Source organism: Streptomyces sp. SAI-135 (assembly GCF_029893805.1).
Lineage (GTDB): Bacteria > Actinomycetota > Actinomycetes > Streptomycetales > Streptomycetaceae > Streptomyces.
This window is the reverse complement of record NZ_JARXYP010000002.1, coordinates 230,686-288,356: the sequence shown is the minus strand read 5'-3', so window position 1 is coordinate 288,356 and position 57,671 is coordinate 230,686. Positions and strand designations below refer to the sequence as shown.

Sequence of the window (57,671 nt, the reverse complement as noted above, 5' to 3'; positions counted from 1 at the left end):
CCGGCCGGCCCGTGGCCCAGCCGGTCTCCCCGGTCACCGCTCGCGAGGAGCAGGTGCTCCTCGCCGTCGCCCGCGGGCTGACCAACACCGAGATCGCCGACGCGCTGCACATCAGCCTCAGCACGGTGAAGACGCATCTGGCCAGCCTGATGGCCAAACTCGGCGCCCGCAACCGGGTCGAGATCGCGATGTGGGCCTACGAGACGCGCCGTATCCTCCCCGGAATCTGAACCGGGTGCCGGCCCATGCCCCGTGAGTTCCGACCCGGACATCAGTGCACCAGTCGGCTCATGTCGGCTCCACGTGCCTCACCCGCCCCGGAGGGTGACGTACCAGGAGGCCGGACTGGGGACAGTGAGACTCCCGACACGACAAGACGCCCAACAGCTACCTCGCCAGTCTCCACCTGCACGCCTTGATGATCTGGCGTCAGGCAGATCTTCGCCCTCACGGTGGTGGTGCTGAAGGAAGCCCGCACCAAGTCCTGGAAGAGCCCCTTGCAGCCCTGCCAGCCGGTGGCGATTCTCGTACGAGCCCTGAACGACGCATTGCCGTCACCGTCGTTGCGCCACGAGCCTCGGGCAGCCTGTGAAGTGTGCATGCCCCAGTGGGCGACGGGAGCCTATGAGTGCACACCATTGGGATTGCCGAAATTACCGCGGCGGAGGAAAGGGCCCGCGCGCCTCAGCCTCACGGGTCCCTCGTCTCAGCTCATCGGGCGTCCGCCACGGCCCACAGCAGTCCAGGGGCGTCCTTCCTCGCGGCGGACGATTAACAACCCCTTCAGCACGTTCTACGTCACGTCGCCGTAGTCGCCGTAGTCGCCGGCGGCGCTGACGGCCCGGGTGGTCGTGGTGCCGGGGAACGAGTAGCGGTAGAAGCCGTCGGCGGTGGCCTTGACGAGGTCTTCAACTCGCCGGTGCTGCTCGAGCTGCACCACCTGCCCATTTCGGCTCGGGCCGAAAGGTATTGGTCTACCTCCCTGACAGCAGACACCCTTGTGACGTACGGCAACGACAGCGGCACACCGTCTCCATCACCTCGTGCCCTAGAGGAGGTCTGCTGTCCAAGCCCGTGTGCGCAGCCCTGCAAACGCCGCCGGATGCGTACTACGGCCACTGCAACAGCCCGACACCCGCAACTTGGTCGGTGTCCGGATCGGCGCGCATCCGGACCACCGACACCCACCCTCGGGCAACCGCCCTTGCCTGAATCGTTCGGATGGTCGAGGTCGCCCAACTGTCCCCGAAACCCTGCCCGTTGTATGCGTGGGCGCACGCCGTTGAGACATGACCCGTTTGTCGATTTCGACACTCTGTCCGGTTCCTGCTGAGACCCCCGTCCCCCGTCTCACCCGAGAGGACTCCATGCGCAAGGCTGTGATCGGCCTGTTCCTCGTGTCGGCCGTCCTGACCGGCTGCGCCGCCACCGACGACACCCCGCGCCACACGGTGGGCCTGTCGGCTGCCGAGGCCGCCCCCCTGACCGATGCCGAACAGCTGCGGATTTCAGACGCCCAACAACGGCTGATCGGTACGTGCATGAGACGCCAGGGTTTCGAATTCTGGGAAGCCCAGCGGCTCAGTCTGGCGGAAAGCCGAACGCTCGGCTACGTACTGGACGACGTCGACTGGGCCCGCGAGTACGGCTATGGCAGCCGCCTGGTGGCCAAGGATGCCGCCGCCCGGGCCGCCAACCCCAACCTCGCCTACCGCAAGACGCTCTCCACGCAGCGGCGACAGGCCTACGACAAGGCTCTGGACGGGGGACTCGACGTACCGGTGATCTCCGTCAAGATCCCCGGCGGCGGGACCGTGAGCAAGCAGATGGGCGGTTGCGTGGCCGAGTCCGAGAAGAAGCTCTACGGGGACCCGAGGGAATGGTTCCGCGCGGAGAAGACCTCCGGACACCTCCGCTCGCTGTACGTGCCCAAGGTACTGGCCGACCAGCGGTTCTCCGCAGCACAGAGCGCCTGGTCGCGCTGCATGAAGAAGGCCGGCTACGACTACAAGGACCCTGGCGCCTCCCGGCAGGCGGCGATCGCGCGTTCGGATCGCGTGGCCGAGCCCAAGGTCTTCGAGGCCGAGCGGAAACTCGCCGTCACCGACGCGACCTGCGCGCGGGCCTGCGACCTTCGCCCCATCGGCGAGGAGCGCGAGCGCCACTACGTCGCCCAACTGCGCGACCGCTACGGCGACGCCCTCGACACCTACGTCCGGTTGCAGCACCTGGCACTCGACCGCGCCAGGAAGATCGTCGGCCCTCGGGTCTGACCACCTCTCACCTCCACGGTCCGTCCGTGGGAACCGCATGCCTCGTTCAGAGGCGGACATCAAGGAGTACGTCATGCGCAGATCAGCTACAGCCGCCCTCGTCGTCGCCCTGGCATCCTTCGGCCTCATCGCACCGGCCACCTCCGCCTCAGCGGGGACGCAGGAGTGGGTCTGCGCGAGCAAGTGGCCGGGCCGCGACGGCTATGTTCGGGCCTGGGACGACTACGGCTGTGACGGCTTTTTCCTCGGCGAGGACCAGGGAGACGACCGCTTCTGGGGCGACAGCGCCGGTGGGTTCCAGGGACTGGCCCAGATGAGGGCGACCTCAGTGATGAACAGCGGATACATCGGAGGCAGGGACGTCGTCGCTTTCTACGCCGAGAAGGACTACCAGTACCTGAAGGGCTACGTCTGCCTCGCTCCGGGAGAGAGGTGGGCCGACCTCCTCACGGACAACTACTTCGCCAACACGGGGGAGGTCGTCAACGACCGCATCAGGTCCCATCGGTGGGTCACCGCCTCCGAATGCGCTCTGGGCAGCTGGCTCAGCTGACCGCGGCACGGCATCCGTCCGCTGGACCCACCGCTCGTCGGCTGCGGCGGGCCCAGCGGACCGGTACGGCTACGGAGGGTGCCGGAATTGGGCCACCCGGATGCCCCCTTCCACTTGGCTGAGATGCTGGAGCACGCCGGCGACCGGAAAGGCGCCGAAACCTTGAGCAGTTTCCAAGGCGAAAGCCTTCGTGATCCTGGACGGCATCCTGCAGACGATCGACCGGGTAGCCGCCGACACCCCGTATTACTCCGGGAAACACAAACGCCACGGCATGAACGTCCAGGTCCTCGCCGACCCGTTGGCCGACTACTGTGGGCCGCACCGGCATTGCCCGGATGGACCGCCGCGGTGGTCCGCGGGGGAGGTCCCATGACCTGACCGCCGCCCGGCGCCACGGCGTCATCGAAGCGCTCGCCGAGGCCGACTTGAAGTGCTGGGCGGACAAGGCTTACCAGGGCGCCGGGCGCCCCGTCCGGGTGCCGTTCAGGGGCCGTCGGCTCACATGCTGGCAGCGGCGACACAACAGCACCCGCGCCAAGATCTGCTGTCTCGGCGAACAGTCCACAGCCCCCTCATGGGCTGGCGCCTGCGCAAGCTCTGCTACAACACCAACCGAATCACCGACGTGGTGAAGACCGTCCTCGTCCCTCGCCTCGCCGCTGCCTGCACGCCCTGACACCCGAGGTACCTGAGCCTCAGCCTGCGACCGTTCCGGCAGCGGACCCGTCCACCGGCCTGTGTGGTCAGCCTCCCGAGCTCACACGTGGCGACATGATCGAGTTCCGCCAGACAGGAGCGGCGACGTGAGCAGGAGGTCGGCCGCCGCGATCACATGTTCGCCACCCCGCGCTCCGGGGGTGTCGAATCGAGGGCGGCCAGGAGAGCCGCGGTGTCCGCTGACGGTGATCACGCGGCCGTTCCGGAGTGGGCCTCGCTGCAGACCGCATCGGCGACCAGGTCGCGGACCTCGGCCTGGGACGGCCGCTCCTGCCCAGAGAAGGTGCGGCGCTGCCACGTGTCCGGGCCGAGCAAGCAGGGGGGCGGGCCTTCGGCCGGGATGCGGCCCCGTGACCGACGCCGATGAGCCGGCCGGCGGGCGGTACTTCGCTCGCACTCCGCCGGCCTCGGCATCGGGCCGTCGTGTCAGCCGACGGGTGCCGGCATGGGCTGGACTTCGTAGTGAAGGCGGATCGTGTCTCCGGTGGCGGGGTCGGCCAGTTCCACGCTCCAGCCGTCGGCGAACTGATCGACACCGGGGGCCATGGGGATGGTGCCGGAGATCAGGACGGTGCCGGGCGTGAGCGCGCCGCGCGAGCGCAGGACGTCGACCCAGTAGGCGGGCGTGAGGAGTTCGGCGAGGGTGCCGCGCTGGATCTCGGTTCGCGTGTCGCCGTGAGTGACCCAGGCGCGCAGGGTGAGGTCGTCGAGGCGGGACTCCACGTCGGTCAGGCGCCAGGCGCGGCGAGCGAGGACGTCGGGGCCGGCGTTCTTGCTCCAGGCCACACCGTGCACCTCCAGGTCGCGGTCGGTGTGGTCGCAGGCGGCGGTCAGCAGCAGCTCCCCGTCGTCCGCCACGACGAGGGCCCACTCCGCCTCGCCGGAGGTGCGCCCGTGCTGGGCGTGAACGCGGTCCGTTTGCTGGGCGAGGTAGGGGGAGACGGGGTAGAGGGCCGGCGTCACGGACGGGCCGGGCACGCCCAGTTCGGCGAGCTCCGCGACATGCGCGGCGACGTCCTCCTGGCTGCGCCCGGCGTATCCGGCGTTGAGGACCTGGACGACGTCGACCTCGCGCGTCGATCCGTCGGGCAGTTCGAAGGTCAGCACGGCCATGAGGGCACTCCCAGGGATCGGGTGACGGGACCGCGGCGGCGGTGGGTCTCCACGTTTCGCCGCGGTGAAGTTCTCGCGCAGGGGTTGCGCATACGACCTGTATACAAGAAGTATGCCGGAAGGTCGATGTCCCCCAAGCGCCTCACCCAGCAAAGGATGGGAACCATGTCCAACGCCCCGAAGGACGACGCCCAGGCGTCCGATCGGCGCGCCGGCGTCCGCCGGGCCTTCGTCGCGAGCCTGACCGGCACCGCCCTCGAGTGGTACGACTTCGCCGTCTACTCCGCCGCGGCCGCTCTGGTCTTCGGTGACCTGTTCTTCCCCTCCCAGGACCCGCTCACCGGCACGCTCCTGGCGTTCTCCACCTATGCGGTCGGCTATGTCTCGCGCCCGCTGGGCGGCTTCGTGTTCGGCCGCCTCGGTGATGTGATCGGCCGAAAGAAGGTGCTGATCGCCACGCTGGTCCTGATCGGTGTGGCCACGTTCCTGATCGGCGTCCTGCCCGCGTACTCCACGGCCGGCGTGGCCACCCCGATCGCCCTGGTCGTGCTGCGCTTCGCTCAGGGCGTCGGCGTCGGCGGCGAGTGGGGCGGGGCCGTCCTGCTGTCCAGCGAGTTCGGGGACCCGCGTCGGCGCGGCTTCTACGCCTCCGCCGCGCAGGTCGGTCCGCCCGCCGGAAACCTGCTGGCCAATGGCGTACTTGCCGCCCTCGGGGCGCTGCTGACCGAGGCGCAGTTCGAGACGTGGGGCTGGCGGGTGGCGTTCCTGTTCTCCGGCGTTCTCGTCGCGTTCGGGCTGTGGATCCGGGCGAAGCTGGAGGAGACCCCGGTGTTCAAGGCGTTGGAGGCCGAGCACTCCCGGCCGCAGGCACCCATCCGCGAGGTGTTCACCACTCAGCCCCGCGCCCTGCTCGCCGCCATCCTCTGCCGCGTCGGCCCCGATGTGCTGTACGCCATGTTCACCGTCTTCGTCCTGACGTATGCCACCCAGGAGCTCGGCATGTCACGCGGCTCCGCCCTCGCGGCCGTGCTCATCGGCTCCTCGATCCAGGTCTTCCTGATGCCGCTGGCCGGCGCTCTCTCCGACCGGGTCGACCGCCGTCTGCTGTACGGCGGTGCCGCACTGGCCGCCGGTGTGTGGCCCTTCGTGTTCTTCCCGATGATCGGTGGCGGCACCTGGCTGCCGCTCGCCACGGGGGTCGTCGTGGGCCTGGTGATCCACTGTTGTCTGTACGGTCCGCAGGCCGCCTTCATCGCCGAACAGTTCGCGCCCCGGCTGCGCTACACCGGCTCGTCGCTGGCCTACACCCTGGCCGGGATCATCGGCGGCGCCGTCGCCCCGCTGCTGTTCACCACCCTGCTGAGCGCCTACGGCACCTGGGCTCCGCTGGCCGTGTACATCGCCCTCGCCTGCGCCGTCTCACTCGTCGGCGTCTGTCTGGGGCGCGGCCCCGAGGCCGCCGTCGACGAGGACGCCGCCCTCGCCGCGCCCACGGTGCCCCAGGCGGCGGACGCCACCCCCACCCGCTTCTGAAGGAGGACCGCACCGTGCGGATCGCCCTGAGCCAGCTCACCACCGGCCCCGACCCCGGCAAGAACCTCCGGCTCGTCGAGGAGTGGACCCAGCGTGCCGCGGACGCCGGAGCCCGCGTCGTCGTCTTCCCGGAGGCGTCGATGGCCTGCTTCGGCACCCCACTGGCACCGCTCGCCGAACCCCTGGACGGACCGTGGGCCGACGGCGTACGGCGCATCGCCCGCGCCACCGGCACGGTCGTCGTGGCCGGCATGTTCACCCCGGCCACCGGCGGCCGGGTGACCAACACCCTGCTCGCCACCGGGCTCGGGACCGAGGCGTCGTACGACAAGATCCACCTCTACGACGCCTTCGGCTTCCGCGAGTCCGACACCGTCGCCGCGGGCTCCGCCACGGCGGTCATCGAGGTGGACGGCATACGCCTGGGCCTGGCCACCTGCTACGACATCCGCTTCCCGGAACTGTTCCGGGCGCACGCCGACGCCGGAGCCGTCGCCACGCTGCTGGCCGCCTCCTGGGGTGCCGGACCCGGCAAACGCGAGCAGTGGGAGCTGCTTGCCCGGGCCCGCGCGCTGGACGCCACCGTGTGGCTCGCCGCCGTCGACCAGGCCGACCCCGGCACCGGACCGGGTTCTGTCCCGACGGGGATCGGGCACAGTCTCGTCGTCGGACCCGACGGGACCGTGCGGCACGCTCTGGGCGCCGAGCCCGAGCTGCTGGTGGCCGACCTGGACATCGACGAGGTCGCCGCGGTCCGGCAGCGGACCTCCGTGCTGGCCAACCGGCGCCCGGAGGTGTGGCGATGAGCAAGCCCGAGCTGGAGTTCCACCTCCCCGACGGACCGTGGCGAGCCCCGGCGGGCGCCGGCCCCGGCGTCGAGGAGCAAGTACTGGCTGACGACCCCGAGCGCGGATCCCGTACGGCGCTGGTCCGCTGGGCGCCGGGCACCGACACCTCGGCGGCCGGTGTGACCCGCCACGACTTCTGGGAGGAGGTCTACCTCGTCGAGGGAGAGCTGCACGACCTGACGCTCGGCCGGACCTTCACCGCCGGCATGTACGCCTGCCGCCCGCCCGGCATGCCGCACGGCCCCTGGACCTCCCCGGACGGCGTCACCATGCTGGTGATCACCTACCCCGCGTCCTAACCCGCGAGCAGCACCTTGAGCGTCGACTCCAGATGATGGTCGATGGCGGCCCACGCGGCCTGCGTGTCACCGGCTTCCAGGGCGTCCAGGATGGCCTCGTGTTCCTCCAGCACCGCTTCCTGGCGTCCCTGCTGGTTGAAGAGGGCGACCACTCCGGCCCGGACCTGCCGGCTGCGCAGGCCCTCGTAGTGCCGGTCGAGGAGGGCGTTGCCGACGGCGGACACCAGGGCCGCGTGGAAACGGTGGTCCACGGCGATGAACTCGCGGGCCTGGTCGGCGCCGGTGAGCTCGCGCTGCCGTTCCAGCAGGGACCGCAGCTCCGCCACCGGCGCTCCGCCTCCGGAGACGAGCTGCTGGGCGGCGTACCGCTCGACGATGCCCCGCAGCTCCATGAGCTCGCGTATCTCCCGACCCGTCAGGGGAGACACCCGGGCGCCTCGCTTGGGCACCAGCTCGACCAGGTCCTCGGCCGCGAGTTGCAGCAGCGCCTCCCGGATGGGCGTGCGGGAGACGCCGATACGGTCGGCGAGCTCCTGCTCCGACAGGAAGGCGCTCTGCATCCCGGGATCCGTCAGGACCGTGTCCTTGAGATACGTGTACGCCTTCTCCCGACCGGACGTCACGGCAGCCCCCAGCTCTCGCATACACCTTGTATACGGAAGCTACCACGCGCCTTGGTGCCCCGACACGGTGCCGGCGGGATTCCGGGGGCGTTCAGTCTCGCCTCATCATGTCGTCCGTCGGCCCCAGGCTGGCTCCGAGTCACTTTCATCCGCGAGCAGGGCCGCGATGACCGTGGGCAGTCGACTTCGTCTGGGAGTCGTTGTCGTTCGTGTTGCTTGTCTCGCAGTTGGCGGCGGAGGCGGGCGGTCCCTCCGCGGCCTGGGCCTGGTCGTGTTTGCTTGCCGCGCTCTGGCTGACGTGGTTGTCCCAGTCGACGAGCAACTCGCGTGTGGGGTGTGGCGTGTGCTCGGTCGAGCGGGATGACGACGGCTGAGCGTTGGGTGATCTTCTCGCGCAGGGCGGTGTTCACGGACGGGCCGACCAGTGGAGAGACGTTCCATGGCCTCTGAAGGGCCTTCTCGGCCGTGGCGGAGGGCCGCCCAGGACAGCCGTGGCGGAGGGCCGCCCAGGACAGCAAGGGCCACTCACCGACCGCTGCCAGCCCGACGCTGCGGCAACAGCATCATCGCCAGCACGATGGCGGCTTTGAGGCACTTCGCACCGACGGGGTTGTTCTCGTCCAGGATGCAGTGGTTGCCGCGACTGTCGGCGTCGAAAAGGTCTCTCAGCCGTTGGAATCGGCGTTCGGCGATGGCGGTGGTGAGGAGGCGGGCCCAGGAGGGGGCGTGATCCATGGAGCCCTGGGTCCAGCGATTGGCCGACGCTCGGGTGGCTGCGTGCTTGAGCTGCATGCCGACGGGGATTTTCCGAGTCGGCGTAGTCGCGGGTGAGCATGGCCGTAGTCCGGCGGAACATGTGCGGGGTGACCTTGCGGGGAGGGACCTCGGCAAGCCCGGTGACGCTGCAATGATCCTGGGCTTTCCGCGGCGCCTGGCCATGCCGGCCGGCGCTGCGGCCCCTGCGCCATCCGGTGGAGGCCGAGGGCGAGGAGGCCAGCGACGAGTAGCCGCGGGCCGGTACAGCCGAAAGCGGTGCCCTAGGACTCCGGGCTGGACCGCTGCTTCGGTCGCTTGCGCGGTTGCATGGCGGCCTCTGGGCCCCCGCGGCGCGCTCGAGAGGCCGTCATGGCTGGTTGTTCAGTAGCCGACGGTGAAGCGCCGGTTGAGGTGGCGGGGGTTTTCGATTTCGTCGACGAGGGCGGCGGCGTAGTCCTCGTAGGAGATGCGGGCCTGGCCGTCGTCGCCGAGGACGGGGTGGTCGAGGCCGGTGCGGTAGTGGCCGGTGCGCGTGCCGGGGGTGAAGTGGACCGGGGGCGGGGACAGGTAGGTCCAGGTCACGTCGTCGCCGAGGGTGAGGTAGGCGTCGAGTGCGCGGATCTGGCCGATGGCGTAGGGCTTGAACTCCTCGGGGAAGCCGGGGGTGTCGAAGAAGCGCACGCCCTCGCTGTTGAGGAGGCTCGCGCCGCCGCCCATGTGGAGGATGCGCGGGCCGGCCGGGCCCAGGGCGCGGGCGGCCGATGCGGCGGCGGAGACGGCGTTGGTGTAGAGGGCGGCGTCCGGGCCGCCGACGGTCAGCACGATCGCATCGGCGTCCTTGGCGTGGGCGGCGACAGCCTTGAGGTCGGTGACGTCGCCCGCGGCGGCCTGCACGCCGTCGGGGAGGACCGACAGTGCGTCGAGATCGCGGACGACGGCGGTGACCTGGTGGCCGCGGGCGGCGGCCTCGGCGACGACACGGGAGCCGGCCTTCCCGGCGGCGCCGAACACGGTGATCCTGCTCATGAGGTGATCCCTTTCGCTGTGCAGAAAAGTCAGGTGTTGTCGGTACCGAAGAGGTACTGGTTGCCGATGTCGATCAGGAACGTGCCGCCGAAGCCGGTATGGCGCGCCGTGATGGCCCGCTTGTACGCCTCGCCGTCGTCGCCGAGCAGCTCGGCCGCGTCGGTGAGGTAGCGGCGCAGCTGGTCGAAGACCTCGGGGCCGGCGGGCAGGCCGTGGCCGGGCAGGACGGTGTCGTAGGCGGGGTCGGCGGCGAGCTGTTCGACGGCCTTGGTCCACCCGGGAATGTCGTTGTTGCCGAGGAAGAGGTGGGTGGCGTGGTAGACGAGGTCTTGGGCCACCAGGACGCCCTGCTCGGGAAGCTTGATCGCCAGCTGGTCCGGGGCCTCGCCGCCGTGATGGGCCTCGAAGACGAATGGGATGCCGTCGATGACCTCGGTGCCCGGTGCCACGTCTATGGTCGGCGTGATGTCGGCGACCGGGATCACGGCACCGGTGGGGTCCTGGCCGTCGCCCTGGGCGGCGATCTGCTCGCGTACCGCGGCCAGCGCGTGCACGGGGGCGCCGAAGCGGGCGGCGCCGTGGAAGTGGTCCGGGTGGGCGTGGGTGATGATCACCCGGTCCAGTGGCTTGCCGAGGCCGCGCGCGTAGGCGACGACCTCGTCGGCGTACGACAGGGTGTACTGGGCGTCCACGGCGATCAGTCGCGCCGGGGTCTCGATCAGCTGCGTGGTGACGTTCAGGCTGTCATCGGGGGCCATGTAGCTGTGGATGCGCACCGCGTCCCTGTCGATGACCGTCATGGTGCCGTTCATGGTCTGCATCCTTGTGGTGGGTCGAGGTCCTTGCCCGTGCTCGCCATCCACTGTCCGGGAAAAACCACAGGCCAGCGAGGTAACGTAGAGACGTGTCATGGTCAGATTCGGACTTGCCCGGCAGTGATCGAAGCCCCGCCCGCGAGCCTGCAGGCGGGGAGGAGATCCCCGGGTTCAGCTTCAACCCGCCCAGCGCCCCGGTTCCCGGTATCGAGATCACCGACCTGTCCGCGCTGCACCGCAGGGTCGCCGACGGCAGCCTGCAACGGGTCCACCGCGCCGACTTCCACTCCCTCACCCTGATCACCCAGGGCCGTGCCGAGCACACCGTCGACTTCGTCGCCTACCCGTGCCGGCCCGGCACCCTGCTGTGGGTCCGCCCCGGCCAGGTGCAGCGCTTTGCCCAGACCGGCCGGATGAACGGCACGCACCTGCTGTTCACCCCCACCTTCCCCGAGGCGATGGCGGCTGCCAGCCGCCTCGCCGACGACTGGTCCGCCCCCAGCTGCTGGCAACTGGGCACCAGCAGCGACTACGCCACCACTTCCGCCCTGCTCGCCCGACTCCACGCCGAATACCGTCGCCCCGACGGCGCGTCCCACGAGATCTTGCGCCTGCTGCTGGCCGCGCTGCTGCTGCACATCGACCGCCTGCCCCGCCACGGCGCGCCCGCCGCCTCCCGCGCCGGCGGCGAGGTCTACGCCCGCTTCCACGCCGAACTGGAACGCTCCTACGCCACCACCCGGCGTGCCGAGGACTACGCCGACCGCCTCGGCTACACCGTCAAGACCCTCACCCGTGCCTGCCAGGCAGCCACCGGACGATCCGTCAAACACGTCATCGACACCCGCGTCACGCTCCAGGCGCAGCGGCTCCTCGCGCACACCGACGAACCCGTCGCCACCATCGCCCGCCGCCTCGGTTTCTCCGAACCCACCAACTTCGGCAAGTTTTTCACCCGCCACACCGGAGCCAGCCCTGGCGACTTCCGCCGCGCCCAGCAGGGCATCGCCGCACCTCCGGGCGAAGACAGCTGACCCGCTGCGCACGATCTATTCGAACCGTGACCACCTCCGTCCCCGCCGCAGCAGTGAGTGGCTCTCCGGCCATCGACTCCCTGTTGTCAAACAATCCTTTGACAACGGGAGGGCGACGCGTCCAATGAGCCCGTGCAATCCGGGGGTTCGCGGCGACTCGGATCCGATGGTGATCGCCGGCAGGGCTTGTCGACAGCCAGGGCCCGATCCTCTGGGCCGTGGACGACTCCCGCCGCAGACACCTGGGACTCGGTCCCAGGTTGCCGCAGGACGGTGCGGGTTGCGAGAAGAGGAACGACAGCAGTGAGCGCAGCCGGTGCCGACAGACGAGAGCCCTTCCACTCATCGGGTGGCGGCTTTCGGCCGGATGGCGTCGGGGACCGGTCCGGACGGCGAGGACTGGGTGGTTTCCGAGGCGGAAACGAGTGGCCCGGGGCCCTGTCGGCCCCTGGCTTCGGGCCCAGCACCGCAGCGTCCACCGAGCCGTCGCGGTTTGCCAGGATCCGGTGGCGGCCGGCGGCGGTCTCGGCACTGTGGACCGTCCTGGTGTCGGCGGTAGCAGCAGGAGCATGGGCGTTGACCACCCTGCTGCCGTCCCCGCCCCCTGGACCACCCCGGTCGACACCACCCTGTCCGCCGGGCCCACCGCGACCCGCCGCACGATGTACGCCGGCGACACCAACGGCACCGTCTACGCCCTCAACCCCGCCACCGGCCAACCCCGCTGGAGCGCTCCCCTCGATCCCGCCACGGGACCGGTGACGGCCAACGGACCGGTCTTCGCAGCCGACCACAACGGCCGCATCCAGACCCTGAACGCCACCACCGGCCGCCGCCGCTGGAGCCCCTGAGTCGACAAAGAGGTGGGCGCAGGCTCCGTCGTCGCTCACGGAAAGGTCATCGCGGTCGGCCGCAACGGCCGCGTCTACGCCTTCAATGGCGCCACCGGCGACGCGGCCCGGGCGGCCACCGTCGCCCGCCCCGGTGCGCAACGAACTCATCGCAGCGGGAAGCAAAGTCTTCTCCAGCAGCAAGAACGGACGCGTTCACGCCCTGGACCTCGCCACCGGCCCCATTCGCTGGAACGCGCGCACCGCTCCGGCGCACCTTACGGCGGATGAGGCACTGGTCTACGCCTGCACGACGGGTGGAAAGGCCATCGTGTACGCCTTGGACGCGGACAACGGGCATCGGCGGTGGCGCCGCACCACCGCCCAGCACGCCACCGACACCGCCATGGCCAGCGACCCCCTGCACGCCGTCGCCGACGGCAAAGTCGATGTCCTGTACGCCCCCAACGGTGCATCCGGCTGGGGGCCCGACCTGCCCGCGCCCCCCAAGAACAACCGACACGTCAGCATGGTTCCCGTCGGCATGCACCAAGCCGCCGACACAGCCGCCCTCCACGCCACGGCCTCCCTGTCACAATTGTGCGACGCCTTCCTCGCCCATTGTGAGGAAGTCTTTCCACGACGACGTGGCCCTGCTCGCCGCCCGCCTGACGGCATGAACGCCTTGGTGCTCTGGCAGCGGTTCGCCATCTGGCCTGGTCAGAGGCGTCGTCCGGAGTGTGGTTGGCCGTTGGCATGTCAGGGGCGACCTTTGTCGACAGCCCCTCCGGCGAGTGGCATCGAGAGCTGTCTCGGGCGGTGACGTCCAAAGGTGGGTATCCGGATCTGGCGCGATGTCATCACGATGTCATGGGGCCGCTGTCCACGGTCTGGCCGGCCTGAGCGGCCATGCGGCGCAGCCATATGTGTGCCGGTTCCCGCTCATGGAGGGGATGCCACCACAGGGACTCCACCAAGTGGCCGATCTCGAAGGCTGGTTGGACGACGGTGATCGGTTGTCCGGAGAGGGCGGGGAGCGCGACCCGTTCGGGCATCAGGCCGATCCGGTCGGTCCCGGCGACCAGGTGGGGAATGGCCAGGAAGTTCTCCGTGACGATCTCCGCGTGCGGTTCGATGCCCTCGGCGTGCAGGCGGTTGAGTGGGGAGAAGACCGGCGACGGGTGGCGGTAGGGCAACACCCAAGGGCGTGCCGCCAGTTCCTCCCGCCCGAGGACAGCGGGGGCACGGTCGGCGGACACCACGCACACCCAGCGGTCCTTGTACAGGTCGAAGGTGGGGATGTTCGACAGGATGCCCTGGGGCAGGACGAGGGCGTCCACTGTGCGCAGGTTGTCCAGTGCCTGCTGTACGACCCGTTCGGTGCTGTGCTGGAACCGCAGCCGCACGTTCGGCGCTGCGGTGCGAACCAGGTCGGCCAAAGCCCGCCCGAACGTGGGCAGTTGGCAGTCGGCCATGATGACGGTGAACTCGTGCCGGGCCTGCGTGGGATCGAAGTCGGGGCGCGTCTGGAGGACCCGGTCCGCCCAGCTCAGGGCCTGCTCGGTGTGTTCTACCAGTCGTTCCGCCAGGGGGGTCAACTCGTAGCTGTTGCCCACCCTGACGAGGAGTTCGTCGCCGTAGTGCCGGCGCAGCCGGGCCAGGGCTGCGCTCAGCGAGGGCTGGCTCAGACCGAGCCGTTGCGCGGCCCGCGTCACACTGCGCTCCTGGAGGAGCGCGTCCAGCGACGGCAGCAGGTTGAGGTCCAGAGTCACGGCACCCACCTCAAATGATCATCAGCTCTGTCTATGTCGAGCATAGGTGATTTCGGCTTCCCTGATCCCAGTACGGACGCAAGAGTGGTGACACGGTTCGGCGGGGCCTCGTGTCAGAGGACCGCCACCGCCCCAGACGTTCGCATGCTCGGGCCTGCACCGATCGATGCAGGTGTTTCCGAGCCCATCAAGGAGGCGACAATGCCGTCGTTCCATGTCCTGATCGCCGGCGGAGGCCTCGGAGGGCTCTGTCTGGCGCAGGGTCTTCGCCGCGCGGGCATCAGCTGCACCGTTTACGAGAGCGCGCCGGGCATCGGGCGGGCCGGCTACCGCCTGCACATGAACGGCGCGGGTGGCCGCGCTCTTCAGCAGTGCCTGCCGGACAACCTCTTCGAGCTGTACATGCAGACCTCGCGGGAGACGCCGCGCCGTGAGGTCATGGTCATGCTCGACCACCAGGCCCGCGAACTGGGTGCCCGTCCCCACATCGGCCCGCCCAACGACCCGCGGCGGCCGCACACAGCGGTCAACAGGCGCACGCTGCGCCAGATCATGGGCCTGGGCCTGGAGGACATCGTCCGCTACGACAGCACCGTCACCGGCTTCGAGACGGACGGCGAGAAGGTACGGGTGCTGCTCGACGACGGCACGAGCGAGACCGGGGACGTACTGGTGGGCGCCGACGGCATCAACTCCGTCGTGCGCAGGCAGTTGCTGCCCGGCGTTGCGGTCGTGGACACCGGCATGCGCGGCCTGTACTCCACCGCACCGCTGACCGACGATCTGGCGGCGAGCCTGCCCGAGGCACTGTTCGACGGTTTCGCCGTCGCCACGGGGCCGAACGGTGCGATGTTCGCCTACGGCGTGTACCGGCCGCGCAGGCCGGTCGCCGAGGCGGTGGCCGAACTGGCGCCCGGCGCCGCCGTCGATCCCGTCGATCCCTACATCATGGTCAACCTCGGCCTTCCGCCCGGCAGCCCTGTCGCCGCCGACGCTCCCGACCTGTGGCACAGCACCGCCGAAACCCTGCACGCGCTCATGCGCACCGCGGTGCGGGGCTGGGATCCCGCCCTGGCCGATCTCGTCGAGCACGTCGACGCGTCGACGATCTTCCCGGTGTCCACGCGCCACCTGCAGCCGGCAGACCCCTGGCCGGCCGGCCGTGTCACCTTGCTCGGTGACGCGATCCACGCCATGCCTCCCTCGTTCGGCTCCGGCGCCAACACGGCACTGCGTGACGCGGCGGCCCTCGCCCGGGCCCTGGAACGCGCCGCCCACGGTGACACACCTGTGGCGGAGGCCGTGGCCGAGTTCGAGAGCGAAATGCGCGCCGAGGTCTTCCCCATCCTGCGCGCCTCGGCCGACCCGCGGGCCGCCGAGATCGACTTCCTGCCCGACGACCTCCCCGTCAGTCACACCTGATCGCCGCCTGCCTGACACGAGCCGCACCACGAGGAGAACCATGCCTGTCACCGAAGACATCGAGTTCCGGGTGTCGGAACTGACCCTGCGGGGCAAACTGTTCCGCCCGGCCGACGGCCCCGAACGCCCGCCCGTCGCCATCCTCCAGGGCGGCCTGGGCGGTCCCGCGGAATCCATGTTCGCCATGGCCCGGGGCTTCACCGACGCCGGTCTGGCCTGCCTGATCTACGACCACCGCAACACCGGCTACAGCGACGGCGAGCCCCGTCAGCAGTTCGATCCCTGGCAGCAGTGCCGGGACCTGCGCGACGTCATCACCCATCTGACCCTGCGCGAGGACATCGACCCCGACCGCATCGCCCTGTGGGGCATCAGCATCGGCGGCGCCAACTCCCTCTTCACGGCCGCCACCGACCGCCGCGTCAAAGCCGTCGTCAGCATCATCCCCCCGGTCAGCGGCTGGAGCGCACGCACCCTCCAACCGGCCGACACGCTCGCGGAGCTGGAAGCCCTCATCCCCGCCGACCGGCAGGCCCAACTGCGCGGCGAGCCGGCCGCCAGCATCCGCCTGCACGGCGTCCCGGCACCCGGGGACCCGGTCATGTTCAGCGACCAGGAGGGTCTGGAATTCGTCGAGAACATGATCCACCAGCTGCCCAGCTTCCGGAACGCGATCACCATCTCGACCCTCGACCGCATCTTCGAGATGGAGGTGCGCGCCTACGCCGAACGCATCACCGCCCCGGTCCTGATGATCCTCGCCTCCAAGGACACCGTCGCCCCCGTCGAGGAGGCCCGCGAGATGTACGAGCGGATCCCCGACCCGAAGGAGGTCATCGAGTACCCGGGCCAGCACTACGAGATCCTCTCGAACCACTTCCCGGAGATCGTCACCCGCAGCGCCGACTGGCTGGCCGCCGCCCTGCACGGCTGACCTCCCCGGCATCCGCTCGCGTCCGGTCCGCCGAGGCCCGCGTGGCCCGGCGGACCGGCCCCGTCTCCCGAACACACAGAGAGATGTCGTCGATGCGTCTGCTCGGACATGCCTGCGGGCAGGAGAACGGCAGTGCCGAGGTACTGCTGAAGGCCGCGCTCACCGCGGCCGCGCGCGAGGGAACAGCCGTGGAGATGGTGAGGCTGACCGACCGGTCCCTGGTGACCGCCGCCACTTCGGACGCCGAGGACGACGCGGCCTGGTTCTGCGACCGGCTGCTCGACGCGGACGGGGTGGGCGTGGCAGGGGAACAGGGCGGGCAACCGTGGTTCGGCGTAGACGGCTTGAGACGTCAACCGAAGCAGTCCGGTTCGGCGGCCCCGGCCGGTTCATTTCTCAGCGGATCCTGGCACGCGAAGGTCCGGCTGCACGTTCACGGAGGGCGCTGCGCGCTGTTGTTGCGAGCCCGCGTCGTAGTGCCAGAACGGTCGCACCAGGGCCGCGGCGGCCACGACCAGCACCAGGCACACCAGGGCGCTGCCCGACCAGGCGATGCCCAGCCCCGTAGTGGTCGCCATAGCTCCCGCGCGCAGGTCACCCAGCCGGGGCCCGCCCGCGACGACGACGGTGAAGACTCCCTGCAGGCGTCCGCGCAGGGCATCAGGAGCACATGTCTGCAAAATGGTCTCCCGGTAGACCGCGCTGACGAGATCGGCGGCTCCGGCGCAGGCCAGCAAGACAGCAGCCGTCCACAGCCGGTACGTGGTTCCCGCGAGGCCGATCGCTATGGCCCAGCCCGCCACGGCCGCCGCCAGCGCAACGCCCTGACGGCGTACCTTCGCGATCCAGCCGCTGAACAGCCCCGCCGCGAGGGACCCGACGGCGATCGAGGTGTAGAGCAGTCCCACGCCGCCGTGGAAGCGGGTGTCGGCCACCTGCGGGAAGAGCGCTGTCGGCATGGCCAGCACCATGGCCGTGATGTCGAGTGCGAAGGACATCCACAGCACGGGGTTGCCGCTGATGAAGCGCAGTCCGTCCCACACGGAGCGGAGGCCACCCCGTGACGAGTTCGTGGGGACCGGTTGCACCGAGGGCAGGCGGTACGCCGAGTACAGCAGCAAGGTGAAAAGGACGGCATCGACGCCGTACGCCCAGGCGAAGCCGCCGGGCAGCGCGAGGAAGATTCCCGCACAGAGCGGACCGGCCACCTGGCCGAGGTTTCCGACGGTGAAGTACAGGGTGTTGGCCGCCGGGATCAGCTCGGGCGGAACGATGCGGGGAATGATCGCGCCGCGTGCGGCGGACGACATGGCGAACGCCGCCGCCTGGGCGGACACCAGCACGAGGATGAACGGCACCGAGCGCAGATCTGCCAGAGCCTGGGCCAGCAGGGCCAGGGTGATCAACCATGTGCCGACGGACGCGCACAGATAGAGCCGGCGGCGGTCGACGCGGTCGGCGACGGCGCCGCCGTACAGGCCGAACACGACGATCGGAAGCAGTCCGGCGAGTCCGGTGTAACCGACGTACAAGGACGAGTGCGACAGTGCGTAGACCTGGACCAGCACGGCGACAGCGGTGACCATCGTGCCCACGTAGGCCGCTGCCTGCGCGGCAGGAGGCGCCGGAAGGCCGCCACGGACAGGGGGCGCGGGTCCACGGCCGCCGCCCGCATCCTCCGCGCCAGGCGGCGGGACGACCCGCCCTCGTGCCGGCCGCGCCTGCCCGGCGAGGACGATCGTGCAGTGCTCATGGCTTCACGCTCGCAGGCAGCCATGAAGCCGCGCTTCCGATAATCTGCCGTTCAATGTCGCAGAACAGCCAGACGGGCCCACACCCGACGAGCACTCGGCACGAACACATCGCCGGTCAGATCATCGGTCGCCACCGCCATGCGTTCCACCAACTCATCTACGTCAGCACCGGCGTTCTCGCCGTACGGACGGGAGAGGCGTCCTGGGTCGCCTCCAGCACCCAGGCGATGTGGATCCCGGCGGACACCTGGCACCAGCACCGGGTCTACGGCCAAAGTTGTGTGCACACCGTGGGATTCGCCCCAGAGAACCCTCCGCTGCCGTCCGCCTCGCCCGCGGTCGTCTCCGTCGAGCCCTTGCTGCGCGAACTCCTCATAGCCCGCAGCGACCCAGGCCTGACGGCAGCGGAGTCGGAGCGCCTTGAGGCGGTCATGCGCGACAGACTGCGGCGCTCGCGATCACAGCCGCTCACCCTGCCCACACCCCAGGACCCCAGACTGGTGCGGGCTTGCGGCCTGGCCGCCGAGGACCTGACACAGATCCGCACCGTCTCCTGGCTGGCTCGGCAGTCCGGGGTGGGTGAACGCACCCTGGCACGGTTGTTCCGGACCGAATTCGGCATGACCTACCCGCAATGGAGAACCGCCAACCGGGTGTTCCACGCCATGATCCAGCTCGCTGAGGGCGCCACCGTCACTGAGACCGGACAACGCTGTGGATGGGCGACGACGAGCGCCTTCATCGACACCTTCACCCGCACCATCGGCCAGACGCCCGGCAGCTATCGGGCCGCGGCGGGCGGGGTTTCCCGCCGCTCGCCCTCGCTCCCCGACGCATAAGCACGCAGCCGGTCAGCCACCTCGAGGCGGGGACCGCCGGAGCGCGCCCTGTGACCCCGAGGCGAGACCGTGGCCACAGCGAGCGTGCCGGCGGCCTCGCGGCTTGCGTGAGTGGGCGGTGGGGGAGCAGCGGGGGGCGTCAGCGGGAGCGCACCGACACGGCATAGGACGGACACCCTGCCCTACGACAACCTGATGCCCCCGCACGAGCCGGACCACTGGAGTCACCACGTCACCTCCGACCACATTGTGAAGATCGACGGAGACCGGGCCACCCTCAGCGCCCACTTCATGGTGTTCCGGATCCAGGACATGCGGAAGCAAGCCGGGGGCTGGCCGACGGGGACGTGCGGCGCGCGGGGCACCGTCACCCCGGAGGAGAGCGGCTACTACGAGACGGACCTGGTCCGCGAGGACGGTGTCTGGCGCATCGCGCACCACCGCGCGGTCGTGTTCCGGCTGACGCGACCTGACTCGGCAGTCTCGCCGTCCGGTACGGAGTCCGAGGCCCTGGCCGCCTGCTGGCTGAAGCTCGTCAAACGACTTGCGAGCGCCTGACGGTCCGCCGCTCGAGTTGATACATCGGATCTAAATGCGGACAGGCTGCTGAGCCAGGTGATGCATATCGCCTGGAAATGGCGTTTTTGCGTGTGATGTGTATTCTTCCGCAAGCTAAAGGTCGGATGAAAGATGTTCTTTCCGTTGACATAGCCGAAACATGTCACCTACGTTTCGGGCCGCGCGCTCCTGCCTCCCCAGAAGGGAACTCCCGTGCCCGCTTCCTCTCGTCGCGACTTCCTCCGCATCAGCGGTGCCGCCGGTGGCGGCCTCGCCCTGGCCGGCGGACTGCCCGCCTTCGCGGCTCACGCCGCCCCCAACAGACCGACCGACGTGGACCTGGTCCCGGAGGACAGAGCCACCACGCTCTGGTACCGGACACCTGCCGACGAGGCGCGCATCATCCAGGAGGCCCTCCCGGTCGGCAACGGCCGGCTCGGCGCCCTGGTCGGATGTGATCCCGCCGACGACTTCGTGTACCTCACCGACGGCGCATTCTGGAGCGGCGGCCGCAACGACACCTCCACCGACGACGGCCAACTCCCCTATGGGCGGGACGACTTCGGTAGTTTCGGACTGCTGGCCAAGCTGCGCATCACGCTGCCGGGCCATTCGGGACCGGAGTTGCGGGACTACCGCCGCCAACTCGACCTGAGCAACGGCGTGGTGTCCGCGACCTACACCCTGCGAGGAGTCCGCCACCGCCGCGAGGTGTACGCGAGTCACCCGGACGACGTGGTCGTCATCCGCCTCACTGGCGGCCCGCACACCGGAATGGTGTCCCTGGCCGGCACCCACGACGAGACCACGTCCGGCGGCAACGGCCGCCTCTCCTTCACGGGAAAGCTCGCCAATGGCCTGCGCTACGCCGCGGCGGTGACCGCGACCGCATCCACCGGCCGGATCACGGTGGACGACGACACCCTGTCCTTCAGCGACTGCCGGGAACTGCTGATTGTCGTATGCGCGGGCACCGATTACGCACCCGACGCCGAGCAGGACTTCCGCGACCCGAAGAGCGACCCGCTCGCCCTCGCCCGGCACAAGGTGGATGCTGCCGCCCGCGTCCCTGGCCGCCGACTGCTCGACACCCACGTCGCCGACTACCAGAAGCTCTACAACCGCTTCTCCATCGATCTCGGCCGCTCCACGCCGCTGCAGCGCTCGCTCGACTCGTGGTCGCGCATCGCCGTCCGGTACACCGACCGCACCACTCCCGACCCCGAGCTGGAGGCGGCGTACGTCCAGTACGGCCGCTACCTGACCATCACCGGGTCCCGCGACTGGCTCCCGATGAACCTCCAGGGCATCTGGGTGCACAACAACACCCCGGACTGGTACGCGGATTACCACACCGACATCAACATCCAGATGAACTACTGGCTCGCCGACCCGGCCGGCCTGGGCGAGAACTCCCTCGCCCTCGCCCGCTACTGCGTCTCGCAGCTGCCGGTGTGGACGGATGTCACCAAGCGCCTGTTCAACAACGAACGCAACCGGTTCCGCAACACCAGCGGCAAGGTTGCCGGCTGGGCGGTGGCCTTCTCCACCAACATCCACGGAGGCAGCGGATGGGCCTGGCATCCCTCCGGCAACGCGTGGCTGTGCAACTCCCTGTGGCGGCACTACGAGTACAGCCAGGACCGCGCCTACCTCGAACTGATCTACCCCGTACTCAAGGGCGCGGCCGAATTCTGGCAGGCCCGCCTGATCACCACCAAGGTCACCGACACGGACGGCACCTCCCGCGAGGTGCTGATCGACGACACCGCCTGGTCGCCCGAACACGGACCGGACAGCAAGGGCATCACATACGCTCAGGAACTCGCCTGGGAGCTGTTCGAGGAGTTCACCACCGCCGCCCGCGTGCTGGACCGGGACCCTGAGCTGGCCGCCGGCCTCGCGGACATGCAAAAGAGGCTCTATCTCCCGAAGGTCAGCCCCAAGACAGGCTGGCTGGAGGAGTGGATGTCACCGGAGAACCTCGGCGAGACGACCCACCGGCACCTGTCCCCGCTGATCGGGTTCTACCCTGGTGACCGGATCACCGCCGACCGCAGCCCGGCGGAACTGATCGACGGAGTACGCGCCCTGCTGACGGCACGCGGCACGGACACCTTCGGCTGGGGGTGCGCCTGGCGGTCGCTGTGCTGGTCGCGCCTGAAGGACGCCGACAAGGCCTACCAGCTCTACCTCAACGTGCTGCGGCCCTCCGTCGCCAACAGCAACGGCACCTCGGCCAACTGGTTCGACATGTACAGCCAGGGCAGCTACACGATCTTCCAGATCGACGCCAACCTCGGCGGAGCCGCCGCCGCGCTGGAGATGCTCCTGTACTCCCGCCCCGGGGTGATCGAACTGCTGCCGGCGCTCCCCGACGCCTGGGCGGAGAAGGGCTCCCTGACCGGAGTGGGCGCCCGCGGCGGCTTCTCCGTCGACTTCTCCTGGCGCGACGGCAAGGCGACCTCGGCCACCGTCCGCAGCGTCGGGGGGACGGCGACGGAACTGCGGGCCGGCACGTTCCGCAGGCAGATCAGCCTCAAGCCCGGCAAGTCCGTGACAGTCAGAATTCCCTGACGGGTGTCAGCCGGCGGCCGGGCCCCGCCGCCGTGGAACCCCAGGGGTGGGATCACCCGGTGGACGGGGCTGTCCACGAGGACTCTGACGTCGTGATCACACCGCGCCGGCCGAGGCGGATAATACGTCGTGAGTACCAGCAGGGTGGTGCGCACTTCGGCGGGGGTCACGGGCGAGAGCGGGCCGGTGATCTAGTCGCCGCTTGAGGTCTTGCGCTGCCAGTTCGGCCAGCCTTGTTCCGGCTGCACCAGCCGGCCCGTATCTGCGTCATCTACCAGCCTCAGCCGCAAGCTCAGCGGCCATCATCACTCCGAACGCCAGGAAGAGTCAGTATGAAGAACGTCACGGAAGACTTCCGGGACTCCCGGTCCGCGACCGAGCAGTCGGCGGGCAGTCCGCCCAGGCCGATCCCGCTCAACTTCTTCGGGATGCCGTTCGGCCTGTTGGGCGTGGCAAGCACCTGGCTGACCGCCGCCAACTACCAGCGCGCCCCACGGGCCGTGGGCGAGGCGCTGCTGCTCCTGGCGGCCGCGGTGTGGCTGCTGATCACCATCGCCTACTTCGCGCGCGCAGTACGGCTGCGATCTTTGGTGAAGGATCTCACCGATCCGGTGGCCGGGCCCTTCGCCTCCTTGTGCCTGATCACGCCCATGGTGATCGCTGCCTACGGGCTGAATCCGCATGCTCGGTTGGCCGGGCAGGTCGTCGTCGACATCTTCCTCGTCCTTGTCGTCCTGCTCGGTGGCTGGTTCACCGGACAGTGGATCTACGGCGGGCTCGACCTCGACCGGTTCCACCCGGGCTTCTTTCTGCCCACGGTCGCGGGGGGCCTGTTGGCCTCCGTCTCGGCCGCCACCGTCGGGCAACACCGCCTCGGTGTGGCCATGTTGGGCCTCGGGGCGATCTGTTGGCTCATCCTCGGGTCTGTGATCATGGCCAGGCTGCTGCTGCGCCCGATGCTGCCGCCGCCGCTCCAGCCGACCCTGGCGATCGAGGTCGCCCCTGCGGCCGTCGCCAGCTTGGCCTACTTCGCGCTGTTCGGTGACTCCATCGACACGGTTGCGGCGTTTCTCGGTGGCTACGGCGTGCTGATGGTCCTGGCCCAACTCAGGCTGCTGCCCGCCTTCCTGAAGCTGAAGTTCATGCCGAGTACTTGGGCTTTCACCTTCAGTTGGGCTGCGGCGGTGACCGTTGGCATCCACTGGGTCGAGCGGCTGCGGCCGCCTGGAGCGGGCGCGTACACCTATGTGCTGCTGGGCCTGATCACGGTATTTGTGGCTGGTATCGCCGTACGCACCGTCATGGCTGCTGTCCGGCGTCAGCTCCTGCCCGCCGCACCGCCAGTTCAGGCGGCCGTGTCGCAGACTGCCCCCTGAGCCGGGGCGCCGTCACTGCTGGCCGAGGTCACCCGCGGCAACCGCGGCATCTCGGTCGGCACGAACGACTGCTCCGTGCCGGTCCCCTTCATCGGCCGCCGTGTGCGGTCGACAACTTGTCTCCCCCCGTAAGTGGCACGGGCTACCCGCCGCCCTGAGATCCAGTTCGCGACTCTGGCCAAGGTCCTGAGCCCGGCGTTTTTCCAGACGGACTCACGCCGCGTACCAGCCTGGGGCCTGGGCATGACGTCGAAATCGTTCGTACCGCAGACCGGTGCAGCGCCCCGGCGATACCGTGAGAACACACGCCAGATGACGCCCAGGAGTCCTCGACGAACGAACCACCGACCCCTGTCGAACCCGCCCGGCAGCGGTTGGGGCCCGCGACCACTGACGGGTTGCGCGCGTACCCGGCCAAGACCCGCGAGAGCGGCGACCAGCTCGTTGCCGTCCTGAAGGACATTCCTTTCCGCGGCCTGCCGTCGGTAGAAGACTGCACGCCGTGGGAGGAACTGCGCCTCGCCCGGCTCGCCGCCCAGCGCCCGGCCGTTGCCTGATACTCGCTACGCCGCCCGCCGCCCGCCGCCCCTACGCGTGGGACAACCACTGCGACACCTCCACCCCATGGCACTGCGCCGGAAGGCGTGCTTCGGTGCACTGCGCCGGAAGGCGTGCTTCGGTCAAGCCGGTCCCGCCGGCAGGGCCAACGGCAATCCGGTCGGCGGGTTACGCGGTGGTTAGAATCGGCCGGTCGGGACACGCCCTCCATGGTCGAGGCAGAAGGTTGGTGAGCCGAGCAGTGCGCAATGCAGCCGATCCTGACCTGGGCGTGCTGGCCGGAAGGCTCTTGTTCGCGATTCAGAGCGAGCTCTTCTCACGTCTTCACCACCTTGGTTTCGACGACATCAAGCCCCGCCACGGTGCGGTCCTTGCGTATCTGCAGCCCGAGGGCATCCGGGCGACCGAGCTGGCCCGGATGTCCGGGCAGCACAAGCAGGTGGTCGGCACCCTCGTCGACGAGCTCACGGCGCTGGGCTATGTGGAGCGGCGGAGCGATCCTGCCGACCGGCGGGCCAAGCTGGTCTGTCCGACGGACAAAGGACGCACCCAGATGGCCGCAGCGGACCAGATTATGGCGGACATGCAGGCACGGCACGCCCAGCGGCTCGGCGCGGAGGTCTACGACGAGTTCAAGCGAGTCTTCGCGGACGTGGTGGAGCACCAGCGACACGGCAGTTAAGGCCCGGGCGTCGACCGGTCCGCATCCGTGCGTTTTTGAATGGGGCGTCATGCTCCGGCCGTGAGGTGACACACGTCTTGCCGGACGCCGTTCCGCCGGCGCCCGTCCCCACGCCCACTGGTCGATCCGCCCTCGGTGGCCACGCGCGGGACCGTACGCCGTCCCGTCAGGGCGTGCTCAGCGGGCCCTCCAGCGGTGCGCCGGTGCCGCCTCAACCCGCGAGACCTGCCTCGCTGCCCGGCCCCGTCGACGCCAGCCTTTGCTCCAGCCACTGGCGAGCGATCCCCCAGGCGTGTCCGGCGACGTCCAACACGTCGAAGTGTCCGGCGCCCGGCGACGGGACGAAAGTGACGTCCGCGCCCTTGGAGGCCGCGGCCTGCGCGTAGGTTCGGCCGTGTGCGGCGGGGATGACGTCGTCGGCGGTGCCGTGAATGACGAGGACGGGTGTCCCCCCGTCGTCCAGCAGCACCGGTGAGGCCGCCGCGTACCGGTCGGCGTACTCCGCGAAGCTTCCGCCGAGCAGGAGGGGGGTGATTCCCTCGCCTGCCTTCGCCGCGACGCCGGGCCACAGGTCCGGGCGGGACGGTGCGGGAGCGCCCGCCGGTGGCTCTGCGTCCGGATCCGCGAGAACCGTACCGAGCCGGGCCTCGTCGGCCGCCACCAGGTCGAGGACGCCTGCGAGAGTAACGACGCCCAGCGGCCTGACCCGCGGGTGTGCGCCGGGAGCACCGTCGGGCAGGGCCGGCCGGTGCGCGGTCCAGGTGGCCAGGTGTCCTCCGGCCGAGTGTCCGACGACCAGCACCCGGCCGGCGTCCACGGCCGGGTCCAGACCGGCCACCGCGTCGACGGCGGCGGCCACGTCCTCAAAGGTACCGGGCCACCCGCCGCCGGGTTCGCCGATACGCCGGTAGTCGACGTTCCACACCGCGAATCCCCGGGACACCAGGTCATCCACGTTCGCGGTCATCTGCCTGCGGTCCCACATGGCGGTCCACCAGCCGCCGTGAACCAGGACGACCGTGGCGAACGGCCCGTCCCCCTCGGGCAGGTAGAGCTCTCCGACCTGCGACGGTTCGGTGCCGTACGCGATGGTCCGCACCGTGCGCCGGCCGTCCTCCGCGTCGTCGTAGCGCACACCGCTCCTGGCGCTCTCCAGCTTGTCGATGGTGGCGAAGAAGGCGGCGATCTCCGGCAGGTTGCCGCCCTTGGCGCTGGATTCGTCGTACGCCTGCGCGTCCGACCACTCGACGATGTCCAGCCAGGTGTCGTCGGCGACACGTACGAGCTGGGCGCGGAGGAACCCCCGCCGGTCCTTGCGGAAGGCGGCGAGCATGCCTTGACGCGCGTCGAGCATCGCAGACGTTTTGTCCGGTGCGACAACAAACGTGGTCAACTCGATCACGGACACGGAGTGCTCCTGACTGGACGTGTAGGCGGACCCAGGGCTATATAGAAAGTATTACTGACTATCAAGATTCGTGACTATTAATGCTAGGGAAAGCAGCACCTGACCGCAACCTGCCCTGCGCCGTTCCCGGTGCCCTGCTCGACGGCAGGGCGGACGGGTTCGAGGAGCCCGAGTCGTCCGAGAGGCCGGTGGCACCTGCCCAGGAAAGGGCGATGTCACGGACTTACCCGCCCGGAGGCCGATCCGCCCGCGGTAGCCACCGGAGCGCGGCGCAGCCGGGCAGGGTGCTTCCGGTGGCCAGCCGGAAGCTGCAGCCGAAGGCCGACTCCGAGCTGTATCCGACAGCGGCGGTGACGGAGCCGATGCGACGGTCGGTGCCGGCGAGCAGGTCGGCTGCAAGCGGCATCAGCAGCCGGGCACGGCGGCACCAACTGCGTGGGGATCCTCTTCGAGAACGATTGGGGTTACGAGAACCTCACGCCGATCAACTCCATCACTCCCAACCGGCAGCACACCCTTCGCTACGCAGGACTCGAGTGCGCCGGCCCGCCGCCTGATTGTCTAGTGCTCTGACCGGGCGGGTTGGCCGGGTTGACGGGTCGGCGCGAGCATCGTCCTGGAGGGCCTGGTCGCCCACGCACTATGTGTGCAGCGCATCGCTGTAGAGCCGCATCTCACTGGCTGCTCGATCGAGGTGCTGCCAGAAGGCGAGCGGCAGGTCGAGATATCGACGAGAGGTCGAAAGCGAGTCCCAACTCGTTGCGCTCCAGGAACTCAAGCGTCGCCGAGAGGTCAACGTTCGGCTGGCCGGGCAGGTGGACTCGGGCGGCATCGAGGTGGGCACCGGTCCGGTTCCAGCTGGAGCGACGGATGTCGGCGCCTTTGTGGGCGGACAGGTTGTCCAGGACGACGTAGATCGGAGCGCCGTCAGGTCGGGCAGCCCGGATCGACTTCAGCGCGGCCAGCGTGTTCGCGGCACCCTTCTTGCGGCGGTTGACGCCCACAAGATGTCGTCGCCGATCGCGTAGCAGCCGTGGAAGTAGCGCACGCCGTGGGCGCGGTGGTATATCGCGGGATGCCACTCGGGCCGGCCTTGCACGGCCCAGCTCGACCCGGCAGTGGGCCGGAAGCCGAGTGGCCCGAACTCGTCGAACGGATGCGGTGCGGATGTGCCGTCAGCCGGTCCTCTTCCAGGTCATGCATCCGGTGGTCTGGAATGCCTTGTCGCTGGCGGAGATCGTCACGGTTGTGGGGCCGGTGGTGTTCGCGTTGGCGATGATCTCGTTGAGCTCGCCGGATGTTCCGCTCAGCCGTGCCCAGTAGCAGTTCGGGAGGGCCGCGTCTTCGGGGCCGTCGGTTCGGTAGGTGCCGGACCGGACCTCCTCGCCGACGATGTACGTCCCGTCACCGGGGATCTCACCGGCCAGGGCCTTCTTGGCGGCGCTCGGGGTGGCGGCGGGTGCCTCCTTCGTGGGCGGAGCTGATTCGGTCTCCGTTGCCGTCTCTGTTGCCGTTGTCGTGGCCGTGACCGTCGCGGGGGGCGTGGTGCTGCTGTCGGAGTCGTTCGCGCTGCTCGAGCCGATTACGGCCCCGATGATGAGGCCTAGGGCGACTGCTGCCGTGTGGGTGAGGATGCTCTTCACCGACCTTGACCTGCGCGGGGCGGGCGGCGGCTGAGCTGGCCCCCACTGAGGAGGCTGCTGCGACGGACCCCATGGTCTGCCTGAGGCGTCGTTGTCGTTCATGACTTCAGCGTGCGCCCGCCCATGCGGATCTGCACGACAAGGACCACGAACCTGCAAACGTGGTGTTCACAGACGCCAGGGGGGATCTGCCGGCTTCAGGTGGCGTGGAGCAGCCAGCGCTGCAGGGCGGTGTGGGTGCTGGGGGGAAGGGTGCTGAGCTGGTCGATGGCGTCGCGGTCTTCGGGCCGGGGCGGGATGCCGGCGGCGGTCAGTGCGGCGTGCAGGGCCAGGCGGCGCTGGTCGCGGGGGGTGATGGGCATGTTGTTGAGGCGTTCGGCGGGGTTGGGTGGCGGCAGCAGGTAGTCCGTGTCCTGGCCGGCGGCCGGGGGCCAGGCGCTTTCCGCGGGGTCGGCGGCGTAGGGGTCGACGAAGGTCTGCGGCGTGTGGTGATCCAGAGCGATGGTCATGTCGGTCTCCTCCAGCTGCGGGTGGATGTGCAGGGGGAGAGCCCCGGACGGCCGGGTGTGGTTGCGGCTGTGGCGGGATGTCACGCCGACGGCGTCATCGGCGGTTCATCGTCTTCTCCGACCAGCACATGCGGGGCGGGCGTGAACCAACTGCCTACCGGTACCGGCGCCTGTTACGCACTTTCGGGTGACGGTCCGGCGCGGGGTGGGGTGGTGTGCTGTGGCGGTGGGAGGTGGCTGGCCAAGGCGCGCACCGGTCGCGGGTCTGGTGGGGCGTCAACTTGCTGCGTTCGCCGCATAGATGGACGAAGCGTCCAATAGTCACAGCAATATGGGCGAAACGTAATGGAGTGCACATATGTCGTTCACGGCCTGCACACAAGGGTCATGGTGTGAGTGTGCGGCCGACTCCGCCACCCGCACACCGCGCCCGCCCCATCTCGCCGACTGTCACGGCCGGGGACGGGCGGGTGCCCGTACAGCCTGGGGGCTTTGTGTCTTCTTCCACGGTGACTGTTCGCCGTCTGTCCGCTGCCGTGCTCGCGGCCGCTGCGATCGCGGGGGCGGTGGCGCTGCCGGCGTCGGCGGCCGATCACGCCCGGCCTGAGCGGGCGAGGGTGGAGATCACCGCGGTGCAGTACGACTCGCCCGGCCGGGACGACCACTCGCGGCGTTCGCTGAACAAGGAGTGGGTGGAGCTCACCAACACCACGCGCCGTACGGTCAACCTCGACGGCTGGACCCTGCAGGATGAGGACGGCCACACCTACACCTTCGACGGCTTCCGCCTGGAGGGCCGCGCCACGGTCCGCATCCACACCGGCGAGGGCCGCGACAGCGACAGCGACCTGTACATGGACCGCCGCAGACGAACTCGCCGCCGTGCTTGGGCGGGCAGCCACCCTTGGGGTTGTCAGGCTGAACTCTTCTGTCGAAGGAACCAGGGCCGTCGTGTACTCAGAGGACCGCGTCGATCTCGCGGGGGGCCGGGGCGGTGCGGCCGATCAGGGAGAAAGGGTGTGAGGGTGCGTCTGCTGGCCTTTCTCGCGGTATGTGGCCCATGCCTGGGCGGCGGCGGTGAGAGCAGCCCGATGAGGCATGGGGCGCGTTCGTTCCCAGTCCTGCCATGCGGCGTGGACGGTGCGCGCGAACGTTGTGACGGTGGCAGGGTCGGCCGCACGGTATGCGGGCACCGTGCGTGCGATCGTCTCGGCCTGTTCCGGCGTGTGGCCGGCGGAGATCAGACGGGGCACCGTGAGCGCCGTGTCGGCCCATGTGGGGGCGGGGCAGGAAAGGGCCCAATCCAGGAGCAGCAGCTCGCTGCTTTGCGTCACCAGCATGTTGTGCGGGGACATGTCCGTGTGGGAGAGCGCTCGGCCTTGGAGTCCGGGCGGTACGTCCGGGGGCAGGAACCCGGTCCACCGTGTGTGCAGCGGCTTCTTGTGAAGTGCCTCGGGCCATGGCGTCTCGGACGTAACGGTAAGCGTGTGTAGGAGAGGGGCGAGATCGCCGGACCCCGGGGCCAGGTCTGGGTGCCGGCCGTCGATGTACTCGTATCCGTAGAGCATCCACCCGCCGGCGTCAACCTCCCACAGCACGCCGGCCGCGAGGGGTGCGCATCGGGTGACCCGCGCCTCGTGGCGATAGACCCACGCTTGTGGGTCATCGTGCCCAGTGCCCTTGACGAAGGCCCGCCCCGCTGGTGTCTGGATGGTGCAGGCGAGCCGAGACATGACGCCGTGCGGCGCGGTCCCGGCCGTCTTGACCGGGCCTGTGTGCCGCTCGACGGCGGCTCGGGCCTCTGCCGGTAGGTCGTGCCATTCGATGCGGTCCACCTGCTGTCTCCTGCGTGGGTCGAGCGAACAGGGTCGGCCCCCCAGCCTGGCCACAGCGTGGCACAGGCCGAGGGCCGACAGGGGGAACTACTTCGGGTGGTTCGGGCTGTCCGAGCAGTTCGCGTGACACTGCGAGCAGTCGGCGAGGTCCAGCTCGGGCCAGAACTCCATGTCGAGCTCGTACCCGGCGAGGGTGATCGAGTCGACCGTCAGCGCACGCAGCGCCTTGCCGCCGCCGTGCTCCTCCTTGTCGAGGAATCCGGGCTGATGGTGCAGGAAGCGGCCGAACCGCCGCTCGCAGAACTCGGCGTACGCCTTGGTGTGGAGCAGGAAGGCGTGCCAGAAGTCGTCTACGAGCGGCGAGGGGCTGAGAGGTCGGTCGGCGTAGTCGCACGCGGCGAGGAAGGCGAGCATCTGCCCGACGCCACGGTCGGCCTTCTCCTCAGTCAGTTGAGGAAACTTGGCGCGCATGTTGTCGACCAGGATCTCGCGCATGTCGGTGCTGATGAGAGTGCGTGCATCGGTTGTGGTGCGCTTCTCTGCTGTGGTCACGCTCGTATCTCCTTTTCGGGGGTAGTACGGGGTGGCGCATGCCGAGACGGCTGAAGTCGGCGATTTCGGCCGTGGGAACCCCCACCCGCCCGGGGGGAGCAGCAAGCATCCGGACGGGCGGGGAGCTTTATGACGCGGGAGCTTCGTCGGGGTTGGTCAAGGCCGGACCGTGGGCGAGCGGTCCGTCGACGTGATCACTGCCGAGGATGCCGAGGCAGAGGAAACCGGCAGCGGTGCCGATGGCCCAGAGCAGGTTGAGAGCGAACCCGAGTGGGTCGCAAGGGCGTGGCCTTGAGCGGTCTGCGTAGCGCCCGTTCACAGGACGACCTTTTCTGCCGTGGCGTTCGGCTTCAGCGGCAGGCGCGATTGTTCGCTCTCCGTCAGCGGCCTGACCTTGAAGGCATCCCACTCTGTGCCTCCGCCTATCGGACGGAGTTGCACGCGGTCAGCCCCAAGGTGGCCCATGACTCGGCCGTCCTTATTGCGTTCGAGGTCTTTCGCGAACGAGCCGACCACGAGGCTCTTGGGCGGCACGGCCGTCTGATCTCTTTCCGTGGGAGCCATGCCTCGACGCTATGGGCTGCCGTGACTTTGCGTCGATGGCACTTTTACGGAGAGGTGAGGAGAAGTGCCACAGAGCGTCACACGGGCAGAGCCACCAGGTCTGCCAGTTCCCGCATATCGGGCGTCAAGGTCCGGCGTTTTCCCACGATGTTGGCAAGGATGTCGCGGGCGTACCGCTGGTTCGGAAGCCACTGAGGCGAACCGGCGCGGATCTTGTTGAAGATGTCGACGGCCTCCGCATACTGCCGCTGTTGCGTGTGAGCATTGGCCACATCGAGCAGGTGGCGATTTCGGTTATTAGAGCTTGGTTTGAGGCTGTCCGCGGGGATGTGCGAGGCAAGTGTGAGCACCTTGTCGGGCTGTCCGGCCACCATGGCATTCTCTGTGCGCTTCAAGGCCACCGTGATGGGGCCAAAGGTGCGGAGAAAGTCGCCTTCGGGTGTGCACTCGCGTCCTAGCGCGACGGCGGCCGAATGGGCGAGACGTAGTGCATCCTCGGCTTCACCGGAGCGGTTGTCACGGACGGCCGCTGCGGATAGGCGCAGCAATAGCCAACCCCAGGTGCTCAATTCGGCGGGCGTGGCTCTGGACATGCGCGGTTCGACGTCATCGGCCCACTGAGCGGCCAGTTTGCGCGCGTCGGCGAGTTTCCCTCTGCGAAGGAGAAGCCAACACTGCGTGTTGACGGTAGAGGCCCCTTGAATGCGGTCGGTGGCGTCGTCCAGGGCCCGGGCAAGGGCCATTTCTGCGGCGTCGAACTGCCGAGTCTGGGTCATCAGCCAACCGGTGAGTTCGAGAAGTCTGGCGCGAAGCGGTCGACCGCGCGGATCGATTGCTGTGAGTGCCTCCGCGTCACGCAGGAGGGACGGCAGGGCAGTGCCGAGTTCTACGAAGCGGTCGTGCGCGAAGAGGGGAACAGCCGCCTGAAGGGCGTCTCGGACTCCTGTAACGGTGGGTGCTTCCTCAAGCTCATCACGCTGCGCGGGTGCCGCGAGGACCGCGTGAACGGGTGCCCAACGTTCCACAGTGGCAGCGTCGGCAGGTTCCTCGGCGTGCTCCGCGACCAGCCGCGTGGTGGGTACCTTGAGGGCACTGGCGAGTTGCCGGGCTGTTTCCAAGCGTGTGTCTTCCCGCTCTCCCTGCTCCAACTTGCGGATAAGAGAGAGGGAGACGCCTGAGTTCTGGGACAACTCACGCTGGCTCAGGCCCCGACGCTTGCGGATCTCGCGGAGCCGTTCACCGAAGTTGGCGCTCATGATTCGAGAGTACGGTGTCGCTGAGTCGTATCGACTGCGCAAGCCTGGCCCGGGCACTCGAGGCGTCGTCCGCGCTGCTGTGCAGCCACGCGTGGATGAACAGCTGGGCATAGCCGGCCGCGTCGGCGGCGACCGCTGTGGGTGTGGCCGTGGTGGCCGCCTCGACCGTGGTCGGGGTGAACGCGACGGTGACGGCGAGGGCGGCGGGGCCGGCCGCGATGACGGTCCAGAGGGCAAGGCGGGACAGACGCACGCGGCGCCGCATCGCCTCCAGCCGGGCGCCTGCCGCCATCGGAGCAGCAGTCTCGCCTTCCGGGGCCTGCTTGGCAGGGGGCATGGTCGATGACCTTGAGGAGACCCGCGGGCCCCGCCCCGACCACTGACCGTGGAGGCCCGGTCGTGGTCCTGGGGTTATGGAGTGCGTGGTCGGGGTCGTGGTCGGGCCGACCACGGGCCGGACTGTGGGTGCGCCGTGAGGGTCCGGACGGTTACCGGGGTCGGCGCATTCGGTGCGGGGACGGGCCGCCGGGGCAGTCCGTGGCGCGGCTGGTGGCCGGGTGGTCTCTGGGCTCTCCGAGCCGGTGCGCAGTCCCGCCGGGTCCGGGCCGCGATCGGCGCCTGCGCAGGGCGGCGTGCGCACCTGTGTGGCAGAGGGATCCAGGATTCAGGAGGGGAGTGCGCAGCCGCACGGCGCCTGACTGCGCATGCTGCTCGGCGGGTTGCGCAGCCTTGTTGCGCAACTGCCCGCCTGGCGCTGCGCAATCGGGTGGTGCGCACCGCGCACAGCGTCCAGATGAGGGCGCGTGGTCGGGCCGACCACAGGCCGGGTCACGGTGACGATGGGGACACGAAGTGCGTGGTCGGGCCCGTGGTCGGGCCGACCACGGGCCCGACCACGGGCCGGCCGCGAGTGGGAACCGGCGCATCCTGGCCCCCAACGGGGCCCGCGGCCGGCGAGCGCGGTGAGGCCTTCCTGCCGCACGGCCACCGGCCCCCACACCAGTGCGCAGACGCTCGCCGCCAGGGGCTGCAGCAGAGCCTGCGCAGTGCAGCGTCCCGGGTCTGCGCACCAGACGGATCGGAGATCTAGGAGGGGAGTGCGCAGCCGCTCAATACCACCCGATTGCGCACGATCCCGGGCTGGTTGCGCAGCCCGGTTGCGCAACCATCGCGGGGGGCTGCGCAATCGGGGTGGCGATGCGATTGCGCGCGGGGCCGGAGGCTGTGGTCGGCCCGACCATGAGCCCGACCATGGCCGTTTGATGGGCTGTGTTGTCGGATCGTGACCGTTGGTCGGGGCTGGTGGTCGCCGCTCTGGTCGGGGTCGGCGGGTGGGCTGACGGCATGGAACACCTGCACGCTTTAACGCCCGGGACCACCGGCCGCCCCACTGCGGTGAGCCGGGTGCGCTGCCGTGGCCGCTGTGCGGGGCCGGCGCCGGGGGTACGGCGGTGAGCCGCTTCGGGGTAAGGATCCGCCGGGGCGTCATGGCGGCCGACCAGTTCACCCAGGTCGCGAACGCGCTGTTCCGGGACAGCCGTCTCAGCTTCAAGGCCAAGGGGATTTTCGGGTACGTCTCTACGCACGCCGACGGCTGGCAGGTGACGGTCGACGGTCTTGTCCGCCTGGGTCCGGACGGGCGGGAAGCGGTCCGTGCCGGGCTGAAGGAGCTGGAGGCGCACGGCTATCTGATCCGTGAGCGTCTGCGCCGCCCGGACGGGACCCTCGGCGAGGTCGTCTACGGCATCACCGACCGCCCGGACACCTGGGACATGACGCTGGTCGAAGCCGACCGGGTGATCGCGCCTGCGCAGGCCGGGCACGCCAACGGGTTGGTGGCGGGGATCCGCCGGGGTGTGATGGCGGCCGACCAGTTCACCCAGGTCGCCAACGGCCTGTTCCGGGCCCCCGAGTTGTCCTTCAAGGCCAAGGGATTGTTCGGGCTGCTCTCCACCCACGTGGAGGGCTGGCGGATGACCGTCACCGACATCGCCCGCCGGGGCCGCGAGGGTGAGTCAGCCGTCAAGAGCGGGCTGAAGGAGCTGGAGCAGCACGGCTTCCTCGTCCGGGGACGCGAGCGCGGAGAGGACGGAACCCTGGGCGCGGCCGCGTACGTCATCACCGACCTACCCGCCCTGCACAACAGGAGGCCACGACCAGAGTCGGGTTTTCCACCAGTGGATGACCCTACGTTGGCTGCCCTCGGCACTAAGAACACCATCGTTAAGAAGACCAACAAGCAGAACACCAGAGCCCTCCCTCCCCGCGCCCGCGCAGCGCGACTGCGCGGCGAAGCGCCGTCGGCACCACGGACGGCACCGGCCGCGCCCGCGGACCTCGATGCAGGCGTCCGCCTGCTGCTGGCGATCGGCGCACAGCACCCCGAGTTGCTGCTGACCGGACAGGTCCTCGCCGAGCAGGGGCGCACCGTCACCGCGATGCTGGACGCCGGCTGGACACGCGCGCAGCTTCAGCACGTCATCAGCGACCGCCCTCTGCCGAGCCCGGTCCGCACCACTGTCGGCGCGATCATCGCCGCCCGGCTGCGTGCCGCCCGGGCCTACCCGCCGCCCGCCACCGTGGCCGGCCACCACGAAGGTTCCGCGTGGCAGGACCCGCCACCGCGCTCGACCACCTCCTCGGCCGCGCGCACGGTGAGCGAGGCCCTGGCCTACCGGGCCCTTACCGAATGTGCCGGCTGCGGCGTGCCCGGAACCGCCCCTGGCGAGGACCTGTGTCCGGCCTGCCTGGGCTGGCCGCCATGCCGTACCTGCCCGGGTCCGACTCCCCGCCGCGCCCGCCCCGACGGCGACGGCCGCTGCACCACGTGCGCCTGCGCGTTCATCGACCACCTGGAAGGAAGCATCCCGTGACACCGCTCCGCACACCGCCGCCGGCCGCGGCCGCACACCACCCACGCCCCTTCACCCACGACCCGGGCCGGTGGAGAAGGAAAAGCAACCGCGCCCTGCGTACCGGCCACGTCCGCGGCCACACCTGTACGGCCGCCTGCGAACTCGTCCTCATCCACGAACGCACCTCATGGGGGTGGCTCACCTGGACCGTCCCCGCCGACGGAAGCCAGCCCGAAATCCCCCACCAGATCGGCGTGCTCACCCCGGGAGCGACCCGCGCCCAGCGCCTGGCCGCGCGCTGGCTGACCCGGCGCCCCGCCAGACACCTCGCCGCGGACACCGTCCCCGGATCCCTGCGCCTGTCGACCGCCGCCATCGCCCTCATCAGCGTCATGATCGGCCTGTTCGCCCTCAGCCACGGCGTCCCCTTGAGTGTCACGGTGCCCGCGGCGCTGCTGGCCCCGCTGCTCACGCAGTACTTGCCCGGTCAGTTCGCCGCCCGGGCCCGCGAACACGTCCGCATCGTCGAAGCAGACGCCGCCTGCCAGTACCTGCAGCGACTCGCCGCCCTGCACACCTGCCTCCTTCAGGCCGCCGCCGGCAGCAACCGCTACGAGGTGCGCCGCTCGGCTGAGATCGGCCACAACCTGCTGTGGGATGCCGCCGGCCTCCTCCACAGCCACGACATCCGCACGGCCCCGCCTCGCCTCATCGACAGGGAACGGCTGATGGTCCAACTCGCCGACCAAGTAGCCCCGCTCTTTGAGCGCACCCGCACCCACTCGGCCACCGGCGAGGCCGATCAGCCCCGCAGGAGCTTCGCTTCAGGCGGCCGCTCCCGCACGGCTTCGAACCAGCGACCGGGCCAGCACCTTCCTCCGCGCCCGGCACCTCAGAATGGAAGGGAATGCCGCCCATGCCCCCGAGCAAGAATGACGGCGCAGCCCGTTCCACCGACACCTACCTGCTGTTCGCGCACGAGCCGTACTATCCCCACGTACCCAGGAGATCAACACCGCCGTCGTCTCGTCCGCGTCGCTGCTCCATCCCCGGGTACGACAGCCCGACGGCGCCCGCATCCGTGAGTGCCTCACCCAGGGGCGCAAGCCGGGTGAGATCGTTCCGCTGGCCACGCTTACCCGTGAACTGGATGGCGGTGCTGGCTGGCCGTGGGTCGGCGACTGGCAGACCGTCATCGCCGACCTGGTGGGTCTGATCCGAACGGGGGGTGCGACGCCTTCAGCCTCGGCCTGCCCGAGATCGGACGCCTCCTTGTCTGCGCCGGCCCCGACAGCCAGGTACGCGCCGTCGGCGCCGCCGGCCAGGACATCACCTACCGACCCGGGGAGCGCGCCGCTGTCCTGGCCGAGGTCGATGTGTTTGTCAGCTCTCTGGTTGCCGAGCAGGAGTTGTGGCCGGGCGAGGGCCTGCTCCCACCACTCTTCCGCCAGGCGTAGGGGATACCTCTCCCTGATGCTGCAGGGAGCAGACTGGTCATGATCTCGCTGTCGTGGTGTCGACGACGAGCTGGTCTCATGGACCAGCGCTCGGGGCGGGCGTCGGCGGGCCGCTGCAGCCGCTCGGCCAGGGCGACGGTCTCTGCCTGCTGCAGGGCCTCCTCGGTGTGCGGCAGGGTGCTCGCGTACTCCACGCCCCCGGGCCGGCCGGCGCTCCAGCTTCCCCTTCCTGCTCCTTGGCTGCCTTGTGTCTGCCCTCCTACTTCGCCTCCTGGGAGTGGGAGTCGCTGGAGGGCGTGACGAAGGGGCCTTGACACTTCGTGAAGTACCAGTCGGAGTCAGGTACTCCGGCGCGGGCAAGTGCTTGCGTGCCTACGCTGGCAGGCGTGCCGGCGATCCCGAAGGTGTTGTCCGGGCGGAAGCAGCCCAGGTAGATGGTCTCTCCTCGCCTGATGTATGCCGCCTCCTCGGAGCCTGGCAGTTCGACCGCCAGATCCTGGTGCAAAGTGACCCTCTGGAGCCCGAGGGTGTTGCCGACCGTCTCCGGTTGGATGTACATGCGGATGTTGCGGGGAGGCGGGTCAGGTTGATGCCGGTCGAAGTATGCGAAACCAGCAACACTCGTCGCGAGCAGGACAGCAGCCAGACCGCCCGCGGCTGCGCCGGCCCGCGTGGGCTTCGCCGGATACTTCGTCAGGAACTCCTGCTCGACCTCACTTGTTTCGGGTGACCAGAGCCTGACGTCACGGAACGATCGCGCAATCCACTTGCCGTCTCTGTTGTCACTACGGGCGCCGTCGGCCCAAAGCCGGGCGAGGACTTCTCTGGACACTACCGACGATCCCAGGATCTGCTGGACCGCGAACACATACTTCCAGTTGGGGTGCCTCTTCGGAACTGCGCGGAGGAAGTCAGACACCTTCCCTTTGTGAGCAAAAACCTGTGCCCCGTGACAGCATTTCGCCTTTTCTGCAATGTCCTGACAACTGAGATTGGCCAACCGGACGTGACCGCGAATCAGGTCGAGCCAGAACTGGTGTGCGGGGGAGATGCCCTCGCGCATAGCTCCGAGGGGCGGACCTGCCATCTAGCGCTCCGGGGGCGTGTGGTGGGGGAGACCGTCTTGTGCGTTACATGGGCCGATCCGACTGTCTTCCGGTATGCCGGGGCCCTCCGGCTCGCTCCTGACGACCCCATGCGTCGTACGCGGGTGGCCTGGGATCTGAGCCTCCTGCTGCTCCGTCTCTTCTCTCAGAGCCTTGCGGCTCGCGGAGCTGCCCTCGGACTGAGACACGTCCCTGCTGCTGGTGGTGATGGACTGGAGGAGATGATTCACGCCCACCACGATCGCCAGGATGAGCGGGCCGATCAAAGTCGGGTTTACGCCCATCACTAACAGAGTGACCGTCAGGGCGGTGAACGTGACCAGACCACACGTCGCGAGCATGACGACGAGCCTCAGATGTTGGGACACCGCTTCCGTTCCTCTGTTCCGTACTCGCGCAAGGCGGCTTCACTTTGCGGCTTCGCTTCCGTTGAGTCCGCTACCCCGGACACTCATGACGCTTGATCAAAGGATGCTCAACGAGGCGTACTTGAGGGAAGCGACGGAGGGAATGAGGGTCGGTTTCGGAACGTTCCCATTTTGAGCTCTGGGTTGTCTTCCCAGGTCACCGCCAACGTTCCCATTTCTGTGGGGGCGCGAGCGGGTAACCGAGCGCCCCATAGATGCCGACTGCATATTTCTAGATATTTTGTAGCACCTTTTGTGTAGCGCTTGTGCGTGGCTGGGTCCGCAGCCGTGGAAGGTGCTGTGCACGGACTGGTTGTACGAAGCGAGACGTCATTCGCGTCATCCCAACAGGAGACCGCCTACGGAGGGACGCGCTGCACGGGCGGAGACTCCTCCTCATCGCCGCCTCGCCGCCTCGCCGACCGGTGGGGCTACGACTTCCTGGGCACAGGTGCCCCCGTGGGGCGAACGCGTGTGGGCCACACTGGACGTGTCACTCTGCGCAGCACCGTTCCTCGTCACCGAGACCGTGGTCCTGGGCGTCCTCGGATTCGTGGATCTCCACCCTGCGGCTCCGCTCGGACCGCTATCGTTCCCCCAGGCTCTTCCTCAAGCTCCGGTGCCTTCATGGGCCGTGAATTTGAGAGGGGACTTCTCTTGGAGAAGAACCAAAACAACATGTGGCCCCGCATCCGTCGCGTGGCTACGAAGGTCGTTCCGAACGTCGTGTCGGGTGTACTCGTCCAGCTCATTCTCGTTCTGTTCGGCCTTAACTGAGGGAGAGCTCAGGGGGACCCACCCGGGGAGTACACCGGGCCCCCTTCTCCACGGCACCGCGTCCCGCAGGAGGCGGACTACCTGCCCCGCCGCTCCCCTCAACAGTGGGCAGGGGACCCGTCTCAGACCACCGAGCTGCGGATACTTCCGGTGCTCGGGGGCCAGCCAGTCCGTAGAGGGTGATCTGCTCCTCGGTGACGGCGATCCGTTTCACGTTCGGCGGGGTACCACCCATCTCCTCGACGAACGCGGCGACGTCCTCGGCCGCGGCGTTCAGGATGCTCAAGCCGCTGAGGTCGTAGTCGCCCACGCTGAGGACCCGGGTGGGCACCTCGCGGTAGGCGATACGGGCGGCGGCATCGTTGACCCCGGGCGGCAAACAGCCCGGGGCCCTGTGCTGTGTCTGCTCGCTGCGCGGGCCGGGTCCTACCGGTGGTGACTGGCAAGGACCAATGCCGGGTGCGACGGCGTGGTGCCGGCCGGTGCCTTGCTGCTCGTTCCCGGTCCGCCGGCCAGGGCCAGCAGTAACAGGAGCAGCAGCAGACCCCCGCCCCCGCTGCCCGCTGCGACGGCGATGGTGCGCGGGCTGAGGGACCGGTGGTGCCCGCGCACGCGGGTGCCGTCGGTGCGGTAGTGGGGGCGGACGTAGGTCGTCGGTCCGGTGGGGACCGGGCGGGGCCGCGGGGTGGTGCGTCGGGGTGCCGTACGGGGTGGTGCGGTGCGCGGCCGGGTGCGGCGGTTGTGGCCTTTGACGTAGGTGCCGTCACGGCGGTAGTGGGGGCGTACGTAGGTCACGGGCGGTCCTCGGCGGTGAAAGGGGGGCAGTGCCCCCAGGCGGGGCCGGGAGTTCCTCGGCGCAACATTCGACGGTAGCGCCCGGCACTGACAGTCCTAGGCGGCCAACTCCTCGACTGTGCGCAGCTGTTGGGCACAGGCCAGCGATTTTCAGACGGGTGATTCTGACGGCGGGCCGACTGTCAGTGCCGGGTGCTGTCATGAAAGCGGCGGGGAGCTGCAGACGAGGGGGAAAGGTGCCCGGGAACAGGGGACATGAAAACGTCGCTCACACCGGCAGGGATGTACGCGGGGCGCTGCGCACCGTGGCGGCAGGGGTCTTCCCGTGAGCCCGCGCCGGCGGCGACGCAAGAGCGACGACGATCTGCTCATCGCCTTAGGCGCACTCGTGGCCGTCGGGTTGGTGCTGGTCAAGGTCGGACAGTGGGTGTGGGCGCACTGGTGGGTCCTGGTCGTGCTCGGCCTGCTGGCGCTCCTCGCCCTCGCGGGCTGGATCTCCCGGCAGGTTGACCAGATGCGGTCCGCGCAACTGCGGGTCGAAGGCCTGACCTACACGCTCAGCCAGCTGGACGCCATGCACCACAGCGCCTTCGAGAACGCCGTACGTGACCTGCTGACCCGGGACGGTTCCTATGACGCGCTGCGCTGCGGCGGCCGGGGCGACCTCGGCGCCGACGTGAAGGGGCACGATCCCCTCGGCCGGCTGTGGGTGATCCAGTGCAAGCACCGCAAGAAGGGACTGGACGGCTCGGCGGTCGGGACCCCGGAACTGCAGACGCTCAACGGCACCGGCCGGCCGGTGCACGGCGGCGACGTCATCGTGATGGTGACCAACGGAAGGATCTCCGGGCCCGCCCGCGACTTCGCCCGGCAGCAGCGCCTGCACCTGGTCGACCGGCGCGTACTGGAGCAGTGGGCCCGGGGCAGGCGACCGCTGTGGGAGATCCTTCCGGCTGTCCCACAGCCCCGGAAGCCTCCGCAGGTGCGCTGAGCTTCATCACCACGGTGGGCGGGACCGGTTGGTCCCGCCCACCGTCATGGCGCTTCTCACCCGGAATCCGGTGTTCGGCCCGACTCCGGGGTGCTGGGACCGCCGCTGATGCGGGTGACGGTGTCGGCGAAAGCGCGGTGATCGGCGAGGACGTGCCGGGCACGCGACCAGCCCCCCGAAGAACTGCCGCCGCAGCTGAACCCACTACCTCAGCCCGGACGGGACGTTGGCTGTCCATCGGACCAGCTTGCACGAACTTCAGACTGAGGGCTTGTACACCGACTGACTCCCACCGGGCGGGGCCCCGGTGGTCCGCCCGACCGGAGTGCGCCAGGCACAGGGCGGGTAGTCCGGGAGCACCGTGGCCGCGACCAGCTTCCAAAGCGAGAGGCCCTGGTACACGGGCCCGGCGCTGCCGGAATCCTTCCAAAGTCGGAAGCACCTGTTCGCTTCGTTCGAACATGCAGCGCGGGGCCCCGCAAGTGGGCCGTCGACCTCCTGGCCGGGCCCTCTTGCGGGCCTTACGGCGGACTCAGCAGCCCTGCGCAGACGCTGGGCAGAGGGCAAGCTCCCTACCTTTCTCCCTACCGGGGCCCCTGCCGAACCCCCTACCGTCTGCTCATGCAAGCCGCGCATGGTTTTGCCTGGTCAGAGGGTGTGGGCAAGCCCAACCAACAGTCTCGACAACCCTCTTCTCTCTCCTCTCCCCGCCGCCCTTGTGTGTCAGTGGTGGGTGGTAGGGGTGGGGGCGGGCGGAAAGTCGAGAGCCTCGGGAGGCTTGCGCGGTGCTGGCGGGCCCCGCACCGCCGGGCCCGCGGCTGCGCAGTCAGGGGACTGCGCAAGAGGCAGGGAGGGGCAGCGGTGGGTGGCTCGAAGACCTACCCGTACGGATCCACCGGAGCGGTACGCGCGCACGTCCTGGCCGCGCTGGGCGTGCTGAAGGTCGCCAGCGCCGATCAGGTGCGGCGGCTGATGTGCCCGGGCCACAAGGACAACAAGGCGGTGCGCAACGCCTGTCTGGATCTCGCGAAGCACGGGCTGGTCGTCTCGGAGGGCAACGCGCGGGACGGCTCCAAACTGTGGGGCCTGACTCCGCTGGGTCTGGACGCCGCGGCTGAGGTTCTCTCGCGTCCGGTCGGGGAGATGGGCGGTACCGCCCGGGGCGCGGCCCGCTCGGGGGCCCCGCACGCCATGGCCGTGAACGAGACGATCATCGCCATCACCCGCACCGTCCCAGAACCGACCCAGCCCGTACGCCACACCGGTGCCGCCCCGGTGACGCCCCCTCAAAAAACAGCCCCACGGGAGCCGGCCGGGATCGGCACTCCCGCGTCCTGGTCGACGGAAGTGGTGCACGTGCTCTCCGGCGGCACCCGGGGCCGGTCGACGGTCCAGACCGACGCCGTGCTGCTCGCCCCGGACGCAGGCGTGCCGGTGCTGATGGTGGAGGTCGACAACTGCACCGAGTCTCCGGAGCGCCTGGCGGCCAAGTTCGACCGCTACCGCGACTACTTCCGCCGCACAACCAAAGACGCCCGGGGCCGTCAGATTCCGGCCTGGCGCTCCCTGTACCCGCCCACCGGCCGCGAGGGCCACCCACCGGTCGTAGTCGTGTTCAACCCGGGGGTCCGCGCCGGGCAGGAGGCGCTGAAGAACCGGATGAACCGGGTCCTGGACCTGACCCGCGACGTGTGGTCCGGCCGGTACGAGAACATGGGCGGCAGCCTCAGCGAGCGGGACAGCTACCAGAACTACACGGACGCCATCCCGCTCGTCTTCACCACCCTGCCGCGCCTGCAAAAGGACGGGCCGCTGGGGGCGGTGTGGTGGCGCTGCGGACACCGCCAGTGGGAAACCCTCACCGACGCGCTGGCCAACCCCGACGGTGTCGAAGCATGGCAAGCACGCGACAGCGAACGCCGCCGCGAGCGGCAGGAACGGGAACGCCAGGAGCGAGAGCAGGCGCAAGCCCGTAGCCCGTGGACGACCACGACCACCCCTGCTCCTGTCCCCACCCCTGCTCCTGTAGTCGAGCCTCCCGCTCCTTGCGCGCGGTGCGGGCAGGCGGTCACCGGCCCGTTCGGCGTGCGCTTCGACGACGCCCCTCCCGAGGACGGCCAGCACTGCCCCTTGTGCCGTATCGACCTCGCCCGGCAGCCCACAGGCTTGCTCAAGGCCCTCTTGCGCCGCCCGCCGACGACGTGACCGCCTAGAACTGGCCGACGACGTCCACGCCCGCAAGCCTGTCAACTCCCCGGTCGCGCCCGTGGTCTGCCTCCTGGTCGGCCCGACCACGGGCCAGGAGAGCCCGCCACGGCCCGTTCAGGGCGGCGAGGCTGAGAACTGTCCGGGGTCAGTTCCTAGGCTTCTGAGGCTGCCTGAGCGACCGTCCCCGGCGGTCCATGCAGGGCGCGGAATGTCGAGTCCGGCCTGCCGCTCCTGGGCGTCCGCTGCACATGCATAAGAGACGGCCCGCACCCAGAAGTCTGGGTGCGGGCCCTGCTCACGACCGGAGGCCGGCGCCGCTCGTCATGCCCCACCCTCCGTGGCCCATTCCAGTCCGAGTGCGGCCAGTTCATCCCGCCGCTGGGGAGAGAGTTTCGCCGCCCTCCGCCGGGTGTTGTCGAGCCAAGCGCCGATCTTGTGCGGCACCCCGTCCACGTGCTCGACCGCCTTCCTCGGAACCTGGACGTGTCCTTCACGCTCACGGAACTGCTGCACTGCGGCCAGGTTGGCCGCCCACCGCTCATCCTGGCTGCGCCGCACCGGCACCACCACTGCTTCGTCCTCGCCCGCGGGCTCAAGGCCGATGGTCTCCAGCAGGTACTGCTGCGCCGGCACCAGCCGGTCCCACCCGGCCCGCTGACCGGCGACCCAGGCTCCGAGGTCCTCGCCCTGCACGATCACCTCGCCCGCCCGGTCCGGCAGCACGCCCCCGGCTTGTACGTGCGCACGGGTGAGCCGGTAGCAGCGCTGCCAGGCGACATCCCACCCGTCTGGGGCCCACCCGGGGTCGATCTCCGCGAGGGCCTCCATACGGCTCTCTGACAGCTCCCCGACACTGGAGATACCCATTTCCCCGTTCGCGCGGCGCACGGCGTTCTCACGACCCCTGCGGGCAGCGGCGCGCATATTCTTGGCCCACACGCCGATGGGAAACCCGTCTCCGCCCCACACGGCGGTCGTGGGCGGCAGGAAGTGCCCGTGCACGGCCACGTAGTCGCGGGCAACAGCCAGGCCGGCCTCCCACGCCGACGCGTGCACGGACCACACCATGCCCAAGTTCTGCAACTCGGTCACCCGCTTGGCGTCCAGCGTGCCCTCACGGTAGTACCGGCGCTGATCCGCGATAAAGCCCCCCAGTGGGTGCCCGCCCAACGCTCCCCAGTCCTCCGGCGTGACGTACGTGAACGGCACCCGCAACTCCCCCTCACCGGTCTCCCGCAGCCACCGCGTGGCGGCCTCGACACCGCGCCGCCAGTACGCCTTCTCGGGGTCGATGACCCGCAGCCGCACGAACTGCGTCAGGGCGGCCGGGTCGCGTTCCTCACTGAACCGCAACACCCCCGCAGCCCGCCCGGACACCGACTCCACATCGACTGTCGATCTGTCGCGTAGTTACAACAGAAGAACACCGTTGACCTGCTGTGCTTAGAATTCAAAGACGACGTCGTGATCTTGACTGGTATGGCGTCTGATCTGCTGTGGTGTTGTACGAGGCGCTGCTGCGTGGCAACTACTCGAAGGCTTCACCAGCAGTGCTGTGACTACATAGAGGATGTCGTAACTAGAGAGATAGTTTCTTGGCTTGGACACCAAGCGCGTTCGTCCCGTAGTTGCTCCGCAGACACCGCTTGTTATGGCGTGATCGTTCGTTGAGCCGTGCATGACGGATTTGGTCGAGCGGCTGGTGCCGGAGGAGTTGTGGATGCTGTTTCGGCGGATGGTGCCGCCGACGGAGGTCATACGCCCACAGTGCGGCGGCCGGCGCAGGGCGGGTGACCGTGAAGCATTGGCCGCGATCATCTTCGTGGCCACTTCGTGCTGTACCTGGCGGCAGCTCCCGCCGGTGTTCGGTCCGAGCTGGCAGACCGTCTACCAACGCTTGGCCCACTGGAGTCGAGCCCGGGTCTGGGCTCGGCTCCACCACGTCATCCTCGACGAACTCGGCGCCCGCGGGGAACTGGACTGGTCGCGCTGCGCGATCGACTCTTTCAGCATGCGGGCTGCAAGAGGGGGCCTCGACGGGACCGAATCCGACTGCGGCAAGCCCGGATCGAAAATCCACCTGATCAAGGACCGGAATGGACTGCCGCTCTCACTGGGCATCTCGGGCTCGGGCGCGAACACGCTCGACAGCCTTGGCCTCGAACCGCTCGGGCGGGGCATCCCGCCGATCCGATCCCGACGCGGACCTCGTCGACGGCGCCCCCCACAAGCTCCACGGAGACAAGGGCTATGACTACGATCACTTGCGTCGATGGCTCCGCGGACGCGGCATTCGCCACCGCATCGCATGCAAGGGCTTCGAGTCCTCACAACGTCTCGGGGGCCACCGGTGGGTGGTCGAACGGACCGCGGCCTGGCGGTTCGCTCGCTTGCCCTACGCCCCGTAGTACTGGGGAGCCACGGCGGCCGACATCTGTCCGTCCTTGGGTACCGGCACGTGGTCGGTCACCCAGGCCGTCGGGTTGATGGGCGGCAGCATCCGCTCAACGATTCGCCGTTGCATCGGCACCGGATCCCATGTGGACTGGTTCACGAACTGCTGCAGGTTCCGCTCGTTGCCGCCCGGCAGCTGTGCGGCCATCGCTGGATTGACTCGCGGCGGCCGTCCAGCATCAGTTCCTGCAGATAACAGTCGCCCTTGGCACGCTGATCCTCGCGTGACACCGAGACGGCATCGGAGTGCAGTCGACGTTCGAAATGCCAGAAATGGGCAATGCGCAGCAGTGCAACACGGACACACGGTGGCAGTCCCTCTGGGCGGCAATAAACGAGCCAGCTGTTGCGTCACCTCGTTAGGGGATCCAGTCGGCGTCGACTGCCGTGCGGCTCCAGCGGTCGAAGCTGTGAACTTCCTGTGTTTCCATCGGCCTACTCTTTGCATTCCTTTGTCTTTTCTTTCTCTTTCTGGGGAGCACTTACAAGCCACCGTCGCTCTCGCGTCGGTGCGGTGATGAAGGTGCTGAGAACGTGCTGGATGTGATCCGCATGTCGACGCAGGTAGGGGTGGGCGGGGGAGAGGGAGCTGGTCGTGGCTCTGTGGTGGTTGGCCGTCAAAGCTGTGTGTGCATTTTGCTAGTGCTGATGTGTATGAGTGAACGAGTGATGGTTCCCTGCTGCTGACCTGCTGGCGGGATAGTGGGTAGCACGTGCCTTGTTTGGTGTGGATTATTTGCTGAAGTGACTTCATGGCTGGCCGGTGTGAGTCCTAGTCCGTGCGCCCTTGCCGGACGACTCGCGCCGGCTCCAGGGATGTCGCTCAAGTGTCGTGTGCCTGATCTGTAGGGCCGTTGTTCTGGACTCCTTCCGTCCTGTTTAGCCATTTGTGTGTGTGGCTGGATCTTGCTCAACTTGCTTGTGTTAGCCATTGACCGGTTGCGAGAGGGACGGTTCTGATGAGGCGGCCATAAGGGCGGAGTAAGAACTCCGTGAACGGTTGGGGTGGGGATGGCGTTTCTTTGGCGTGCGCGCTCGGCAGTTGGCGCGCGTAGACGGGTCGCTGCACTTGTGGCGGCGGTCGCTGTGACGGCTGCCTTGCCGACTCTGGTCCTCCCGCCGGCGGGAGCCCACGCGGACGACACGACGACGACCAGCCAGGCGACGCCCGAGGCTCGCGGGGATGCGGAGAAGGCGGCGGAGACTGGTGAGCAGGTTGAGGTCGTGGGTGAGCGCACCCCGTACACCACGACGTTGGCCAATCCGGACGGTGTGACGTTCACGCTCAAGGACTCTGCCGTTCCGGTGCGGGTGAAACAGGCCGACGGTTCCTGGGCGCAGCCGGACGCGACCTTGGAGGAGCGGTCGGACGGTTCCGTCGGGCCGAAGGCGGCGGTTGCCGAGATGTCCTTCTCGGGCGGCGGCTCCGGCGCAGACCTGGTGAAGCTGTCGCTCAACGGGCGATCGCTGACCGTGGGGTGGCCAGGCACTTTGCCGAAGCCGACCCTGGACGGTGACTCCGCGGTGTACGCGGACGTCCTGCCGGGCGTGGACCTGCGGATGACCGCCACCACCGAGGGCTACCGCGAGGTGCTCGTCGTCAACTCGGCCTCGGCCGGGGCGAATCCGGACCTGAAGAAATTGTCTTTCCCGGTGAAGGCGAAGGGGCTGACTCTCCAGGATGGCGGCGACGGTGGCGTGTCCGCGGTCGACGACGACGGCAACGCCGTCTTCCGTTCTCCCGCCGCCCAGCAGTGGGACTCGGCAGGCGACGCCACCGTGACCGCCTCCGCCACGCCCGAGGACTCGTCGGGTTCGGCGTCCCAGGCCTCGTTCATGACGACGGCGCAGGAGGACACCTCCACGGCGGAGACCGCGGGTGACGACGGTGAGGTGACGCCGGATCCGGCCGAGGGGCCCAGCGACGGGGACTCCTCCACACGTCTGCCAGTCACCGCGGAGCAGACCGCGATCACGGTGACACCGGACGCGTCGATGCTGGCCGACGACTCCGCGGTGTTCCCCCAGTACATAGACCCGGATGTCGGCATGACGGCCTCTGAGCGGACCTTGCTGTCCTCGGACGGGGACACGTTCTACAACTTCTCCGGGGGCGACAGCGGAAAAGGCGTCGGCTACTGCGGCACCTACGTCACCGGGGGTGTCTCGTACTACTGCGGCTCCGGCTACAAGAACCGCATGTACTTCGAGTTCTCACCGGCGAAGCTGGCAGGCAAGCACGTCCTGGACGCCACCTTCGCCATCACGGAGAAATGGTCGATGTCCTGTACGGCGTCGTGGGTGGACCTGGTGCGCACGGGAAACATCTCGTCCTCGACGAACTGGCCGGGCCCGACGGCGAACTGGGACCTGATGGTGGACCGGGACGTGTCCGCGGGGCGCGGGTCGGCCTGCGATCCCAGCCAGCCCGCCGCCCCGATCGAGTTCAACGACAACCCCGCCGAGACCAACGAGAACCTGACCTCGACCGTGACGAAGTTCGCCGCCGGCGACTTCTCCCGGCTGACGCTGATGCTCAAGGCACACGACGAGAGCGATCCGAACAGCTGGAAGCGGTTCGACGACGACGCCGAACTCGATGTCAAGTACGTCGGCATACCCGCCAAGCCCACGAAGATCGGCCTGGTCGTCGGGACGAGCGTTGTCTGCGAGACCGACCAGTCGGATCCGCTGGTGGTGTCCAGCCCGACGCCCTCACTCGCCGCGACACCGCAGACCGCGGCCGGCGGTGAGTCCGGGGCTTCACTGCGGATCGCCTACGACGTCGACAAGTACAGCTCCAGCACTTGGTCGGACGCCTACGAGGCGGAGCGGCCGACCAGCGGCTACGTCGGAGACAACGTGTCGCCCGGCACCGTGCCGACGTCGACGCTGACCGAGGGCACGCTGTACCGCTACCGGGCCTGGACGCGCTCGTACTACAACAGCGGGGCCGACTGGCTGTCCGGGCCGTCGAACGCGTCGACGACGGGCTGGTGCTATTTCAAGGTCGACCCGACCCGTCCCAAGGCCCCGGGGATCGCCCTGTCGAGCCCGTACTCGGTGTGCAACAGCTCCTGCACGGCGGCGGGCGGACCGGGCACCGATGTGACGTTCACGTTCAGCGCCGCCTCCGGAGATGCGGCCACCGTCACCGGCTACCAGTACAAGATGTCGTCCTCGGCCGCCTGGTCGTCGGTGATCCCGGCCTCGAAGCCGACCACCGTGTTCACGCCACCGGCCTCGGGCACCTTCACCGTCTTCGTACGGGCCGAGGACTCGTTGGGCTGGGGTGCCACGAATTCGGTGGACTTCCTGGTCGCGGAGGGCAGCGGCCCGATCGGCCAGTGGCACTTCGACGAGGCGAGCGGTGTCGCGCTCGACACGTCCACGACGGTGGCGGCGGAGCAGGACGACGCGACCCTCTCCGCGACCGGTGCCTCGCGTGATGGCCGTGGCCGTCGCGGTGTGCTGACACGGGACGCGACAGGAGCAGAGTTGGCGACGCCGGTGACGGACACCGGTCTGACCCTCGACGGTTCCGCTGGTTACGCGGCCACCTCGGGCGCGGTGGTGGAGGCCAGGTCGTCGTACACGGTTGAGGCCTGGGCCCGGATGGGTGCCGCCCCGACCCACAACTACGTGGTGCTCTCCCAGACCGGCACCGGAAGCACACAGCCCGGTTTCGCGATCTACTACTCCACCGCCTACAGCAAGTGGATCTTCAACTGGCACTGGGTCGACTCCTCCGGCACCTGGCACTACGTGCGTTCGTTCGCGGACGCCACCTCGCCACCGGTGAAGGTGTGGACGCACCTGGCCGGGGTGTACGACGCGAAGGCAGGAACGATCCAGCTGTACGTCAACGGCAAAGCCCAGGGCAGCCCGCAGGCCATGCCGAGCGGAGAACCCGAAGCGGACACCGGCCCGCTGGAGTTCGGTCGCGGAAACGCCGCCACGGCAGGCGCCTTCACGGACTACTTCGACGGTCAGATCGACGAGGCCACCGTCTGGCAGCGCGCCCTGTCGCCGGATGAACTGTCCACCGAGGCACAGCTGAAGACCAACGACAGCTTCGCGGCCGCGGAGCTGGTGGCCGACTGGGATTTGTCCACGGCGAACGGCACCACGGTGACCGACACCACCTCCGGCTACGGCTCGGCCCTGACCCTGTCCGGCGGCGCGACGCTGGACGGAACCGGGATCGTCCTGGACGGCACCGACGACGCGGCGACCGCACCGGGGCCCCTGGTGGACGACACCGGTTCCTTCACCGCGACCACCGCGGTACAGCTGGACAGCGCCACGCTCGCGGCGAAGCCGGTGGGCTATGTGGGACAGGTGCTCGGACAACGCAGCTCAGACGGATCCGGCTGGGGCCTGTGGTACCAGCTGACGGGAACCGACACCGACCCCGAGACCGACGCGACCATCCCGGTCGGCTTCTGGCACTTCGGCCGACTGAACGCCAACGGCAGCTTCACCGGAGTGGTCTCCGACACCGTGGCCGACCTGGGCAGCGCGGTGCGCCTGACCGGCGTGTTCGACGCCCAGGCCGGGACGGTCAGCCTCTACGTGGGCGAGGCGCAGAACGGCGACGCGACCGCCTACACGGCGACGGCGGGGACCGGCGACTTCGCCGTCGGCAAGGCGTATGTGAGCGCGGCATGGGGTCACTATCTGCCCGCCACGGTCAGCGACATCCGAGTCTGGGCCGGCGCCATGGCCGGACAGGAGCAGATCGCCGAAACGGTCGGGGACTGACCTCCCGGACATCCTGGCGGGGCGGCCCCATGCTGCCGCCCCGCCCCGCACCGCGCCATCGTCAGTCCCGAATTCCCTTTATTGATGCCGTTCTTCCATGTGTGAGGGGTTTGTTGTCGTGAGTGCCGGTATACGGGCCCGATGGCTGCGGGCGACATTCCATCCCGCCTTCCTGCTCCCCGCGAGAAGTCCTCACCACAGAGGTGCGGGACGCCGCAGACACAGAGCGGTCACCGTCGGTGTCTCGCTCGCACTGGCCCTGGCAGGTCTGAGCCCTGCGGCCGCCGAGGCCGCATCCGGCACCAAACAACTCGTGCCCAGCGTACCGGCGCAGCGCTCCGACACGGTCAAGACGGTCACCAGCCTGGGCGCACAGAAGGCCCGCAAACAGGTGGCGGCGCAGAAGGCCGCCAACAAGAAGCAGATCAACGCCGCGCTCGCGGAACAGAAGGCCACCTGGCCCCACGCAGCCACCGACACCGCCGAGCTGCCCCCATCCGGCACCGCCGGACTGTCTGCCGGAGGACTGCCCATCACCGTCCGGCGCGACAAGGGCACCAGGGCGGCCGCAGGGTCGGTCACTGTCACAGTGCTCAGCCGCAAGGCGGCGGCAGCCGCGGGCATCAAGGGCGTACTGCTGACCGCGAGCGCCGAGAGCAGCGGCAGCGCCCAGGTCGACGTCGACTACAGTGCCTTCGCCTCGGCGTACGGCGGCGACTGGGCGGGCCGTCTGCACCTGGTGCGACTGCCGAACTGCGCGCTGACCAGCCCGGCGAAGGCCGCCTGCCGCGCCCAGACCTCCCTGAACTCGCGCAACGACGTCACCGGCCAGAACGTGTCGGCCACGGTGCCCCTGGGGCAGACCTCCCTGCCACGGGCCGATGAACGCGCATCCCGCTCCGGCTTCCGTTCGTCCGCGCTGACGCAGGAAACGGCCTCCTCCGCGACCGTGCTCGCGCTGACGGCCACTTCGGGAGAGTCCGCGTCGGGATCGGGCAACTACTCCGCCACGCCACTGTCCCCGTCGTCGAGTTGGCAGGCGGGCGGCTCCTCCGGGGCGTTCACCTGGAACTATCCGCTATCCACACCCCCCGCGGCGGCAGGCCCCTCGCCGACCCTCTCCCTGGACTACGACTCGGGAAGCACGGATGGCAAGACGGCATCCACCAACAACCAGTCCACCCAGGTCGGCGAGGGCTTCGACCTGACCGCCGCGTCGTACGTCGAGCGCTCGTACGCGTCCTGCGACGACGACGGTCAGACCGACAAGCACGACCTGTGCTGGAAGTACGACAACGCCTCGCTCGTGCTCAACGGAAAGTCCACCGAACTGGTCAAGGACGACACCACCGGAGCCTGGCACCTCAAGGACGACGACGCGTCCACCGTCACCCACTCCACAGGAGGCGACAACGGCGACAACGACGGCGAGTACTGGACCGTCACCACCGCAGACGGCACCAAGTACGTCTTCGGCCTCGATAAACTGCCCGGCGCCGACACCCAGCGCACCAATTCCGTCTGGACCGTCCCGGTCTTCGGCGACGACTCCGGCGAACCCGGCTACGACCAGGGCTCCAGCTTCGCCGACCGTTCCCTCACCCAGGCGTGGCGATGGAACCTCGACTACGTCGTCGACCTGCACGGCAACGCCATGTCGTACTGGTACACGGCCGAAGCGAACTACTACCCCAAGAACGGCGCCTCGACCGCCAACGCCGCCTACACGCGCGGCGGCTACCTCACCAAGATCCTCTACGGGCAGCGGGCCAGCACCCTGTTCACCGGCACCGCCTCGGACGAGGTGACGTTCTCCTACGACGAGCGGTGCACCGCCTCGGACTGCTCCTCGCTGACCAGCTCCACCTCTGACAACTGGCCGGACGTGCCGTACGACTCCATATGCGCCAGCGGGGCCGACGACTGCGACACCTCCAGCCCTACCTTCTTCACCCGCAAGCGCCTCACTGGCATCAACACCCTCGCGTACTCGGCCGCCGGCTCCGCCTACACCGCGGTCGACTCCTGGACGCTGACCCAGAAGTTCCTGGACGGCCAGGACATCGACAACACCTCCGACCAGACCCTGGCACTCTCCTCGATCCGGCACACCGGCAAGAACGGCAGCGACATCGCCCTGCCGCCGGTCACCTTCACCTACCAACTGCGGCCGAACCGGGTGGACTCCACCTCCGACGACATCCTGCCGCTGAGCATGCCGCGCATCGCCTCCATCACGTCCGAGACCGGCGCCATCACCACCGTGACTCTGTCCGACCCGGAATGCGTACGCGGCTCGAACATGCCGGCGTCCGAGGACAAGGACACCCTGAGCTGCTATCCGCAGTACTGGCACATCAACGGCGCCACCGAAGCCTCCCTCGACTGGTTCAACAAGTACCGCGTCACCGCCGTTCTCAGCTCCGACCCGACCGGCCTGGGCCAGGGAGTCCAGACCTCCTACAGCTACGCCGACCCGGCCTGGCACTACAACTACGACCCCCTCGTCCCCTCGGATGAGCGAACCTGGTCGCAGTGGCGTGGCTACGGCAAGGTCACCACGACCACCGGCGCAGCCGACACCACCCAGTCCAAGACCGTCAGCATCTACATGCAGGGCATGGACGGCGACAGACAGTCCGACGGCAGCACCGCCTCCGCCACCCGGACCGGTCTGGACGTCTCAGGCCTGGACGTCCCCGACCTCGCCGACAGCGACCAGGACGCAGGCTTCCTGCGCGAACAGGTCACCTACGACGGCGACACTCCGGTCACGGTGACGGTCGATACTCCCTGGTCCCAGCAGACGGCCAGTCAGCAGAAGTCGTATGCCGCCATCAAGGCGTACTACCTCCGCACCGGCCAGACCTCCACCTCCACATATCTCACGAACTCCGCGACCTGGCGCACCCGCACCACCAGCACTAGCTACGACGACTACGGCATGGTCACCCAGGTCAACGACACCGGCCAGACCGGCGTCAGCGGGGACAACACCTGCACCCGCACCTGGTACGCCCGCAACACCGCCATCGGCCTGACCGGCCTCGTATCCCGCACGCGGGTCGTGGGCCAGGACTGCTCCGTGGCCGAAAGCAGCCTGGCGCTGCCGACCTCCTCGGCCTCCCGCGGTGACGTGCTGTCCGACACGGCCACGGTGTACGACAACACCTCGGCCACCGCCTGGTCCGCCACCCAGACCCCGACCTTGGGCGAGGCCACCTGGACCGGGCGGGCCTCCGCCTACCCGGCGTCGACCACCAACGGCGAGCGCTATCCGACGACTTGGCAGACGGTCGCCACCACCACCTACGACGACAGCGGCAGCACCACCGGCCTCGGCCGACCGCTGACCGTCACCGACGCGGCAGGCAACACCACGACGACCACCTACACCCCCACCGACGCCGGCCCGCTGACCAAGACCAAGGTCACCAACGCCAAGTCCCAGAACACCTACGTCTACACGGACTACGGATCGGGGCTGCCCACCAAGGTCTACGACGTCAACAACAAGATCACCGAGACGACATACGACGCACTCGGCCGACAGACCGCGACCTGGCTACCCAACCGCTCCCACTCAGCGGGCCAGACCCCGAACTACACCTACGCCTACAGCGTCACCAGCGATGCCCCGTCCTGGGCGTCGACCGCCGCGATCAAAGCCGACGGGACCACCTACAACACCACCTACACGATCTACGACTCCCTGCTGCGAACCCTCCAGACGCAGACCCCCACCCCCGACGGCGGCCGCCTGCTCACCGACACCCGCTACGACAGCCGGGGCCTGGCCTACGAGACCTACGCGGACGTCTTCGACTCCGCGCAGGTGCCCGACGGCACCTACACGCGGGCCGAGTACGGGGGCGCGCCCAAGCAGACCGAGACCGTCTACGACGGCGCGGGCCGGGCCACCAGCAACAGCCTGTACGTGTACGGCGTCAAGAAGTGGACCACCGCCACCAGCTACACCGGCGACTCCATCGCGACGAGCGCACCGAACGGCGGCTCGGCGACCCGAGCCATCACCGACGTCTTCGGCCGCACGGTTGAGAAGCGCTCCTACTCGGGCGCCGATCCGGCCGACACGTCCTACGGCGCCGGGGCCGGAGCCGCCTACACGTCCACCAAGTACACCTACACGCTGGACGGCAGTCCCTCCACCGTCACCGGGCCGGACGGCGCCCAGTGGTCCTACGGATACGACCTCTTCGGCCGGCAGACCTCATCAACCGACCCCGACCTGGGCACCACGACCACCACCTACACGAACCTCGACCAGACGGCCACCACCACCGACGCTCGCGGCAGCGAACTGCTCTACGGATACGACGTGTTGGGCCGCAAGACCGACCAGTGGCAGACCGCGAAGACGAACGCGGACAAACTCGCCCACTGGGACTACGACACCCTTGCCAAGGGCCAGCTCGACGACTCGATCAGCTACGTCGGCGGCACCACGGGCAGTGCCTACACCCGCAAGGTCACTGGCTACGACAGCCTCTACCACGCCACCGGAACCCAACTGATCCTGCCGTCCGGCGACCCTCTGGTCACCTCCGGCGCGGTCACGGCGACCCTCGCCTTCAGCGCGTACTACAACATCGACGGCACCCGGCAGTACTACAGCGAACCCGCCGCCGGTGGCCTGAGCGGAGAGACCGTCGACTACGAGTACGACGGTCTGGGGCTCCCGACCGACGTCGGCGGAGCCACCGGCTACCTCCTCGCCGCCGACTACAACGCCCTCGGCCAGACCAACCAGTACACGCTGGGCACCTCCACTGCCTCCACAGCCAAAAAGGCGTACATCACCAACACCTACGAGGAAGGCACCGACCGCCTCACCCGCAGCCTCACCACCGACGCCACCCGCAGCGTCCAGGACCTGAACTACACGTACGACGACGCCGGCGACGTCACCTCCCTCTTCGACAACGCCAACCTCTCCGGCACCGGTGCCACCGACTACCAGTGCTTCAGCTACGACGGCTACCAGCGCCTCACCGAGGCATGGACCCCGTCCAGCGCCTCCTGCGCCACCAGCGGTCGCACCACCGCCAACCTCGGCGGAGCCTCCCCGTACTGGACCTCGTACACCTACACCAGCAGCGGCCTGCGCACGACAGAGACCGCGCACACGACCAGCGGAGACTCCACCCACACCTACTGCTACAGCGCCACCAAGCCCCATCGTCTGACCGCGACCACGACCACGTCGGCCTGCGACGGCGTGAGCGCCACCTACGGCTACGACCAGATCGGCGACACGACCACCCGTCCCAACGGCACCGACACCCAGTCGCTGACCTGGAACGCCACCGGAAAACTCGACACGGTCACCGAGAAGTCGAGCAGCGGCACCACCAAGAGCACCACCAGCCACGTCTACGACGCCGACGGCAACCTCCTCATCCGCCGCAACACCGCCGGCGAGACCGTCCTGTACCTCGACACCACAGAGGTTCACCTCGACACATCCACCTCGACCGCCAAGCACTGGGCGCAGCGCTACTACAGCGCCGGCGACACGACGATCGCTCTGCGCACGAACAAGGGCGGAACCGAGAGCCTCTCGTACCTCTCCGGAGACCAGCACGGCACGTCCACCGTCAGCCTCGACGCCACCACCCAAGCCGTCACCAAGCGCTACCTGACACCGTTCGGTACCGCACGCTCCGGCGGCACCGGGACGTGGTCGGACGACAAGAGCTTCCTGGGCAAGAGCACGGACCCCACCAGCGGACTCAGCTATATCGGCGCGCGCGCCTACGATTCCGCGCTCGGCCGCTTCCTCAGCGTCGACCCCGTCCTCGATGCCAGCGACGCGCAATCCCTCAACGGCTACTCCTACGCCGACAACAACCCCGAAACGCTCGCTGATCCCACGGGCCTGGAAATCGGGTCCCGGCCGAACTCGTGCCAGTACGACCTGAGCAACTGCCCCAAGAAGGTACAGAAAGAGGTCGGTTACGACCCGAAGACCGGGACCGCGGACCCGAGCCGGGGAACGGCCACCACCAGCAGCAGAGGAACCGTCGAGAAGCTCAACCATCCGAAGCTGCCCACCGCGCACCTGTCCACAACCGGGGCTGCCGCGATAGGTGCCGGTCTGTACCGGGAGGCCATGAAGGCGGTCGCAACCTACCTCGGAAAGAACTCGTGGGCCTACAGCAGGTTCACCCTCGTGCTCTCACGCGTCTACGTGAACACCGTGGACGGGGTCGTGCCGCGCATCATCGGATTCGTGAGTAAGGGCGGAATCGACGACAAACTCCTCGACATCCTCACGGAGATGGAAGTCACCGTGTACAAGGCGGCACCCGACTCGGGCAAGGGGCATGCCGAGGACTCCGCACGTGACTTCAAGAAGGACGCCGCCAGACAGGTGGAGGACCTGGGCGGTGAGATCACGGAGGTGGACAACGCCTACGTGACGAACCGGGTCTGCTCGGAGCACTGCGGGAGAAGCCTCACCGAGTACCTCGGGAAACCCGGAGTAGAGGTCACGGAGGGAAGCCATGGATTCCTGGAAGGAAGGGTCGTCGACGAGGGAACCCTGGAGGAATTCAGGGACGCCTACGGGGCAGGACGGGCCATAGACGTCATGACACGGGCGATGGAGGCCGGGTTCCTGTCCGAGGGGGCCGGAATGGAGGACGAAGAGAAGTGACCACCAAAGGCCAGCTTGACGGAGACATGGGAAGGTCAGACCATGAGCGCCATGACCGACGATGAGATCATCGCCGCCGTAGGTGCGGACCTCGCAGCAAAGGAACCGACGCCCCCGGCAACACCGGACGCGGTAGCCGAAGCGGAACAAGTGATCGGATATCCGCTTCCCCCGCTGCTGCGGCGCCTTTACCTTGAGGTGGCGAATGGTGGATTCGGTCCCCGTGGAGGCGTCCTAGGAGTTCCCGGCGGTAAATGGCGCGGAGACTGGGCGGACATTGTGGACGCCTACCAGGCGTTCTCCGAAGCCCCCGACAATCCGGTTCCGGCCGGGTTGGTCTGGTTGTTCGATTGGGGCGATGCCATCTGGTCCCTCGTGGACTGCCGTGACCCCGCAGCGCCGATGTGGGGATGGGACCCCAACGACGGCCTTGAGCGTGCACTTTTTCCCCAGGGAAAGAATCTCGCGGAATGGCTTGCTGGGGCGCTCGCCGGAACGGAAACTATTCCGACCAGG

General features: G+C 68.8%; 42 protein-coding genes and 6 pseudogenes (2 of these 48 only partly in view). 27 read left to right on the top strand and 21 right to left on the bottom strand.

Features of this window, described 5'->3' with window-relative positions; all coding sequences use genetic code 11:
• Positions 1 to 230 (top strand): annotated as a pseudogene (locus M2163_RS05935) (response regulator transcription factor) (it extends 435 nt beyond the left edge of the window).
• A gap of 563 nt (positions 231 to 793) precedes the next feature.
• Here the strand turns inward: M2163_RS05935 and M2163_RS05930 are convergent.
• Positions 794 to 940 (bottom strand): hypothetical protein, encoded by a 147-nt coding sequence (locus M2163_RS05930; protein WP_280897436.1) that lies wholly within the window; start codon positions 938 to 940, stop codon positions 794 to 796.
• Positions 941 to 1,367: 427 nt separating this feature from the next.
• On the opposite strand from M2163_RS05930, the gene M2163_RS05925 reads away from it, so the two are divergent.
• The 3 genes and pseudogenes from M2163_RS05925 to M2163_RS05915 form a co-directional block, all read left to right on the top strand.
• The gene (locus M2163_RS05925) at positions 1,368 to 2,273 is read left to right on the top strand and encodes a hypothetical protein (protein ID WP_280853927.1); all 906 of its coding nucleotides are present in this window, start codon (positions 1,368 to 1,370) and stop codon (positions 2,271 to 2,273) included.
• Positions 2,274 to 2,346: 73 nt separating this feature from the next.
• The gene (locus M2163_RS05920; protein ID WP_280853928.1) at positions 2,347 to 2,826 is read left to right on the top strand and encodes a hypothetical protein; all 480 of its coding nucleotides are present in this window, start codon (positions 2,347 to 2,349) and stop codon (positions 2,824 to 2,826) included.
• A 181-nt stretch (positions 2,827 to 3,007) separates the two neighbouring features.
• A pseudogene (locus M2163_RS05915) lies at positions 3,008 to 3,505 on the top strand (transposase family protein); the annotation flags it as partial.
• A gap of 467 nt (positions 3,506 to 3,972) precedes the next feature.
• Here M2163_RS05915 and M2163_RS05910 read toward each other — a convergent pair.
• Positions 3,973 to 4,659 carry a DUF2848 domain-containing protein gene (locus tag M2163_RS05910; protein ID WP_280893315.1) on the bottom strand — a complete coding sequence of 229 codons (687 nt, stop codon included), beginning with the start codon at positions 4,657 to 4,659 and terminating at the stop codon, positions 3,973 to 3,975.
• A 165-nt stretch (positions 4,660 to 4,824) separates the two neighbouring features.
• Between M2163_RS05910 and M2163_RS05905 the strand changes: the two genes are divergently transcribed.
• Genes M2163_RS05905 through M2163_RS05895 form a run of 3 tightly spaced genes read left to right on the top strand, consistent with a single transcriptional unit; the run spans position 4,825 to position 7,339 of the window.
• A complete protein-coding gene (locus M2163_RS05905; RefSeq protein WP_280893314.1) occupies positions 4,825 to 6,192 on the top strand; it encodes an MFS transporter in 1,368 nt (455 codons plus the stop codon).
• Between the two features lie 14 nt (positions 6,193 to 6,206).
• On the top strand, positions 6,207 to 6,998 hold the full coding sequence (locus tag M2163_RS05900) for a carbon-nitrogen hydrolase family protein (RefSeq protein ID WP_280893313.1): 792 nt from the start codon (positions 6,207 to 6,209) through the stop codon (positions 6,996 to 6,998).
• Positions 6,995 to 7,339 (top strand): cupin domain-containing protein, encoded by a 345-nt coding sequence (locus tag M2163_RS05895; protein ID WP_280893312.1) that lies wholly within the window; start codon positions 6,995 to 6,997, stop codon positions 7,337 to 7,339. The genes M2163_RS05900 and M2163_RS05895 overlap by 4 nt, the downstream gene beginning before the upstream one ends.
• On the opposite strand, the gene M2163_RS05890 is transcribed toward M2163_RS05895, so the two are convergent.
• The 4 genes from M2163_RS05890 to M2163_RS05875 all read right to left on the bottom strand — a co-directional run bounded on the left by M2163_RS05890 (position 7,336) and on the right by M2163_RS05875 (position 10,556).
• Positions 7,336 to 7,983: a GntR family transcriptional regulator gene (locus M2163_RS05890; protein ID WP_280853933.1), complete on the bottom strand. Its 648-nt coding sequence runs from the start codon at positions 7,981 to 7,983 to the stop codon at positions 7,336 to 7,338. The two genes, M2163_RS05895 and M2163_RS05890, sit on opposite strands and share 4 nt — an antisense overlap.
• Before the next feature lie 504 nt (positions 7,984 to 8,487).
• Positions 8,488 to 8,754 carry a hypothetical protein gene (locus M2163_RS05885; RefSeq protein ID WP_280853934.1) on the bottom strand — a complete coding sequence of 89 codons (267 nt, stop codon included), beginning with the start codon at positions 8,752 to 8,754 and terminating at the stop codon, positions 8,488 to 8,490.
• Positions 8,755 to 9,099: 345 nt separating this feature from the next.
• On the bottom strand, positions 9,100 to 9,744 hold the full coding sequence (locus M2163_RS05880; RefSeq protein ID WP_280893311.1) for an NAD(P)H-binding protein: 645 nt from the start codon (positions 9,742 to 9,744) through the stop codon (positions 9,100 to 9,102).
• Positions 9,745 to 9,773: 29 nt separating this feature from the next.
• A complete protein-coding gene (locus tag M2163_RS05875) occupies positions 9,774 to 10,556 on the bottom strand; it encodes an MBL fold metallo-hydrolase (RefSeq protein WP_280853936.1) in 783 nt (260 codons plus the stop codon).
• Between the two features lie 113 nt (positions 10,557 to 10,669).
• Between M2163_RS05875 and M2163_RS05870 the strand changes: the two genes are divergently transcribed.
• The 3 genes from M2163_RS05870 (at position 10,670) to M2163_RS05860 (ending at position 13,246) form a co-directional block, all read left to right on the top strand.
• A complete protein-coding gene (locus M2163_RS05870) occupies positions 10,670 to 11,593 on the top strand; it encodes an AraC family transcriptional regulator (RefSeq protein WP_280853937.1) in 924 nt (307 codons plus the stop codon).
• A gap of 569 nt (positions 11,594 to 12,162) precedes the next feature.
• Positions 12,163 to 12,444 carry a PQQ-binding-like beta-propeller repeat protein gene (locus M2163_RS05865; RefSeq protein ID WP_280853938.1) on the top strand — a complete coding sequence of 94 codons (282 nt, stop codon included), beginning with the start codon at positions 12,163 to 12,165 and terminating at the stop codon, positions 12,442 to 12,444.
• Positions 12,445 to 12,577: 133 nt separating this feature from the next.
• A complete protein-coding gene (locus tag M2163_RS05860) occupies positions 12,578 to 13,246 on the top strand; it encodes a PQQ-binding-like beta-propeller repeat protein (RefSeq protein ID WP_280853939.1) in 669 nt (222 codons plus the stop codon).
• 37 nt (positions 13,247 to 13,283) lie between these two features.
• Here M2163_RS05860 and M2163_RS05855 read toward each other — a convergent pair whose 3' ends face one another.
• Positions 13,284 to 14,195 (bottom strand): LysR family transcriptional regulator, encoded by a 912-nt coding sequence (locus M2163_RS05855; RefSeq protein ID WP_280853940.1) that lies wholly within the window; start codon positions 14,193 to 14,195, stop codon positions 13,284 to 13,286.
• 201 nt (positions 14,196 to 14,396) lie between these two features.
• Between M2163_RS05855 and M2163_RS05850 the strand changes: the two genes are divergently transcribed.
• Positions 14,397 to 15,617, top strand: a complete 1,221-nt coding sequence (locus M2163_RS05850; protein ID WP_280893310.1) for an FAD-dependent monooxygenase — start codon at positions 14,397 to 14,399, stop codon at positions 15,615 to 15,617.
• Positions 15,618 to 15,657: 40 nt separating this feature from the next.
• On the top strand, positions 15,658 to 16,551 hold the full coding sequence (locus tag M2163_RS05845) for an alpha/beta fold hydrolase (protein ID WP_280853942.1): 894 nt from the start codon (positions 15,658 to 15,660) through the stop codon (positions 16,549 to 16,551).
• 389 nt (positions 16,552 to 16,940) lie between these two features.
• Here the strand turns inward: M2163_RS05845 and M2163_RS05840 are convergent, their stop codons facing one another.
• Positions 16,941 to 18,137, bottom strand: a complete 1,197-nt coding sequence (locus M2163_RS05840) for an MFS transporter (protein ID WP_280853943.1) — start codon at positions 18,135 to 18,137, stop codon at positions 16,941 to 16,943.
• 221 nt (positions 18,138 to 18,358) lie between these two features.
• Here M2163_RS05840 and M2163_RS05835 point away from each other — a divergent pair, with 221 nt between their 5' ends.
• From M2163_RS05835 to M2163_RS05810, 6 genes are all read left to right on the top strand, one after another.
• A complete protein-coding gene (locus M2163_RS05835) occupies positions 18,359 to 19,144 on the top strand; it encodes a helix-turn-helix transcriptional regulator (protein WP_280853944.1) in 786 nt (261 codons plus the stop codon).
• A gap of 195 nt (positions 19,145 to 19,339) precedes the next feature.
• On the top strand, positions 19,340 to 19,702 hold the full coding sequence (locus M2163_RS05830; RefSeq protein WP_280893309.1) for a nuclear transport factor 2 family protein: 363 nt from the start codon (positions 19,340 to 19,342) through the stop codon (positions 19,700 to 19,702).
• A 213-nt stretch (positions 19,703 to 19,915) separates the two neighbouring features.
• The gene (locus M2163_RS05825; RefSeq protein WP_280893308.1) at positions 19,916 to 22,279 is read left to right on the top strand and encodes a glycoside hydrolase N-terminal domain-containing protein; all 2,364 of its coding nucleotides are present in this window, start codon (positions 19,916 to 19,918) and stop codon (positions 22,277 to 22,279) included.
• A gap of 332 nt (positions 22,280 to 22,611) precedes the next feature.
• Positions 22,612 to 23,655: a TDT family transporter gene (locus M2163_RS05820; RefSeq protein WP_280853947.1), complete on the top strand. Its 1,044-nt coding sequence runs from the start codon at positions 22,612 to 22,614 to the stop codon at positions 23,653 to 23,655.
• Positions 23,656 to 24,029: 374 nt separating this feature from the next.
• Entirely contained in the window at positions 24,030 to 24,212 is a 183-nt protein-coding gene (locus M2163_RS05815) for a hypothetical protein (RefSeq protein ID WP_280853948.1), read from the top strand.
• A gap of 242 nt (positions 24,213 to 24,454) precedes the next feature.
• Positions 24,455 to 24,895, top strand: a complete 441-nt coding sequence (locus M2163_RS05810) for a MarR family winged helix-turn-helix transcriptional regulator (protein ID WP_280853949.1) — start codon at positions 24,455 to 24,457, stop codon at positions 24,893 to 24,895.
• 211 nt (positions 24,896 to 25,106) lie between these two features.
• On the opposite strand, the gene M2163_RS05805 is transcribed toward M2163_RS05810, so the two are convergent.
• From M2163_RS05805 to M2163_RS05790, 4 genes and pseudogenes are all read right to left on the bottom strand, one after another.
• A complete protein-coding gene (locus M2163_RS05805) occupies positions 25,107 to 26,297 on the bottom strand; it encodes an alpha/beta hydrolase (RefSeq protein ID WP_280854317.1) in 1,191 nt (396 codons plus the stop codon).
• Positions 26,298 to 27,166: 869 nt separating this feature from the next.
• Positions 27,167 to 27,456: pseudogene (locus M2163_RS46585) on the bottom strand (IS630 family transposase); the annotation flags it as partial.
• Positions 27,457 to 27,478: 22 nt separating this feature from the next.
• Positions 27,479 to 27,946 carry a hypothetical protein gene (locus tag M2163_RS05795; protein ID WP_280853950.1) on the bottom strand — a complete coding sequence of 156 codons (468 nt, stop codon included), beginning with the start codon at positions 27,944 to 27,946 and terminating at the stop codon, positions 27,479 to 27,481.
• A 197-nt stretch (positions 27,947 to 28,143) separates the two neighbouring features.
• Entirely contained in the window at positions 28,144 to 28,455 is a 312-nt protein-coding gene (locus tag M2163_RS05790) for a hypothetical protein (protein WP_280853951.1), read from the bottom strand.
• 509 nt (positions 28,456 to 28,964) lie between these two features.
• Between M2163_RS05790 and M2163_RS05785 the strand changes: the two are divergent.
• A pseudogene (locus tag M2163_RS05785) lies at positions 28,965 to 29,321 on the top strand (lamin tail domain-containing protein); the annotation flags it as partial.
• A 138-nt stretch (positions 29,322 to 29,459) separates the two neighbouring features.
• On the opposite strand, the gene M2163_RS05780 reads toward M2163_RS05785, so the two are convergent.
• The 5 genes from M2163_RS05780 to M2163_RS05760 all read right to left on the bottom strand — a co-directional run bounded on the left by M2163_RS05780 (position 29,460) and on the right by M2163_RS05760 (position 32,999).
• Positions 29,460 to 30,290: a phosphotransferase gene (locus M2163_RS05780; protein ID WP_280853952.1), complete on the bottom strand. Its 831-nt coding sequence runs from the start codon at positions 30,288 to 30,290 to the stop codon at positions 29,460 to 29,462.
• Positions 30,291 to 30,377: 87 nt separating this feature from the next.
• Positions 30,378 to 30,842 (bottom strand): hypothetical protein, encoded by a 465-nt coding sequence (locus tag M2163_RS05775; RefSeq protein ID WP_280853953.1) that lies wholly within the window; start codon positions 30,840 to 30,842, stop codon positions 30,378 to 30,380.
• 315 nt (positions 30,843 to 31,157) lie between these two features.
• On the bottom strand, positions 31,158 to 31,406 hold the full coding sequence (locus tag M2163_RS05770; RefSeq protein ID WP_280853954.1) for a hypothetical protein: 249 nt from the start codon (positions 31,404 to 31,406) through the stop codon (positions 31,158 to 31,160).
• Positions 31,407 to 31,483: 77 nt separating this feature from the next.
• Positions 31,484 to 32,662 carry a helix-turn-helix transcriptional regulator gene (locus M2163_RS05765; RefSeq protein ID WP_280853955.1) on the bottom strand — a complete coding sequence of 393 codons (1,179 nt, stop codon included), beginning with the start codon at positions 32,660 to 32,662 and terminating at the stop codon, positions 31,484 to 31,486.
• On the bottom strand, positions 32,643 to 32,999 hold the full coding sequence (locus M2163_RS05760; protein ID WP_348540970.1) for a hypothetical protein: 357 nt from the start codon (positions 32,997 to 32,999) through the stop codon (positions 32,643 to 32,645). The genes M2163_RS05765 and M2163_RS05760 overlap by 20 nt, the downstream gene beginning before the upstream one ends.
• 1,150 nt (positions 33,000 to 34,149) lie before the next feature.
• Here M2163_RS05760 and M2163_RS05755 point away from each other — a divergent pair.
• Positions 34,150 to 35,535, top strand: a complete 1,386-nt coding sequence (locus tag M2163_RS05755; RefSeq protein ID WP_280853956.1) for a hypothetical protein — start codon at positions 34,150 to 34,152, stop codon at positions 35,533 to 35,535.
• On the top strand, positions 35,532 to 36,602 hold the full coding sequence (locus M2163_RS05750) for a hypothetical protein (RefSeq protein WP_280893307.1): 1,071 nt from the start codon (positions 35,532 to 35,534) through the stop codon (positions 36,600 to 36,602). The genes M2163_RS05755 and M2163_RS05750 overlap by 4 nt, the downstream gene beginning before the upstream one ends.
• Before the next feature lie 631 nt (positions 36,603 to 37,233).
• Here M2163_RS05750 and M2163_RS05745 read toward each other — a convergent pair.
• Entirely contained in the window at positions 37,234 to 38,037 is an 804-nt protein-coding gene (locus M2163_RS05745; protein ID WP_280853958.1) for a hypothetical protein, read from the bottom strand.
• Positions 38,038 to 39,690: 1,653 nt separating this feature from the next.
• Positions 39,691 to 40,059, bottom strand: coding sequence for a hypothetical protein (locus tag M2163_RS05740; RefSeq protein WP_280853959.1), 369 nt, complete (start codon positions 40,057 to 40,059; stop codon positions 39,691 to 39,693).
• Positions 40,060 to 40,384: 325 nt separating this feature from the next.
• On the opposite strand from M2163_RS05740, the gene M2163_RS05735 reads away from it, so the two are divergent.
• Positions 40,385 to 41,050, top strand: a complete 666-nt coding sequence (locus M2163_RS05735; protein WP_280853960.1) for a restriction endonuclease — start codon at positions 40,385 to 40,387, stop codon at positions 41,048 to 41,050.
• 861 nt (positions 41,051 to 41,911) lie between these two features.
• Positions 41,912 to 43,255, top strand: a complete 1,344-nt coding sequence (locus tag M2163_RS05730; RefSeq protein WP_280853961.1) for a replication-relaxation family protein — start codon at positions 41,912 to 41,914, stop codon at positions 43,253 to 43,255.
• A 324-nt stretch (positions 43,256 to 43,579) separates the two neighbouring features.
• On the opposite strand, the gene M2163_RS05725 is transcribed toward M2163_RS05730, so the two are convergent.
• On the bottom strand, positions 43,580 to 44,614 hold the full coding sequence (locus M2163_RS05725; protein WP_280893306.1) for a helicase associated domain-containing protein: 1,035 nt from the start codon (positions 44,612 to 44,614) through the stop codon (positions 43,580 to 43,582).
• Positions 44,615 to 44,936: 322 nt separating this feature from the next.
• Between M2163_RS05725 and M2163_RS05720 the strand changes: the two are divergent.
• Positions 44,937 to 45,636: pseudogene (locus M2163_RS05720) on the top strand (IS5 family transposase); the annotation flags it as partial.
• A 20-nt stretch (positions 45,637 to 45,656) separates the two neighbouring features.
• Here M2163_RS05720 and M2163_RS05715 read toward each other — a convergent pair.
• Positions 45,657 to 46,003, bottom strand: a pseudogene (locus M2163_RS05715) (transposase); the annotation flags it as partial.
• Between the two features lie 807 nt (positions 46,004 to 46,810).
• On the opposite strand from M2163_RS05715, the gene M2163_RS05710 reads away from it, so the two are divergent.
• The 3 genes from M2163_RS05710 to M2163_RS05700 form a co-directional block, all read left to right on the top strand.
• Positions 46,811 to 50,476: a LamG domain-containing protein gene (locus tag M2163_RS05710; protein ID WP_280893305.1), complete on the top strand. Its 3,666-nt coding sequence runs from the start codon at positions 46,811 to 46,813 to the stop codon at positions 50,474 to 50,476.
• A gap of 313 nt (positions 50,477 to 50,789) precedes the next feature.
• Positions 50,790 to 57,155 (top strand): RHS repeat-associated core domain-containing protein, encoded by a 6,366-nt coding sequence (locus M2163_RS05705; RefSeq protein ID WP_280893304.1) that lies wholly within the window; start codon positions 50,790 to 50,792, stop codon positions 57,153 to 57,155.
• 42 nt (positions 57,156 to 57,197) lie between these two features.
• Positions 57,198 to 57,671 carry the 5' portion of an SMI1/KNR4 family protein gene (locus tag M2163_RS05700; RefSeq protein ID WP_280893303.1) on the top strand. Its footprint extends 3 nt past the window's final position, so 474 of the gene's 477 nt are visible here — the first part of the coding sequence; the start codon lies at positions 57,198 to 57,200; the stop codon falls past the right edge of the window.

What these genes read in the sequence shown, in the direction of transcription:
- M2163_RS05905 (WP_280893314.1), top strand. Translation starts at nt 4,825, where the DNA reads ATGTCCAACGCCCCGAAGGACGACGCCCAGGCGTCCGATCGGCGCGCC.
- M2163_RS05880 (WP_280893311.1), bottom strand. Translation starts at nt 9,744, where the DNA reads ATGAGCAGGATCACCGTGTTCGGCGCCGCCGGGAAGGCCGGCTCCCGT.
- M2163_RS05875 (WP_280853936.1), bottom strand. Translation starts at nt 10,556, where the DNA reads ATGAACGGCACCATGACGGTCATCGACAGGGACGCGGTGCGCATCCAC.
- M2163_RS05820 (WP_280853947.1), top strand. Translation starts at nt 22,612, where the DNA reads ATGAAGAACGTCACGGAAGACTTCCGGGACTCCCGGTCCGCGACCGAG.
- M2163_RS05755 (WP_280853956.1), top strand. Translation starts at nt 34,150, where the DNA reads ATGGCGGCCGACCAGTTCACCCAGGTCGCGAACGCGCTGTTCCGGGAC.
- M2163_RS05770 (WP_280853954.1), bottom strand. Translation starts at nt 31,406, where the DNA reads ATGGCTCCCACGGAAAGAGATCAGACGGCCGTGCCGCCCAAGAGCCTC.
- M2163_RS05890 (WP_280853933.1), bottom strand. Translation starts at nt 7,983, where the DNA reads ATGCGAGAGCTGGGGGCTGCCGTGACGTCCGGTCGGGAGAAGGCGTAC.
- M2163_RS05885 (WP_280853934.1), bottom strand. Translation starts at nt 8,754, where the DNA reads ATGCAGCTCAAGCACGCAGCCACCCGAGCGTCGGCCAATCGCTGGACC.
- M2163_RS05925 (WP_280853927.1), top strand. Translation starts at nt 1,368, where the DNA reads ATGCGCAAGGCTGTGATCGGCCTGTTCCTCGTGTCGGCCGTCCTGACC.
- M2163_RS05840 (WP_280853943.1), bottom strand. Translation starts at nt 18,137, where the DNA reads ATGGTCACCGCTGTCGCCGTGCTGGTCCAGGTCTACGCACTGTCGCAC.
- M2163_RS05765 (WP_280853955.1), bottom strand. Translation starts at nt 32,662, where the DNA reads ATGAGCGCCAACTTCGGTGAACGGCTCCGCGAGATCCGCAAGCGTCGG.
- M2163_RS05830 (WP_280893309.1), top strand. Translation starts at nt 19,340, where the DNA reads ATGCCCCCGCACGAGCCGGACCACTGGAGTCACCACGTCACCTCCGAC.
- M2163_RS05845 (WP_280853942.1), top strand. Translation starts at nt 15,658, where the DNA reads ATGCCTGTCACCGAAGACATCGAGTTCCGGGTGTCGGAACTGACCCTG.
- M2163_RS05910 (WP_280893315.1), bottom strand. Translation starts at nt 4,659, where the DNA reads ATGGCCGTGCTGACCTTCGAACTGCCCGACGGATCGACGCGCGAGGTC.
- M2163_RS05865 (WP_280853938.1), top strand. Translation starts at nt 12,163, where the DNA reads ATGGGCGTTGACCACCCTGCTGCCGTCCCCGCCCCCTGGACCACCCCG.
- M2163_RS05850 (WP_280893310.1), top strand. Translation starts at nt 14,397, where the DNA reads ATGCCGTCGTTCCATGTCCTGATCGCCGGCGGAGGCCTCGGAGGGCTC.
- M2163_RS05895 (WP_280893312.1), top strand. Translation starts at nt 6,995, where the DNA reads ATGAGCAAGCCCGAGCTGGAGTTCCACCTCCCCGACGGACCGTGGCGA.
- M2163_RS05760 (WP_348540970.1), bottom strand. Translation starts at nt 32,999, where the DNA reads ATGCCCCCTGCCAAGCAGGCCCCGGAAGGCGAGACTGCTGCTCCGATG.
- M2163_RS05835 (WP_280853944.1), top strand. Translation starts at nt 18,359, where the DNA reads ATGTCGCAGAACAGCCAGACGGGCCCACACCCGACGAGCACTCGGCAC.
- M2163_RS05790 (WP_280853951.1), bottom strand. Translation starts at nt 28,455, where the DNA reads ATGACCATCGCTCTGGATCACCACACGCCGCAGACCTTCGTCGACCCC.
- M2163_RS05745 (WP_280853958.1), bottom strand. Translation starts at nt 38,037, where the DNA reads ATGCGCGAGGGCATCTCCCCCGCACACCAGTTCTGGCTCGACCTGATT.
- M2163_RS05920 (WP_280853928.1), top strand. Translation starts at nt 2,347, where the DNA reads ATGCGCAGATCAGCTACAGCCGCCCTCGTCGTCGCCCTGGCATCCTTC.